General features: G+C 42.0%; 50 protein-coding genes (1 of these 50 cut by a window edge). 33 read left to right on the top strand and 17 right to left on the bottom strand.

Annotated elements, in window-relative coordinates; genetic code table 11:
* Positions 1-23: 23 nt before the first annotated feature.
* Positions 24-1,079 (bottom strand): hypothetical protein, encoded by a 1,056-nt coding sequence (locus J8L84_RS09390; protein WP_211070472.1) that lies wholly within the window; start codon positions 1,077-1,079, stop codon positions 24-26.
* 337 nt (positions 1,080-1,416) lie between these two features.
* Between J8L84_RS09390 and J8L84_RS09395 the strand changes: the two genes are divergently transcribed.
* Positions 1,417-1,932, top strand: a complete 516-nt coding sequence (locus J8L84_RS09395) for an Mpo1-like protein (RefSeq protein WP_211070473.1) — start codon at positions 1,417-1,419, stop codon at positions 1,930-1,932.
* A 109-nt stretch (positions 1,933-2,041) separates the two neighbouring features.
* Here the strand turns inward: J8L84_RS09395 and J8L84_RS09400 are convergent, their stop codons facing one another.
* Entirely contained in the window at positions 2,042-2,698 is a 657-nt protein-coding gene (locus tag J8L84_RS09400) for a crotonase/enoyl-CoA hydratase family protein (RefSeq protein WP_211070474.1), read from the bottom strand.
* Positions 2,699-3,082: 384 nt separating this feature from the next.
* On the opposite strand from J8L84_RS09400, the gene J8L84_RS09405 reads away from it, so the two are divergent.
* Together J8L84_RS09405 and J8L84_RS09410 are read left to right on the top strand one after the other, a co-directional pair.
* On the top strand, positions 3,083-3,679 hold the full coding sequence (locus J8L84_RS09405) for an ECF-type sigma factor (protein WP_211070475.1): 597 nt from the start codon (positions 3,083-3,085) through the stop codon (positions 3,677-3,679).
* Positions 3,680-3,724: 45 nt separating this feature from the next.
* On the top strand, positions 3,725-7,054 hold the full coding sequence (locus J8L84_RS09410) for a protein kinase (RefSeq protein ID WP_211070476.1): 3,330 nt from the start codon (positions 3,725-3,727) through the stop codon (positions 7,052-7,054).
* 80 nt (positions 7,055-7,134) lie between these two features.
* Here J8L84_RS09410 and J8L84_RS09415 read toward each other — a convergent pair whose 3' ends face one another.
* Positions 7,135-7,524 carry a helix-turn-helix transcriptional regulator gene (locus J8L84_RS09415; protein WP_211070477.1) on the bottom strand — a complete coding sequence of 130 codons (390 nt, stop codon included), beginning with the start codon at positions 7,522-7,524 and terminating at the stop codon, positions 7,135-7,137.
* A gap of 284 nt (positions 7,525-7,808) precedes the next feature.
* On the opposite strand from J8L84_RS09415, the gene J8L84_RS09420 reads away from it, so the two are divergent.
* From J8L84_RS09420 to J8L84_RS09430, 3 genes are all read left to right on the top strand, one after another.
* The gene (locus J8L84_RS09420) at positions 7,809-11,111 is read left to right on the top strand and encodes a hypothetical protein (RefSeq protein WP_211070478.1); all 3,303 of its coding nucleotides are present in this window, start codon (positions 7,809-7,811) and stop codon (positions 11,109-11,111) included.
* Between the two features lie 186 nt (positions 11,112-11,297).
* Positions 11,298-11,600, top strand: a complete 303-nt coding sequence (locus J8L84_RS09425; protein WP_211070479.1) for a hypothetical protein — start codon at positions 11,298-11,300, stop codon at positions 11,598-11,600.
* An 8-nt stretch (positions 11,601-11,608) separates the two neighbouring features.
* Positions 11,609-11,908, top strand: a complete 300-nt coding sequence (locus J8L84_RS09430) for a hypothetical protein (RefSeq protein WP_211070480.1) — start codon at positions 11,609-11,611, stop codon at positions 11,906-11,908.
* Between the two features lie 60 nt (positions 11,909-11,968).
* Here J8L84_RS09430 and J8L84_RS09435 read toward each other — a convergent pair whose 3' ends face one another.
* Entirely contained in the window at positions 11,969-13,633 is a 1,665-nt protein-coding gene (locus tag J8L84_RS09435; RefSeq protein WP_211070481.1) for an NAD(P)/FAD-dependent oxidoreductase, read from the bottom strand.
* 215 nt (positions 13,634-13,848) lie between these two features.
* On the opposite strand from J8L84_RS09435, the gene fdxA reads away from it, so the two are divergent.
* The 7 genes from fdxA (at position 13,849) to J8L84_RS09470 (ending at position 19,801) form a co-directional block, all read left to right on the top strand.
* The gene (gene fdxA / locus J8L84_RS09440; RefSeq protein WP_211070482.1) at positions 13,849-14,175 is read left to right on the top strand and encodes a ferredoxin FdxA; all 327 of its coding nucleotides are present in this window, start codon (positions 13,849-13,851) and stop codon (positions 14,173-14,175) included.
* Between the two features lie 66 nt (positions 14,176-14,241).
* Entirely contained in the window at positions 14,242-15,042 is an 801-nt protein-coding gene (locus J8L84_RS09445) for an RNA methyltransferase (RefSeq protein ID WP_211070654.1), read from the top strand.
* A 178-nt stretch (positions 15,043-15,220) separates the two neighbouring features.
* Positions 15,221-16,228 carry a ribosome biogenesis GTPase YlqF gene (ylqF, locus tag J8L84_RS09450; protein ID WP_211070483.1) on the top strand — a complete coding sequence of 336 codons (1,008 nt, stop codon included), beginning with the start codon at positions 15,221-15,223 and terminating at the stop codon, positions 16,226-16,228.
* 107 nt (positions 16,229-16,335) lie between these two features.
* Positions 16,336-17,568, top strand: a complete 1,233-nt coding sequence (locus J8L84_RS09455; protein WP_211070484.1) for a hypothetical protein — start codon at positions 16,336-16,338, stop codon at positions 17,566-17,568.
* Positions 17,568-18,371: a transglutaminase-like domain-containing protein gene (locus tag J8L84_RS09460; RefSeq protein WP_211070485.1), complete on the top strand. Its 804-nt coding sequence runs from the start codon at positions 17,568-17,570 to the stop codon at positions 18,369-18,371. The genes J8L84_RS09455 and J8L84_RS09460 overlap by 1 nt, the downstream gene beginning before the upstream one ends.
* Before the next feature lie 180 nt (positions 18,372-18,551).
* A complete protein-coding gene (locus J8L84_RS09465) occupies positions 18,552-19,085 on the top strand; it encodes a DUF2780 domain-containing protein (RefSeq protein ID WP_211070486.1) in 534 nt (177 codons plus the stop codon).
* 227 nt (positions 19,086-19,312) lie between these two features.
* Positions 19,313-19,801, top strand: a complete 489-nt coding sequence (locus tag J8L84_RS09470; protein WP_211070487.1) for a WbuC family cupin fold metalloprotein — start codon at positions 19,313-19,315, stop codon at positions 19,799-19,801.
* A 161-nt stretch (positions 19,802-19,962) separates the two neighbouring features.
* Here J8L84_RS09470 and J8L84_RS09475 read toward each other — a convergent pair whose 3' ends face one another.
* The gene (locus J8L84_RS09475; protein WP_247670680.1) at positions 19,963-20,418 is read right to left on the bottom strand and encodes a hypothetical protein; all 456 of its coding nucleotides are present in this window, start codon (positions 20,416-20,418) and stop codon (positions 19,963-19,965) included.
* 390 nt (positions 20,419-20,808) lie between these two features.
* Between J8L84_RS09475 and J8L84_RS09480 the strand changes: the two genes are divergently transcribed.
* The 3 genes from J8L84_RS09480 to J8L84_RS09490 all read left to right on the top strand — a co-directional run bounded on the left by J8L84_RS09480 (position 20,809) and on the right by J8L84_RS09490 (position 23,011).
* On the top strand, positions 20,809-21,045 hold the full coding sequence (locus tag J8L84_RS09480) for an XRE family transcriptional regulator (RefSeq protein ID WP_211070488.1): 237 nt from the start codon (positions 20,809-20,811) through the stop codon (positions 21,043-21,045).
* A 58-nt stretch (positions 21,046-21,103) separates the two neighbouring features.
* The gene (upp, locus tag J8L84_RS09485) at positions 21,104-21,733 is read left to right on the top strand and encodes a uracil phosphoribosyltransferase (protein ID WP_057790428.1); all 630 of its coding nucleotides are present in this window, start codon (positions 21,104-21,106) and stop codon (positions 21,731-21,733) included.
* Between the two features lie 246 nt (positions 21,734-21,979).
* Positions 21,980-23,011 carry a LacI family DNA-binding transcriptional regulator gene (locus J8L84_RS09490; protein WP_211070489.1) on the top strand — a complete coding sequence of 344 codons (1,032 nt, stop codon included), beginning with the start codon at positions 21,980-21,982 and terminating at the stop codon, positions 23,009-23,011.
* Positions 23,012-23,025: 14 nt separating this feature from the next.
* Here the strand turns inward: J8L84_RS09490 and J8L84_RS09495 are convergent, their stop codons facing one another.
* The 5 genes from J8L84_RS09495 to J8L84_RS09515 all read right to left on the bottom strand — a co-directional run bounded on the left by J8L84_RS09495 (position 23,026) and on the right by J8L84_RS09515 (position 29,599).
* Entirely contained in the window at positions 23,026-23,529 is a 504-nt protein-coding gene (locus tag J8L84_RS09495) for a hypothetical protein (protein ID WP_211070490.1), read from the bottom strand.
* A gap of 77 nt (positions 23,530-23,606) precedes the next feature.
* Entirely contained in the window at positions 23,607-24,197 is a 591-nt protein-coding gene (locus tag J8L84_RS09500) for a thymidine kinase (RefSeq protein ID WP_126871640.1), read from the bottom strand.
* Between the two features lie 5 nt (positions 24,198-24,202).
* Complete coding sequence (locus J8L84_RS09505; RefSeq protein ID WP_348771829.1) at positions 24,203-26,242, bottom strand: bifunctional diguanylate cyclase/phosphodiesterase; 2,040 nt, start codon at positions 26,240-26,242, stop codon at positions 24,203-24,205.
* Between the two features lie 206 nt (positions 26,243-26,448).
* On the bottom strand, positions 26,449-27,147 hold the full coding sequence (locus J8L84_RS09510; RefSeq protein WP_211070491.1) for a hypothetical protein: 699 nt from the start codon (positions 27,145-27,147) through the stop codon (positions 26,449-26,451).
* 202 nt (positions 27,148-27,349) lie between these two features.
* A complete protein-coding gene (locus J8L84_RS09515) occupies positions 27,350-29,599 on the bottom strand; it encodes an acyl-CoA dehydrogenase (protein WP_211070492.1) in 2,250 nt (749 codons plus the stop codon).
* A 263-nt stretch (positions 29,600-29,862) separates the two neighbouring features.
* On the opposite strand from J8L84_RS09515, the gene J8L84_RS09520 reads away from it, so the two are divergent.
* From J8L84_RS09520 to J8L84_RS09550, 7 genes are all read left to right on the top strand, one after another.
* The gene (locus tag J8L84_RS09520) at positions 29,863-32,172 is read left to right on the top strand and encodes an MMPL family transporter (protein ID WP_211070493.1); all 2,310 of its coding nucleotides are present in this window, start codon (positions 29,863-29,865) and stop codon (positions 32,170-32,172) included.
* Entirely contained in the window at positions 32,159-32,953 is a 795-nt protein-coding gene (locus J8L84_RS09525) for an outer membrane lipoprotein-sorting protein (RefSeq protein ID WP_211070494.1), read from the top strand. The genes J8L84_RS09520 and J8L84_RS09525 overlap by 14 nt, the downstream gene beginning before the upstream one ends.
* A 3-nt stretch (positions 32,954-32,956) precedes the next feature.
* Entirely contained in the window at positions 32,957-34,144 is a 1,188-nt protein-coding gene (locus J8L84_RS09530) for a hypothetical protein (protein WP_211070495.1), read from the top strand.
* A 98-nt stretch (positions 34,145-34,242) separates the two neighbouring features.
* On the top strand, positions 34,243-34,770 hold the full coding sequence (locus J8L84_RS09535; RefSeq protein WP_211070496.1) for an outer membrane beta-barrel protein: 528 nt from the start codon (positions 34,243-34,245) through the stop codon (positions 34,768-34,770).
* Positions 34,771-34,876: 106 nt separating this feature from the next.
* Complete coding sequence (locus tag J8L84_RS09540; protein ID WP_057790447.1) at positions 34,877-35,143, top strand: DUF3081 family protein; 267 nt, start codon at positions 34,877-34,879, stop codon at positions 35,141-35,143.
* A 187-nt stretch (positions 35,144-35,330) separates the two neighbouring features.
* The gene (gene lpxL, locus J8L84_RS09545; RefSeq protein WP_211070497.1) at positions 35,331-36,257 is read left to right on the top strand and encodes an LpxL/LpxP family Kdo(2)-lipid IV(A) lauroyl/palmitoleoyl acyltransferase; all 927 of its coding nucleotides are present in this window, start codon (positions 35,331-35,333) and stop codon (positions 36,255-36,257) included.
* A gap of 123 nt (positions 36,258-36,380) precedes the next feature.
* Positions 36,381-36,995: a TcpQ domain-containing protein gene (locus J8L84_RS09550; protein ID WP_211070498.1), complete on the top strand. Its 615-nt coding sequence runs from the start codon at positions 36,381-36,383 to the stop codon at positions 36,993-36,995.
* A 23-nt stretch (positions 36,996-37,018) separates the two neighbouring features.
* On the opposite strand, the gene glnE is transcribed toward J8L84_RS09550, so the two are convergent.
* Complete coding sequence (gene glnE / locus J8L84_RS09555) at positions 37,019-39,946, bottom strand: bifunctional [glutamate--ammonia ligase]-adenylyl-L-tyrosine phosphorylase/[glutamate--ammonia-ligase] adenylyltransferase (RefSeq protein ID WP_211070657.1); 2,928 nt, start codon at positions 39,944-39,946, stop codon at positions 37,019-37,021.
* 116 nt (positions 39,947-40,062) lie between these two features.
* Between glnE and J8L84_RS09560 the strand changes: the two genes are divergently transcribed.
* Positions 40,063-40,968: a DUF350 domain-containing protein gene (locus J8L84_RS09560; RefSeq protein ID WP_063456886.1), complete on the top strand. Its 906-nt coding sequence runs from the start codon at positions 40,063-40,065 to the stop codon at positions 40,966-40,968.
* Between the two features lie 84 nt (positions 40,969-41,052).
* On the opposite strand, the gene J8L84_RS09565 is transcribed toward J8L84_RS09560, so the two are convergent.
* Entirely contained in the window at positions 41,053-41,454 is a 402-nt protein-coding gene (locus J8L84_RS09565; protein WP_211070499.1) for a hypothetical protein, read from the bottom strand.
* 271 nt (positions 41,455-41,725) lie between these two features.
* A complete protein-coding gene (locus tag J8L84_RS09570; RefSeq protein WP_211070500.1) occupies positions 41,726-42,118 on the bottom strand; it encodes a GIY-YIG nuclease family protein in 393 nt (130 codons plus the stop codon).
* 19 nt (positions 42,119-42,137) lie between these two features.
* Between J8L84_RS09570 and hldE the strand changes: the two genes are divergently transcribed.
* Both hldE and J8L84_RS09580 read left to right on the top strand, forming a co-directional pair.
* On the top strand, positions 42,138-43,568 hold the full coding sequence (gene hldE / locus J8L84_RS09575) for a bifunctional D-glycero-beta-D-manno-heptose-7-phosphate kinase/D-glycero-beta-D-manno-heptose 1-phosphate adenylyltransferase HldE (RefSeq protein WP_211070501.1): 1,431 nt from the start codon (positions 42,138-42,140) through the stop codon (positions 43,566-43,568).
* A 111-nt stretch (positions 43,569-43,679) separates the two neighbouring features.
* Positions 43,680-44,747, top strand: coding sequence for an XrtA/PEP-CTERM system-associated ATPase (locus J8L84_RS09580; RefSeq protein ID WP_211070502.1), 1,068 nt, complete (start codon positions 43,680-43,682; stop codon positions 44,745-44,747).
* A gap of 41 nt (positions 44,748-44,788) precedes the next feature.
* Here the strand turns inward: J8L84_RS09580 and J8L84_RS09585 are convergent, their stop codons facing one another.
* Genes J8L84_RS09585 through J8L84_RS09600 form a run of 4 tightly spaced genes read right to left on the bottom strand, consistent with a single transcriptional unit; the run spans position 44,789 to position 49,589 of the window.
* Positions 44,789-46,474 (bottom strand): TIGR03016 family PEP-CTERM system-associated outer membrane protein, encoded by a 1,686-nt coding sequence (locus J8L84_RS09585; RefSeq protein ID WP_211070503.1) that lies wholly within the window; start codon positions 46,472-46,474, stop codon positions 44,789-44,791.
* Complete coding sequence (locus tag J8L84_RS09590) at positions 46,443-47,357, bottom strand: XrtA-associated tyrosine autokinase (protein WP_211070504.1); 915 nt, start codon at positions 47,355-47,357, stop codon at positions 46,443-46,445. The genes J8L84_RS09585 and J8L84_RS09590 overlap by 32 nt, the downstream gene beginning before the upstream one ends.
* Complete coding sequence (locus tag J8L84_RS09595) at positions 47,357-48,925, bottom strand: XrtA system polysaccharide chain length determinant (protein WP_211070505.1); 1,569 nt, start codon at positions 48,923-48,925, stop codon at positions 47,357-47,359. The genes J8L84_RS09590 and J8L84_RS09595 overlap by 1 nt, the downstream gene beginning before the upstream one ends.
* 28 nt (positions 48,926-48,953) lie before the next feature.
* Positions 48,954-49,589, bottom strand: a complete 636-nt coding sequence (locus tag J8L84_RS09600) for an XrtA/PEP-CTERM system exopolysaccharide export protein (RefSeq protein ID WP_211070506.1) — start codon at positions 49,587-49,589, stop codon at positions 48,954-48,956.
* A 147-nt stretch (positions 49,590-49,736) separates the two neighbouring features.
* On the opposite strand from J8L84_RS09600, the gene J8L84_RS09605 reads away from it, so the two are divergent.
* The 7 genes from J8L84_RS09605 to J8L84_RS09635 form a co-directional block, all read left to right on the top strand.
* Entirely contained in the window at positions 49,737-51,149 is a 1,413-nt protein-coding gene (locus J8L84_RS09605; RefSeq protein ID WP_211070507.1) for a TIGR03013 family XrtA/PEP-CTERM system glycosyltransferase, read from the top strand.
* 43 nt (positions 51,150-51,192) lie between these two features.
* Complete coding sequence (gene xrt / locus J8L84_RS09610) at positions 51,193-52,578, top strand: exosortase (RefSeq protein ID WP_211070508.1); 1,386 nt, start codon at positions 51,193-51,195, stop codon at positions 52,576-52,578.
* Positions 52,575-53,669 (top strand): GNAT family N-acetyltransferase, encoded by a 1,095-nt coding sequence (locus tag J8L84_RS20665; RefSeq protein ID WP_211070509.1) that lies wholly within the window; start codon positions 52,575-52,577, stop codon positions 53,667-53,669. The genes xrt and J8L84_RS20665 overlap by 4 nt, the downstream gene beginning before the upstream one ends.
* Positions 53,662-54,999 (top strand): O-antigen ligase family protein, encoded by a 1,338-nt coding sequence (locus J8L84_RS09620; protein WP_211070510.1) that lies wholly within the window; start codon positions 53,662-53,664, stop codon positions 54,997-54,999. The genes J8L84_RS20665 and J8L84_RS09620 overlap by 8 nt, the downstream gene beginning before the upstream one ends.
* 18 nt (positions 55,000-55,017) lie before the next feature.
* Complete coding sequence (locus J8L84_RS09625; RefSeq protein WP_211070511.1) at positions 55,018-55,935, top strand: glycosyltransferase family 2 protein; 918 nt, start codon at positions 55,018-55,020, stop codon at positions 55,933-55,935.
* 4 nt (positions 55,936-55,939) lie between these two features.
* Positions 55,940-56,881, top strand: a complete 942-nt coding sequence (locus J8L84_RS09630; protein ID WP_211070512.1) for a hypothetical protein — start codon at positions 55,940-55,942, stop codon at positions 56,879-56,881.
* 133 nt (positions 56,882-57,014) lie between these two features.
* Positions 57,015-57,671: the 5' end (the start) of a lipopolysaccharide biosynthesis protein gene (locus J8L84_RS09635; RefSeq protein WP_211070513.1), read on the top strand. Its footprint extends 777 nt past the window's final position; 657 of the gene's 1,434 nt are visible here — the first part of the coding sequence; it begins with the start codon at positions 57,015-57,017; the stop codon falls past the right edge of the window.

The following is a 57,671-nucleotide window of genomic DNA, read 5'->3' on the forward strand; positions in this document are numbered from 1 at the left end:
CTGACTACATTGTATTGTGTTCGTTAAGCACACGCTGATTTATCAATATTGTCATTAGTTGTTCCAGCGCTTAACCCCCCAGTTGTTAAGTAACCAGTATTTAGAGAATTCACGAGTTCATGTGGTGCATCTACACATAAATAGACTTCGGTAGGGCGTTCACAAAAGGTACCCATCAGCGTGAACCAATAAACGGGGGTTGAAAACGTAAGCTTAATATTCGCCATACCGCGACCTATTTTTAATTGCTCTTTGTCGCACTCCCACTCGCCTGCTTCACAGGTTTGAAGGTGAGATAAAGGAATAAAAAGTAGATTGAAAAAAGTGGCATTTACAATAAGGTGCTTGTTGTGACAATAAACAGAAAAGCGCCTGCTAATTCGATGACTCGCCGTCACACTGATAATGCCGTAGAAAATGACCGACGCGACAATAATGGCAGCAATTTCACTCCATAAAATTAACAAAGAATAAGACACCCACGTCACAGCAACTAAACCTAACAGTACTAATGCGAAGTGCCATCGTTTGGCGCTAATTAAAGATAAGTTAGCCAAAGTTGCAGTATGATTTTTTGTAAACTTAGGAATGGCGTAATACCAACTTGCCGGTTCACTAGCCATAATTAGGGTTATTTCTCTTTTCTTATCGTCCGCATCAATATTGTCAATTAAGGCGTTAATTCGAGGGTCACCTTTTAGCTTTCTTGATTTCCAAAGCATAGAAACCACGTGATAAATAACCACAAACTCAATAATAAGCAGTATGGCGATAATGGGGTAGCGTACCAGGCTTAAAAATTCAAAGTAATTAGCAAGAGAGGCGGGCATAGAATAACGGGCCACCACGCTGGCAATACTGAACGGAATAATAATCTTCCATTTTTTCTGCTCACCGACTTTAATTACACAAAACCAAAAAACAGCGGGGAGTATTACAAAGTAGGCAATCAGGAAGCCAGCAGAAAGTATCTGGTCGAATGAAGAGCTAATGGTTTCTGGTAATAAGGTGAAGCCTAAAACGTAAGTAGCAACGGCTAATAATAAGTAAAGTACCCTAAAGCGAACGGCCTTGCGCATGAAACATCCTTGTAGAATTGATAACTCAATGATTTTTAGTTTTATCTTTGTCTTCGAAAAGGTAAGTTATATTGCGCGATAAGGCAATTTTTAGTGGCTTTTGCGATTAAACCTTTTTTAGGAGCTTCGCCCTACTTTTGTCGACTTTACCATTCACTATTTCTTAACTTCTCAACAAGACACGCAAGACCCAGTAAGTGTCATTACTTTCACGCGCCTACCCACGTTCTCTTCTAGTTTGCTATCCATTTGACCTAACTGTCGGCTTTACGACAGTGTGAAGTGCTATTTCTCGATAATCTCTCCTCAGTATAAGAAAAAGTTTATAGGTAGCTAAATGAAAACGCTTGAGCAGCATCTAAGTGAGTACGCTAAATACCATAGAGATCAGCGTAATATCTTTACCCATTACATTGGTATTCCCCTTATCGTTTTTGCATTTTTAAGCTTGTTAAGCCGCCCGGCTTTTGAAGTTACCGCGCCAATTGTAGGGCCATTATTGCTAAGCCCCGCGTTGTTCGTGTGGGTAATAGGTAATGTATTTTACCTAAAGTTAGATGTGAAACTTGGCTTAACTATGGTGGTGTTAACTGGGGCTTTGCTTTACATCGCACAGCCTTTAGCACAAAGCGCAACGTGGTTATGGCTATCTGCTTCAATCGGTATTTTTGTTGGCGGTTGGATTTTACAATTTGTTGGGCATCATTTTGAAGGTAAAAAGCCTGCCTTCGTAGACGATATTATGGGCTTGGCTATTGGTCCGTTGTTTGTGGTTGCAGAACTTGGCTTCGAGTTGGGTTTGCGAGGAGAACTTCAAGCGAAAATTGAAGAAACCTCAGGTGCAGTGCATTAGTTAAATTGCCCAACGGCTACGCAATGAAGCGCGCTTCGTTAAGTGGTGAAAATAGTGGAACTGCGCGAGCAGCAAATGGCACCTTTTCGGTGCCATTTTAATTTATTGTTTAGCCACGCATTTTAGATAGCGTTTCTTTGCGAAGTTGTAGCTTCGATTCAGCAAACGCTTTCGCAGGCAACATTTTAAGTTTTTCAGCATAGCCCATTGCGGTAGCAAGTACTTGCTCTTGAGGTACTGCTGCATCCAAATAGCCCACTTTTACGGCTTCCTTCCCTTGATATACACGCGAAAAGAGCAAGGCTTCGGTTAAAGAAGTAGGGGCTAAACGTGACTTCGCCAGTTCCATACCAAACGCAGGTAAAACCATGCCGATAGCGGTTTCTGTTAAACCATATTTAGTGTCACCATCTTTACCTATACGCAAGTCAGCGGCCATCAAGAATATTGCCCCTAATGCGATACTATGGCCTTCAGCGGCAACAATAAGGGGTTTAGGATAGCTGTAAAGCCTTACAATCAAGTCGGCCCCTGCTTGCACTAATTTTACTTGTTCGGTTTTATCTTCAGCTTTCATCACGGAAAGGTCGAAGCCACCGCAAAACTTATCGGCACCTCCATACATCACCACGGCATCTGCTTTTTGTTCAGCCTCATCTAATGCGTTATTCAACGCATCAATAAGGGTAAAGCCTACTGCGTTTACTTTCCCGTCATCAAAGGTAATAAGTGCTACCTTGTTTTCAATTTTTAATTCGAAAGCCATCACTGCCTCTTTATTGTTAATGCTATTCTGGGGAGTTTGTTTTTAGTGACGCTAAGAAGCAAGTTTTTTTAAATAATGAAGGGTATTGGCGTTCGCTTATACACGCAAAAGTCGAAATGCTTAAAGGCCTCCATACCGCCGATTTTCTTAGTCGAATTATTTTTAAAAGTTCGCTATCACAAGCCTTTACGAGGGGGGAATCTATATTAAGTATCCTAATTGATGAGTGTAAGTGATTGTTAGTAATAATAAATGATTATACTTCAGTTGAGTTTAGGTTTTTTGAATTATTACTTAAGATAAAGTGCATTTAAGCGTTGACTAATCGCCATATTATTTCTATGTTGGTAATTAAAGTGATTAGCCAATGCGCTAGGCAGCAGTATGGAAGATGTTCATTTGAGGGATACAAGCGGCGAATTTACCGAAGTGTTAAACGCTTGGGTAATTAATAACGATTTAAAAAGTGCCAATCAGCTTCGTAGTATTGTTTACTATCATTTAAAAGGCATGGTGAAAAAGCAGATCAGCAAAAAAGCGGAGTCTGACAATACGCTAAGCCTGCTCGACAAGCTTCCTAATACCACCTCACTCCTTCACGATGTCATTATTAAACTGACTGCGCCGGATGAAATTTTTGAAAACAGGCAGCAGTTTTATGCTTCGCTCGCGGTGTTTGTGCGCTGGATGTTGCAAGATGAAATTAAAAAGCGCTCTGCGAAAAAACGCACTAACGATTTTGATGACGTGGTACAGATAACCGACGCTTCTATTGACTCAGGTTTATATCTTAGTTTCGACAATGCGTTATCTTCACTCGAAAATGTATCTAAGCGTTGTTACCAAATAGCGCTTCTTCACTATTATCTAGGGCAAAATGTAGGCGAAATAACCTCGCAGCTCAGTTTAAGCGAATCTACGGTTTACAACGAATTGTCGGCGGCAAAAGCCTACCTTCGGGTTCAGTGCGAAGCCGCTTAGTTCACCCCGCCATAATGTTGTTCAGTTAAATCAAAAGAGCTATTCATGAAGTTTGAAAATGCTTTACTCTTTTTTCAGCACCTTATTGGGTTGGATGAAGCTAAAATGCGCGAAAATTTATCGCAGTTATGTCCAAAAGAAGCCCCAATATTCGCTGAAACCTTGGCATTGATCGATGCCCATTATGCGAATCAACAACGAAGTGGCTTCACACAGTTAGTGGGCGCTCAAGCCGATTTACTGTGTGATGATAATCACGCGAAATCCCTAGAAGGTAAACAAGTTGGCCCTTATCTGCTGAAGCACAAGCTTGGCCAGGGCGGAATGGGAGCGGTGTATTTAGGTCAGCGAAATGATGGGTTAATTGAGCAAAAAGTGGCGATTAAATTCGTTTACTCATCGATTGCCGATTTAGCGGGCGATAACTTTATACAAAGAGAAGCACAGCATCTAGCCAATTTAAATCACCCTAACATCGCTAAAATTTATACCATTGATGTTACCGAAGAGAACATTCCTTATTTGGTAATGGAATACATTGATGGCGCGCTTTTGTCTGAAGCGCCAATTTTAAATAAACAGAACCTGTCGCACGCCACGAGTGCCTACCTTTCAATTTTAATTAAGCTGTGTAGTGCCCTATTTGAAGCGCATCAAAGCGGTATTATTCACGCTGATATTAAACCGTCGAATATTATTGTGGATGAACACAACCAACCAAAGTTACTCGACTTTGGTATTTCTCACTCGTTAAGCCATCCAGATAACCAACGGCTAACTGCAGTTAGTAACGATTTCGCCAGCCCGCAACAACAAAGCGGCAATCAAGCTAAGGTGACCGATGACATCTATGCGCTAGGTAAAGTGATGGCGTTTATGTTTCAGCACCATACAACCAATGCTGAATTTGAGGCGGTCATTCAAAAAGCGACATCCAGTGAACCAAAGGATCGTTTTCAAAGTGCCGAGCAATTTAGCGATGCGCTGGAATGCTTATTCGCCAATCGGCCACTTAAGTGGTTTAAAAGCAGCAAGCCATATTACTACAAAAAATGGTTTCAACGTTCGCCCGCAACTGCGTTATCAGCCGTAATCATCCCCTGTGTACTAGCGTTAGGGGCTGCTGCACTATTTATGCAAAATAAGTCGTTACTACAAGAATCAAAGAAAACACAGCAGACACTTTCTTTTTACGACGAGTTATTTTTGGCGCACTCACCACAATCAGAAGGCGGCGGGGCATTAAGTGCCGCTGATTTTATTAACCATGGTGTTGATATCGCGTTTTCGACATCGCTGAGCGATAGCGAAACCCGTGCATCGATTGTGGCCACCTTATCTCAAACGTTATTGAACTTAGGGTATGTAGAAAAGGCAAAGTACGTTATTGAGCGACTGGATGCGCAAGACACGAGTGGTGCATTGATGCAGGCAAAAATAGCCTATTACCGCGGTGATTTGAACAGTGCAACCCACTGGCTTGCAAAACATAATAACGACTTCCCAAATACCTTTGAAAGCGAATTCCTTAACGCTCAGCTTCATTATGCCGTTACGCAAAGCGCACAAGTATTAGATACTTTAGCGAGTCTTCTAAACCGATTCGACAAGCAAATGTTGCCGGAAGATAAGTTTAGGCTGCAAAAATTCCAATGGGAAATTTTGCTTAAACACGAGCCTGCTACGTTACTTACTAGGGTTGAGGAGCCCTTGCCGTCAGATACGCCTACCCACCAAAAAGCATGGTTTGAAGGTATGAAATCATTAGCGTTAGCTAAAGACGGCGATATGGATAGCGCAGCAGCACGAATGAAATCATCACTGGCATTAGGTGAGCAAGCCTACAATGAAACCAATCCAGAGCTCGCACAATTATATGGGTATTTACTGGAAACCGCGGCGCTAATAGACGACCCACTTGTGGTAGAGTTTTTACTTAGTAAGCAGCAAAGTATTTACCTTGCACTAACGCCTTTGTTTGAAAATCAACTGATAAAAGTTTATGAGCAGCAACACAACTATTATGCCTACGGCAAAATGTATGCTCAGAGTGTGTCTTTTATAGAATCTGCGGTAGCCTTGTGTGAACAACAAAGCCATTGTGCTCGGTTAAAGTTAAAACAAGCAATAGCCTTATACCTTGTTAATGATTTCACACGTGCGCTATCGGTTATTAAGGCAGCGGTAATAAAAGCGCCGAAAAATAGTGACGGCGCGTCCAGCGAAAATTTAACGGCGTCTTTCTTTTTTTTCTCCTCGCTGGTGGCATTGAATAGTGAAATAGGTTTGGGATCTGCGGTGAAGCAAACTGATATTCAAGCATTGGCCGCGAAAGATACCTTGGGTGAGCATACCGCCTATATTATCCATACTGCTTTACGTGCAGGATTTACTGATTTAGCGATTGAGTATGGGCTCACACATACTCAAAACGATGACATCGAAAGACACTTAGCTCTGGCTTCGGCGTATGCGGTTAAAGGGGAGAAGCAAAAAGCAGAGGAAGTGTTAGCAACATCGAGTTCGCTTCCCATCAGCAAAGAGTATGGCGATACGCTTGCCAGTATTTTGCCCCCTGAGGTATTAATCGCACCTGATTTTAAGACCCTTCATATGATGGTGTTAGAGGGGCAAAATCGCTTAGTAAGTAATCGAAGAGTTGCAGGGGTAACCGCGCCAACCCACGGGGACAGCCTTAAAATGGGCACGCCTTTTACTTTTAAGTGGAATAAAGATGCCCTTAAAGGCGAAAGCATTTCTTTGTATATCAATCATAAGCTAAATTTTGAAGCCAAAGCGTTTGATTCATTTGAAAACATACAAGGCTTGCGCTGGCAGATGTTTGCTAAGCAAGTACCTAACACGGGCGAAGTAGAGATAGATCCTTTCTTTCTTATGGCAAATGGCGGGCAGGGTTTTAAGGTAATGATGGTATCCGATCAAGGCTATTGGTCACTGAGCGATGGCTCGTTTGGTGTACTAAATGGCACTGCGATAGATAACGGCATTACCCATACTATCAATCCCCGTTTACTCGTTGATGCTGTCAGTAAACCTGAAGCGTCTGAGGTTTATAATGTGGGCGAGCGTAATACTATTGAATGGGACAATGCCGCGTTAAAAGGCGATGCCGTAGGGATATATGTACTTCACGACAACCCTATTAATATTGGCAACGGACGCAATGCGCAGATCACTACTGTGTTGAAACGACGTTGGTACTTAGTGACAAGTAGGACACCCAACTCGGGAGAGTATGGGCTAGATCCAGCGCAATTTAATGGTCAAGGAAATGCCTATAAAATACTTATTATAAGTGACTCAGGTTATTGGGCTGTGTCCGATGAGCGATTTACGGTAGTTAATCCGCATTAACAGCTTCTAAAAATACCTAAGAATAATCACGTGTTATTAGCCTGTGATATTAGGCGATGCGAAGGCGTAGCGACAACCTATTAACGGCTTGCCGCGAAGGCCTTCGTATTATCGGTTTGGGTAAAAATTGCGGGGCTCACACCTTCGTATTTTTTGAATAAGGTAGAGAAGGTTTTGTGTTCATAGAAGCCTAGCTTATCGGCAATAGTGGAAGGTCTTTCACCCACTAAGAGTAATTTCCTCGCCTCTGCAATACGCATTGTATCTATACAAGCTTTAGGCGATTTCCCGTAGTGCTTCTGGCATAAGCGCCTAAGGGTCGACACATCCATATTTAGGGCGTTGGCCATATTACTTACCCGTATATCACACATGTCGTGACTCAGCGCTCTTCTATCTATTTCACAGCTAAGCTGTTGTTCAAATTTCACCATGAACCGTATTTTTCGTTCTGCCTCACTTACCTTCATTGCCTTTAACCTACTTGAAATTGGCTATGACGGTATTGTGTTTTTATTCCACTTATCGCGGTAGAAAGAAAATGCGCAGGTATTTTCCAAAATAAAATTTAATTTTTTCGTTTTTACTATTCTTTTTTGTGTTTTGTGTTTTTGGTTTTGCAGCGCTTTGCGATAGCAATTTTCACCTGTGTGATGAACAAGTTGCGCGATTTAAGGAAGGAAAGGGGCGGGCGATTAGGTTTATGCTTTTTTAGTTTAATGTTTAACCAATAAAAAGTATAAGGAAGTGTTTCATGTTCATCAGAGCAAATTATAAGAAAAGCATTATTGCTGCATCACTGGTACTAGCCTTGTCAGGTTGTAACGACGATGATAAAGAAAATGTTATTGTAAATGAAGAAGAGGCGGTTAATGAAGAGGTCGTTAATGTTGTCCCCGTCGCTCAAGCCGGTGAGGATGCAACCGTTGAAGAGAATACGCAGGTTACACTATCCGGTAGTGGTATTGATGATGACGGTACAATTGCATCCTATAGTTGGGTGCAAACCGAAGGCGTAGCGGTGACGTTAACCAATGCCGACCAAGCTTCTGCTGAATTTACCGCCCCAGATGTGAAACCTTCCGAAACACTTACGTTCGAACTGACTGTTACTGATGATGCTGGGGCGACTGCCACCGATAGCGTATCTGTTACAGTGACTCACATCAACGCATCGCCGACAATTTCAATATCAGCACAAGAAGTAGAAGAGAAAGAGGCTCACTCTATTGATGCGGTAGCTGAAGATGACGGTGAAATTGCCAGTTATTTGTGGGTTCAAACGAGCGGTACAGAAGTTGAGCTAAGCGGTGCGACTACTGCAACGCTTTCCTTTATTGCACCTTCAGTAGAGGGCGATGAAACTTTATCCTTTGCCCTTACCGTAGAAGATGATGAAGGTGAGACGACGACTGAAACGGTGAACGTTAATGTACTTCAGAAAAACGTAGAATTAACGTTAGTAGGGCTAGTGACTGATTCCCCTATTATTGATGCAAACGTTGTTATTAACGTGGGTGATGAGCAACAGGAAGTGACAGCCGGTAGTGATGGAAGTTATACCGCCACACTGAGTGTGGATGACGATGCGACTGATAAAATGGTGTCTATTGTAGCCAGTGGTGTAGGATCGCAAACGCAAGCTAAACTTATGTCAGTGCTGGGGTCGGTTGAGGCTCTCAATGAAGCCTCTACCGGTGACGGAGAGGTAACAAAAGATGATTTTTTCGGCGTGAATGTGACCAACGTTACCACTGCAAACGCCGGTTTAATGCAGCGAGAAAATCTGGGCGCCCCCATCGTTGATGACGAAACACTTGCGGCACTGAATCTTCGAGTTTCACAACAAGAGAAATTTGCGCTAGCCACCGCGATTAAGGTGGCAATAGATAAAGCGGGCGATGATGCCAGCTTAGCCCTTCCTGACGGTATAGTTGATACGCTAGCACTAGCCCAAAATCCTGAAGCTTCCACAGCTTATATTGAAACCATTGAAGATACCGAGGCTTATGCGTCAGCTTACGAAGAAATTATTGCAGACCCAGAGCTAGTAGATAGTGATTTAGATTCATCGGTTACCACCTACTTTTTGCTTGATTACTACAATCCTTTAATTAGTTATCCTGGCAAAAAGCTTACGTTAACCAGTAATACGACGGCGACTTATAGCAACTATTTAGGCACGTTTGAAGCTGAACGATTTAGCGATAACAGTGAGATAACGTTGGAATTTGATGAGGGCGTTTATCGGTTCTCGCAAAGTGAATTTGTCGACGTTAACGGGGTTATTCAGGAAGTTGAAGTAGGATATGATTACCATGAAATCACTTTTTTACCGCTAAGTGAGCAAGATGGCGTAGTCACGTTTGAAGTGACGTCGCTTTACTCAAAGTATTACCCCAATGGTGAATTGGAAGACATTCACAATATTATCGATGATCCTTCGCAAGTTACGGCAATTACCTTAAATAACGCCACAGAAATTACCATTGATAGTGCCGACAATAAGGCGTTGTCACTACCCGTGACTTCTTCTTTTTTTGAACCTGATAACAATAACTTATTTACCTTCAATTGGTCTTCAGACACGTTTGAATTTAACGAAGACGGGACGGGCAATACCCGAGTTGTCGATAATGATTTTACATGGGTGAAGCAACCTTACGGGTTAAAACCTGATATCAACGAACTTGTCATTACATTTGATGACGGAACAACACTGTCTTATGTGCAGCTAACCGACTCAAGCGACAATAATCTTTATGCGGTTAGCGGAATCTCGTCAGACGGACAACGCGATTCATATAAAGTAGATGCTGGGGGCGCGGTAACCGATGAAGATAAGTTCGACGTGGCATCTGTACCCGGTATCTATACTTACGCCTTTGATGGAGACAGCCTTAATGAATTTTGGTGGGAGCTTTGGCCGAATGGAAAGGCCTATACCATTGAAGTCGGTGATTACAACGGTGACGGCAAAATTACAACAGAAGAAATTTTGGTGATGTATGGTAATTGGTCAGTGGAAGCGAATGGGGAACTACAAATAAATCGCTACCGCTTTACTGACTATAGTTGGCCAGGTTGTTTCAACGAATCTGCAGATTGTTACTTATACAACAGTCGAACATGGTCGGTATTTGCTCAGGTTGGCGATGCCTATCATATTACAAATCTGCACAAATTTGATTTTAATCAACAAGATGGCAGCAGCGGATTCGATGGCATCGTTGATTACTTTACTCAAGATAACCGCCGCGTGTCGAAACAGGCGAACCGTCCTGTAACCGTAACACTGCCTGAACACCCGCATTTACCAGCGCTACCGCCTCAAGCGTTTGTAAATTTAGTGGCACCTTCAGGTTACATAGGTACAACAATATATGGTGTTGAGCAAAACGGGTTGTACACAGTAGATGATGCGTCGATTACATTAAGCCTAGAAGCGGACGAAACTTATACTCGAACTTTCGAAGCGTTGTCGCAAGGCAGTGAAAGTGGAAGTTACGTAGTTGCCCCAGATAACAGCGTACTTTTACAAGCTAGTGGTATTGCGGCACCAAACGCGCTTCAAGCATTTCTACTGTCTTCTGATGACGTATTGATAGGTGCTCATTTAGGTGCGCCAGTTCCGTTTTTTGAAACTCAGCAAGAGGCTGATGATTATGAAACGGTGTTAAGAGAAGGAACTTCAGTTGCTTCGTTTGATTCGTTAAAAGATAAGAGTCTAGTGTTGGTAGACGCATCACAAAACGGTGAATGGTCTGCCACTTATTTACAGTTTGATGGCACCAATGTGGTCACCTATACCGACAGCACTTACTCAGAAGTAGACAATAGTTTCGGCTATGCGTTGAACGATGATGGGAGCATAGATATTGACGGTAGATTGTATCTCTCTTTGAGTACTACTGGATTCTCGGTATTCGTTTCTGATGAAGGAGAGGGTGATTATATTGACTTCAACTATCTTTTTGAAGATACGACACTAGCGGCTCAGTTCGTTGAAAATGCGAATAATGTGCGTGCGACGGCAGAGCAGTTGGGTGACAACTGACTGCCTAATTCCTAAATTAACTTTGAATAATTAAAAGGGCCTGACGGCCCTTTTTTATTATTAATGGTTAAATCTGCTCGATAACTAAGCCGAAGATCAGTATTTTACTTTATTAACTGTTAGTAAGCTTTCCTTGCTAGACAACACTAGCGAATTAATTGAATACTTAAAAAGGAAAGCAAGCATATGAAACAACTCACTGAATTAGAATTAAATGAAGTGGCTGGTGGCTACGAATGGGAGCAAATCGGCGTGGGTATTGCTATGGTAGGGCTAGGTATTGCTATTGTATCTACCGCTGGATTGGCAACCGTTCCTATTGCCTTGGCGGGCGCAGCAACGATAGGTGAAATTGGGTTAGGTGCAGCAGGCATAGGTCTAGCTGGTATGGGAGGCCTAGCCATTGGTGGCGGTGCGAGTGGCAGCTCAAGCAGCTCTAGCAGCTCAAGCAGCATGAAAATGCAAGAATCTGAAACTGAAGACGAATAGAGCCAACTATGTATAAAGTCATTGTGAGTGGAAATAATATTGATACCGTATCTGCACTAAAAGTGCTACGTACGCTGGTTGATTTACCGCTGTCGAAGGTGATTCAAATGGCGAAAGCCATTAGCTCACTTGAGCGCTTTACTTTGGTAAGTGGTGTTGATGAAGCGTATGCTCAGCAATTAGCGCTTGAATTCGCAAACGTTCAAGTGGATGCCAAAGTCGAGCCTTGTGATACTGAGGAGCGGGTAGTAAGGGTTCCGCTGGCGCAGCATCGAAAGAAATGGCGTTTATTTGGCTTGCTTAAATGACTCTCTAACGGTCAGCAATAACACTGACCGTATTCTGCCTACTTGTAGAATTACTCCGCGCTAGGAATGAGTGCTAGAGGGCACTAAAGCCAGTGCTACCGCTTCTGCTACGCGAATGCCATCAATACCTGCAGACCAGATGCCTCCTGCATAGCCTGCCCCTTCGCCTGCCGGGTACAAACCCTCAATATTCACGCTCTCGTAGTGTTTATCACGTTTGATACATACTGGTGATGAAGTACGGGTTTCAACGCCGGTTAGCATACCATCAGCCTTAGCAAAGCCTTTGATTTGACGATTAAATGCGGGAATGGCTTCGCGGATAGATTCGATAACAAAATCAGGAACGACTTTACTTAAATCTGTCAGGGTAATACCTGGTGTATAAGAAGGCTTTACGTCACCCACTTCTTCGCTTGGTTTGCCAGCTAAAAAGTCGCCAATAAGCTGCGCGGGTGCGTGGTAGTTTTCGCCGCCAACCTTATAAGCCAATTCCTCTAGTTTACGCTGAAGATCTATGCCCGCCAACGGGTGTTCTGGGTAATCTATTTCAGGGGTAATACCTACCACAATAGCGCTGTTGGCATTTCGTTCGTGACGAGAATATTGGCTCATGCCATTGGTGACTACGCGGCCTGGTTCAGATGCTGCAGCCACAACAGTTCCACCTGGACACATACAAAAGCTGTATACAGTACGGCCATTTCTACAGTGGTGCACAAGTTTGTAATCGGCTGCGCCCAAAATAGGGTTTCCAGCGTTATCGCCAAATCGACAGCTGTCGATCATGCTTTGTTCGTGTTCAATTCTAAAACCAATTGAGAAGGGCTTAGCTTCTATGTACACACCTTGGTCATAAAGTGATTGAAAGGTATCGCGCGCGCTATGGCCTATTGCCATAATCACTTTGGTGCAGGGGAGGTAGCTACCGTCAGATAAGAAAAGCCCTTTAATTTTATGGCTTTTTGACTGTTCATCTACACCAGAGCTGTTTGTATCAGCACCAGGGCTGTCTAAATCCAAACGTTCTACCCGAGTACTGAAGCGAATTTCACCGCCAAGAGAAATGATCTGCTCGCGCATTTTCTCTACCATGCTCACCAGTTTAAACGTACCAATATGCGGCTTACTCACATACATGATTTCTTCAGGGGCGCCAGCAGCAACAAATTCATTCAATACCTTACGGCCATAATGCTTGCGATCTTTTACCTGACTATATAGCTTGCCGTCAGAAAAAGTGCCCGCGCCGCCTTCGCCAAATTGTACATTCGACTCTGGGTTTAAGGGTTGTTTACGCCAAAAACCAAAGGTGTCTTTGGTGCGTTCACGAACAGCTTTACCTCGCTCAAGTACAATGGGTTTGAAACCCATTTGTGCCAAAATCAGCGCAGCGAATAGACCGCAAGGCCCAAGACCAACCACCACTGGACGGTCTGTAATATCACTTGGTGCAGTGGCAACAAACTTATAACGCATGTCAGGGGTTAATCGCACGCTGGTATCTTTGGCGAATTTTTCGAGCAGTGCAGCTTCGTTTTCTACCGCTACATCAAGGGTGTAAATAAGCTGGATGTCTCTATTGTTACGCGCATCGTAACCTCGTTTAAATACCGTGGTTTCAAGAAGCATCGACTTTGTGATTTGAAGCTTGTGCAAAATTGCGTTTTCTATCGCAACTTCATCGTGATCTAGCGGTAATTTAATATCGGTTAAACGCAACATAATAATAGGTACTCTTAGCTTTGCCGGACGGCCTTTCCGTCAGGGCGCGCGTATGGTAAATCAGCAACAAGACTAATACTAGCTGCAATCACGGGTAAGCAGTGGGTTAATTAGCTTATTTACCTTAGAATAATAGAGTAAAAAGAAATTTGAGTTTTACACAGGCTAATTTAAACTTGGCACCCTGAAATAATAACCCAAGCATGTAGGTGCAAATGACCTTTGTAGTGACAGACAATTGCATAAACTGTAAGTACACAGACTGTGTTGCAGTATGCCCAGTAGATGCATTCTTTGAAGGACCTAATTTTTTAGCCATAGATCCTGCTATATGTATCGATTGTGCGCTATGTGTGCCTGAATGTCCTGCCGACGCCATTGTTCAAGACACGCACCTCACTGATGCGCAAAAACCGTATTTGGCCATCAACGAAGCGCTTGCCGCGAAATGGCCTAACATCATCGAGCTTAAAGCGCCGCCTGAAGACGCCGATGTATGGAATGGTGTGCCAGATAAACTCGCCTTGCTTGAACACGAATAGCGTGCCCGATTAATAAACAACAATGCACCTGTACGCTTCGTCTCCTAAAACGGAAAAAATAGAATGTTGAAACTGGATGATGTTAAAAAGCTGCATCAGAAAAAATACCGTAGCCAATTCGGCTTTTATTTAGTGGAAGGCGAGCATTTGGTATTGGAGCTTGCTAAGACGATAAATGCTCATACTAGTGAAAAGCTAAGTGCAGAATCTATCACGCTTTACATCACCGATGACTTTGAACAAAAGGCGAGGGCACTTGATTCGGGTTTTACGGTTGTAAACGTCACCCAAAAGCAAATGTCACAGTTAAGTGATACTAAAACGCCACAAGGTATTATTGCCTGTGTGCCACTGCCTAGCCCTACAGCTAGCGCAGCCAATACTCTAGAGAATGCGTCGAATAAAGGTTCGAAACAAGAGCTTAAACATACAGGTAAGCAGCGCTATGTGTATCTGCACGAAGTTCAAGACCCAGGAAATTTAGGCACCATAATAAGAACATTAGCCTGGTTCGATAATTTCACCTTATTACTAAGCCCCAACAGCGTAGACCCTTTTAATTCTAAAGTGGTGCGTTCAAGTATGGGGGCAATCTTTCACGTGCCTATTGAATTAGACGTGAGCCTAAACGCATTACAATCCCGCTTTAGCCGGTTTGCCTATTTAGATATGGCAGGTGAAGCCGTTACCGCATCGTCGTTTTCAGATTTCGACTGCTACTTATTTGGTAATGAGGCCCGCGGCGTTCCTAAATCGGCGCTTTCTCAGTTTAATGCCGAGGCGTACACCATAGCCGGCAGTGGTAAGATAGATTCGCTTAACTTGGCCAGTGCCGTGAATATGTGTGTTTATGAGTTGTCCCGTTAGCCTTTTGCTAAGGTTAATCAAACATATATTCACCCCACTGCGACAATACGCAGTAAACTCATTATTGAAAGATTAATGCGGCTTAGCGTTATTCGCTGGTTCCTCATTAGCTTGATAACAACCTAGACATTAGCAAAGTACTAATAGCTTGGTATCACACCCGAAAAGGATAATAACAGTGGCCTTACAATGGTTTCCTGGGCACATGCACAAAGCCCTTAAAGAGATTAAGGAATCGCTTAGTCAGGTAGATGTACTGATTGAGGTGCTTGATGCACGCATCCCGTTTTCAAGCGAAAACCCAGAGATTGCAAAATTACGAGGCGATAAGCCGTGCATAAAAATTCTCAATAAGTACGACTTGGCCGACCCGGAAATAACGGCGCAGTGGCAAGCATACTTGGAATCTGAACGTGGGGTTAAAACCCTTACTACTTCTAGCGATAACCCTGCTAGTAGTAAACAAGTGATGGGGCTGATTAAAACCATTTGTGCGCACAAAGACGTGCAGCATAAAGCGATTAAAGCCATGATCACGGGAATTCCAAACGTAGGGAAGTCTACCCTTATAAATATTTTGGCCGACCGTATTATAGCTAAAACCGGTAACGAGCCAGCGGTGACGAAAAGCCAGCAACGTATTAATTTAGGTGATGGCATTGTGCTTTTCGATACCCCAGGGGTGTTATGGCCAAAGCTAGAAAACCCTAATTCTATTTATCGTTTAGCGTCTTCAGGGGCGGTTAAGAACACCGCCATGGAATATGATGATGTAGGGTTTTACGCTGCCGATTACCTAATTAAAGCGTATCCTGAAGTGCTAAAAACGAATTACAAATTAGAAGACATTCCTGACACTGAAATAGAGTTTTTAGAAGCCGCGGCAAAAAAGCGGGGCGCGATAATGACTGGTGGGCGCGTAAATCTTCACAAAATATGTGAAGTATTATTGAACGAACTGCAATCAGGTAAATTAGGCCGAATAACCCTAGAAACGCCAGAGATGATTGAAGTCGAAAAACGTGAAATAGCAGAAGCGGCAGCAAAGAAAGCCGCTGATAACGCCAAGCGCAAGCAACGGTTCAAAGATGGCTCGCTTACGCCAGATAAAAAAGCTAGAAAAGAAAAACGAAATGAAAAGCGTGAAGCACAAAGTATAAGAATGAAGAAAAACGCGAAGAAGTAGCGCGCGCAAAAGAATATAGAAATATTCGCATAAAAGACGTATTGTAAATTAATTGAACCAGCAGAACGCTTGTTAACCAATGACATATAATCAAGGAACGACTATTTATGAAGTTAGGCAGTGTTTTTACCATTGTATCATTCTCAAGCTTGTTAGCGTTTAACGCCAGTGCAGTTGACTTAGTCAATATCAATGATTTTCCAGACTGGTTCAAAGATGCAATGGGAAGAGATACGAAAGTCACAAACACTTCACCCATAGAAATAGCTGATTTCCAAGTAAATAGTCCGGTATTGGGGCAAGCTACGTTGCAAGATGCTGCTGACGGTACGTGGTACTACACCATCGATATTGGTACCGGTGCACCAGTAGAGTGTTACGCATTTAGCGAATTTGATGGCCCTGCCAATTCACTGTATTCAGTTGCAGAATACAGCTTGTCGGGAGTGGAAGCGCTCAATGAAAAAAAGCTTTCCGGTCAATTTAACTATGCTATGGATGTGGGTGTAGTAGATGCTACGCCTTACCTTTCACTCGACACTTTGTATACGGTGGGAGAGGATGATGAAAAGGTATCAGGCCTTTTAAAAGGTCTGTCTGCAGAAACTGATAATAGCTTGCAAGTCTGCATACATAACGAAATGGGTTATCAAAACGCGTTTGTTGCTGTGTTCAAATCATTTGTACGGGCGTTTACTGCCGGCCAACCGTCTTCAGAATTCTATAAATCTACCTATCAAGTATTAATAAATGACATCCCCATGGGGTTCACCCGTGAAAAATACATTGAAGATAACGAAGGCGATATTGAAATTGAAGTAGGGACAGCATTTATCATCCCTGTAGATGAAACATCAATTGCGCGTTCAGATTCCGTCGCTTTTTCTTGGAGCAGTCCCGATGGCGCTTTGATTAACGCCAGCGAATATACTATTGAAAATAGCACTATGGCATCAAGCTTTAATATTGATTATGTTGAAGACGCTTGGCAGATTAAAGGTGAGCTGCAAGGCAAACCGGTAGAAATGGAGCTAGCCCACAAAGACTGGTTACTATCAAGCTACGGCAGCTATTTGGAATCAGTTAAAATGCTTAATTCAGACACTAACTCCGGCAGTTTCTACATGTGGACGGCTGATGCTGATCCTACCGCTGCAATTGAGGTTGTCATTACCGAAATGGCTAATAATCCAAATGGCAACATCAAGATTGACATGGGTCCAATGGTCATGACTATGTTGTCTGACAAAAAAGGCATCATTAGTAAGGGTATTATGCAACAAGGTGGGCTTAAAATGGACATGGTGCTAATGCATTTTGAAGGGAACCCAATATTATAATGCGGTTTTTAAGCCGTTTACCTATTGGGTTGAGCCTACTAGTTGGTTTTGCGTTTACTTATACAGCAAGTGCGCAATCTGTGCCCTCAATGGCTGAAATAGGTATCGAGCTTGCTGAAGGTCAGGCTTTGCCACTTTCAAGGCGCATTAATTTTGAGCTGGTATCGTCAAACTCAAATAAGCTGGCTACCCACCTAGCAAGTTGGGAAGGGGTTTCTGCCGAACAGCTGAGCGATAATCGCTTATCAATTACTTTATCTTTAATGCCTCGTTATAGTAAACCAGTTAATGAAAAGCATAGCGCAGATAGTTTTGTTGTGGATTTAAGCGAGCCCAGTACGAAAGCGTTCGTTGCTAGCTATCAACAAGCTTATGCCGATGTGCCTTTTAAGTTAGAGCATCTTGCAGCCTTTGTTGATGGCTATATTGTTGACCCAAACTATATTCACGGTTTTAACATTGCTTCGGTGGTTGCCAGCCAACGCAGCGGTGATTGCACAGAATATGCGGTACTGACAGCGGCATTGGCTCGCTCTTTAGGTCTATCTGCAAGAGTCATTATTGGTACTGTCATTGTTGAGCAAACTGATCATGTCAATGCGTTTGGGCACGCTTGGACTGAAGTGTGGCATAATGGACAATGGCACATTGTAGATTCAGCCTTATATCGCTCAGATGCAACACAGCAATTTTATTTGCCAGCCTCTGAATTAGACAACGAAGGGCCGGGTTATGGGATGGGGCTTGCTAGGGCCTTTGTACTTATGCCCGAGAAACTTGATTCACTTCGTAGTAGGCTCTGAAGGTATTCACACAACTATGATATAACAGCTCAGCCCTGTACGAATAAGTGCTAGGGCGTAGTTTTATCCTTTTGCCTAATTGCGATAATTTCAAATACGCATAGAATTGTGGCTCTTAAAATCACTAAGGATGGATTGTCGGCAGCGCCCTTTGCACCCTGCTCACAATAAAAAATAAATATGAAAAAAATTTACGCTCTAGTTTTAGTATCAGGACTTACCGTTGCTCCTCAAAGCCATGCCGAAGGATGGTTGGATTCCCTTAAAGGCTTGTTTGGTATGACCGAAGAAGTTGAAGCCGTACCCAATATTTCTGACATGACACGCTCAGTCAGTGACGCGGTAGGCATTACTGAATCTCAAGCGACAGGTGGCTTAGCATCTATCTTCAACTACGCAAAAGATAATATTTCAGCTAGCCAGTTCAGTGAGCTTAGTAACGCGTTGCCAGGGCTTGATTCTCTATTGGGCTCAGTGCCTGATATTAGCAACGTAACTTCTGAAGGCGGTTTAAGCAGTATTCTTGATAAAGCCGCAAGTTATAGCGATAGCTTTAAATCAGTTAATGAATTGAACAAGCAATTTGAAGCGCTAGGCCTAGAACCAGAGCAGATTATGCAAATTGTGAATAGTGCAAAAGCTTACCTTGATACCGAGCAAGGGCAAGAGATTAAAGCACTATTGGTTGAAGGTTTAGGCAAGTTCAGCGGCTAACATAAAACGCTAAGCCTAAGGCTCAGACTGTGACCGAATGACAAAGGCGAGCAATATGCTCGTCTTTTTGCTTTTTCAACACTGTCGATGCTAACGTAAAGGGTACTACAAAATACGAGAAGCCCTCGTTGACCGGGCTACGCGTTAATCTAAATGTGCAGGCCTTTAGCCCTTTTGGGCGTCGAAGACAGGCAACCCTGTTAAAAAAGCAATACAAGGAAGGTGTCATGCTTAACCATATCCAGCTTTTTAATCACGAACAGCGCGACGCACTTAAAGAAAGTGCGAAAAATAGCCCAAGACGAAGAGCGAATCACAACGTTCATAAAAGTTATGAAGATTTAGTCCAGCGCCTATTCATTGCAATGGAGCCAGACTCTTATGTTCGTCCGCATCGCCATACCCAAGAGCACAAATGGGAGTTTTTTATGGCTGTGGAAGGGAGTATCGATTTACTCTTTTTTGACAACAATGCTGTATTGACTAGGCGCATAACCTTAAGCGCCGGAGGTGATTGTGTAGGGGTAGAGATCCCGCCTAACGTATGGCATGCCACGGTTTGTTTTGAGCCAGTGGTATTTATGGAAGTGAAACAAGGGCCCTACGAAGTCATGGACGACAAGGGCTTTGCAAGTTGGGCGCCTGAAGAAGGCGATGTAGCGGTTGCGGCTTTTTTAGAGAAACTAAAAGGGGCTGAAATAGGTACGCAGTTTTAACGTTTATTGTGCTTGAAACAGAAGCTCGCAACAGTCGCTTGTAATAAAAGTTTGTGATTAACGTTTCATCCAACATGCGTTAGCACTTTTGATATTTATCAAAGCATGAAAAGTGATCGCCCATACCGCGATTAATAAGTGTATGAGCGATGACTTATCAATTAATAAGGATTGGCAAATTTGAGTTTATCTTCCTCTGACGCTGATTCTTGGCACTCGCCGAGAAGGTGATAACGGCCTTCAGTTTCATGAGTATCAATTTCGATATAGCCATTACGGCAATATTGCGTTTCAAATAACTTTTCACTCAAAGTATCGTAAAAAGCTTCCATACGTTCGGCATTACGATCGTTACCGCCCCTAGCTTCTCCGCCACCATTTTGGCCGCCACTTCTGCCGCCGCGACCACCACCTTCACCACCTCGAGAAGGGCGCTGACCGCTGCCATTTTCTCGATTACCTCGGCTCGGCATACCAATGCTAAAGGCAAATAATTTGGTGCCATCAGGGTTAATCTTGGTTTCGAAAAACACTTCACCTTGATCTCGGTGGTCTGGTTTACCGGCGCAGCCTGCTAAAACGCTAGTAGCAACTAAAAAGGGAACAAGTAATTTCATAATTATAATTTTTGAGGTAGCTAAAGATAATCTTATGAGAGAGTTTAAAGGTGAAAGTTGCCAAGTAAAGTGTAAGTTTCTGGTAAAGGTGAATAGGGTAGTCGACAAATTCCAAAATGGAAAGTCGTTGTTATTGCCAATAATAATGGTATGGTTAAGGATAAGTGAACAGCGCACGTGCGCCTTTCAACTATTAAAGAGAACTCATTATGCAAAACGTTACTTTTAATTACTTTTACAATTATACCCAATAATAGCGCCTGACGCTGAGTGTTCAGGGGCAAGTATTCGCTTCTGGGCATAGCATAAAAGTAAGAACGTTTTGCAAAAGCCCAGAAAGGTTAAACTATCTGGGTTTTTTTATGCCCAAAATATATCGGCGGCAAAACAATGAGAGAATTAACGTTAGGTGAAATTAGAAAGCAACACAGAGTAAAACAAGAAGTGGTGGCGATGGCGCTTTGCGTGACTGCTTCTGGCGTAAGTAAACTTGAGTCGAAGCGCATTCAAGATGTGCCTCTTCATAGAGCGTCGGCTTACCTAGCGGCGGTAGGGGGAAGCATTAGAATAGAGATGACATTACCTGACGGTAGCACCGTGAATGTAGGAGAAAATACGTTAGGTTAATTTTGCCTAAATGGAATGAGCGGTTAAACTGTGTAAAACAGATACTTAAGGAAGTAAAATGGCCGTTCATGAAATAACTCACCCATTGATTGCACACAAATTAGGGTTAATGCGTTATGCCAAAATTAGCAGCAAAGACTTTCGAGAGTTAGCATCAGAAGTAGGTAACTTACTGACATACGAGGCAACTCGAACACTACCCACAGAGCGTGCGGTGATAAAAAGTTGGTCTGGTGATGATGTTGAAGTTAAGCAAATTAAAGGTAAGAAGATTACCGTGGTCCCTATCCTTCGTGCTGGGTTGGGCATGCTAGAGGGCGTATTAGAACTAATCCCTAATGCAAAAATTAGTGTGGTTGGTTTGTATCGCGACGAAGACACACTGCAGCCTGTTGCCTACTTTGACAAAGTAGTAAAAAATATTGACGAACGCACCGCGTTAATCGTTGACCCAATGCTTGCGACTGGCGGTACGTTAATTGCCACCATCGACCTACTGAAGCAAAAGGGTTGTAAGAAAATCATGGGGCTCTTTTTAGTAGCCGCGCCAGAAGGTATTAAAGCTGTGGTCGATGCCCATCCTGATGTAGAGATTTTCACTGCAGCTATTGACCACCGACTGGACGAAAAGGGCTACATATTGCCTGGATTAGGTGATGCAGGCGATAAAATATTTGGAACACGGTAATCACAACAGTGATAGTTATCAAGGTAACTGAGCACAATAGTCTTCATGCCTCATTCGCTTAAAACCTTTCAGTCATAGGTATTCGATAAGAGGTGTGAATTAATCGTTTAAGTGGTGATATAGTTAAGGTTATCTTTACTGTAAATAGCGGGTAGCAAACAACTAGGTAAGCTTAAAGTTTGTTTTATGCGCAAATAGTTACTGTTAGTGTTGTTGCTAAAAACGCAGGGAATAGTACAAATAAAAATGACCAAAACAAAATTGACACTTAAAGATGTAGCGCTGCAGTTAGATGTGTCTACCGCCACTATTTCAAATGCATTTAATAGGCCCGATCAACTTTCTAAAGCACGTCGAGAGCATATCCTTGCCGAGTGCGATCGCATTGGTTACACCGGGCCTAACAAAGCGGCACAAATATTAAGAAAAGGGCGTTCTAATATTGTTGCCCTAGTACTGGCTGATAGTATTCCTTATACCGTCAGTGACCCTGTGGCCAGCACCTTCATTAAAGGGGTTTCAAGTATATTGCAGCAGCAAGGTAAGCACCTGCTTCTTTATGCGGGCGACTCAGAAAGTATCCTCGATGTGGTGGATTTCGTTGATGGGTTCATTTGTTACGGTGCACCACGAAATTATAAGTTAGCGGAAGAGCTGGCCAAACAAAGTAAACCTGCTATTACAGTAGATTTCGATATTGAAGGGCTTCCTTCCGTTAATATCGATAATTATAACGCCGCGTATCAAATCGCTAAAAATGCCATCTCCCCAGGTGATCATGTCGCCATTTTAGGGCTGCGATTAATTGAGTCTCCAAGTACCTGTCGCATTTATGACAGTCCGCTTATCGAAGTTCAAACTTCTATTTCTCATCGCCGATTAGACGGTTATATGAAAGCAATTGATGAAAGCGAAGCAACAATTTCAAATGATTGGGTTTGGCACATTCCAGAAAGTGAACGGAGCTTCGCAAAGCAAGCGGCTAAAGAGGTGTTAAATAGTAACCCTAGGCCTAATACCGTCTTATGTATGAGTGACATTATTGCCCTAGAACTACTGCAATCAGCGCTTTCGATGGGGATCAAAGTACCTGAAGAGCTAAAAATTACAGGCTTTGACGGTATTGAAGAAGCAGACAGAACGCGTCCTAATTTAACTACTGTTTGCCAATCAAGTGCGCTTAAGGGAGAGATGGCCGCACAAGCCTTGCTCAGCGAATCATTGAAAAGCACAATACTACCCTTTGAATTGAAGGTGGGTGAAACCGTAAGTGCTTAATGGCTAATCTTGTTTTAGGGTGTCTCACTGTCGTAAAACATAGATGTTATTTGCGCCACACGCTTTAAGTTATCGATATCATTTTGAGACCATTGGATTGCACTGTGTGTCTTTTCGCAGCATATAACACCAATAGGGTTGAACTGGTGGTGGAAAGTGAAATCCAGTAGTGAGTAAATGTCGTTTGGCTTAAAGTAATTTTCGTTGAAACACTTGGTGGAAGGGTGGTTGCGGGCATCTGAAGCGACTAACACACTTTGTTTTAATATGTCGTCAAAATAATTGGGAATATCTTCTTCAGACAGCGATAAACCATGGGTTGGCAAATTTTGGCCATCCTGATTTAACGTAAGGCACCGGATTCGGGTTTTGTTTTCTTCAAATCGCCATAAGCTTATTCGGTTCGCAGCTGGAATACTTAGTCGAAGGCACGACACTATCGCAGATAGTTTATCCTGCTCATCCAATCCGCGTTTTGATAATGAAATGACGAGTGTTGTATAGCGGTCTAGATCCAAAGCGACACTCTTTGAGGTAATTCAAACGTAATAGTTGAAGTATATACTTACTTTCAAAGAGTGAAGTTCAAGAAACATTAAATTTTGTTTTTATCCCAGACCAACTCTTTAAAATGCTTTCTGCACATTGACTCGTAGCGATCGTTGCCACCAATTTGTACTTGATCTCCATCGGTAACCGCATTGCCGTCTTCATCTAGCCTTACCACGAAGTTCGCTTTGCGCCCACAGTGGCAAACCGTTTTAAGTTCGAACAACTTATCAGCCCAAGCCAGAAGGTAGTGGCTTCCTTCGAAAGTGCCACCCAAAAAGTCAGTACGTAATCCGTAAGCCAGAACGGGGATATCTAATTCGTCTACCACTTCTATTAACTGACGAACTTGAACTTGTGTTAGAAACTGTGCTTCATCAATGAAAATACAATCTAAGCGCTTTTCTTCATTATCTTGTTTAATGGCTTCATATAGATCGTCATCATTGCCATAAAGTTTTGCGTCGGCTTGTAACCCAATTCTAGAGGTTACTTTTCCTACGCCATAGCGGTCATCAAAGGCAGCGGTATAAATCAGAGAGTGCATGCCTCTCTCGCGATAGTTATAAGCTGATTGTAAAAGAGAGGTCGATTTTCCTGCGTTCATTGCAGAGTAATAAAAATAAAGTTGAGCCATGAATATTATTTGTTTTCGTTATACCAGGTTTTAAGGTCGCTCAATGGCATTGGTTTAGCGTAAAGAAAGCCTTGGATATAATCCACACCTAGGGTCTTGATGTGGTTCATTTGGTCTAAGGTTTCAATGCCCTCAGCAATAGTCTTACAACCAAACTCGTTTGCGATGAGCATGGTTGCGCGCATAATAGTATCACTACCTTCATTGGTATTCTGTACAAATGAGCGATCAATTTTTATAAAATCACACGGCATTGACTGCAATCTGCTTAAGGAAGAGTACCCTGTACCAAAGTCATCGATTGATATCTTAACGCCCCGCGCCTTAACGTTATGTATTTGGTTTGCAACCGCATTAACATTGTTGGCGAACACGCTTTCTGTTATTTCCAAGTAAAGGCGGGAAGGGACAATATTGGTAGACGCTAGCACCTTATCCAGCGTATTAATGAAGGTTTCATCAAGCAACTGACTAATAGATACATTCACAGATAACGCGATGTCATCTTCGAATGGCCATTCGGTTGCATCTATACAGGCATGGTTTAACACCCATGCGCCTATTTCAGGCATTAACCCTGTGCGCTCAGCTAGGGGAATAAAGCGCGCTGGTGAGATTACTTTGCCATCACAATTCCAACGCAGTAGCGCTTCAACCGATGTTAGCTTTTGTGTATCGGCGCAAATAATAGGTTGGTAGTGCACAGTAAAAGCGTTTTTATCTATGGCATGTCTTAATTGCTCACAAAGTCGCTGTTCGCTCTTTATTTTTTCATGTAAGTCTTCACTAAAAACGCCGATAGTGCCCCGTTGTTTGCGTTTTTGATCGTACATGGTCAAGTCAGCTTGTTGAATAAGCGTCATGGTGTCATTGCCATGCTCAGGGTATATCGCAATGCCGATAGTGGCATCTAGTGTGATTTGGTTTTCTAAAGCTATGATAGGTTCTGTGACTCCGCTACGCATAGCATGGGCAACGGCCACTGCGGTATGAACGGTTGCGTAGGGAGTTACCGCAACAAATTCATCACCTCCCCATCTGGCAAGATGATCTTTTTCGCAGTATTCGGCAAGTCGGTTAGCAATTTCTGCAAGTACAATATCGCCGACCTTATGCCCTAAACTATCGTTTACCTGCTTAAAACCATCTAAATCGATAAACAAAACCGCAAGGTTATTATCAAGCGCTTTGGTGCTTTCAATGAGAGTATTTAACTGTTTGAACAGACCGTTTCTGTTCAGTAAATTAGTTAGCGGATCTCTATTAGATAATCGAAAAATATCGGCGGTACGTTTCTCAACTTCATCTTCTAAATTGGCATTAGCATCATCTAACTGCTCGTTAGATTTACGCAGCATGGCGTTAATTTTAGCTGTCTCTTTTCTATCGGCTTGCATCTGCTCGACAAGACGGTTGTTCTTATACCTCAGCGATACGGTGTCAAAAAAGAATCGGTGGTAACGCAGGGAGCTAACGAGTATACCGATACAAAAAATAAAGCCCAATATACCCAAAACAACAAAATTTCTATCATCGTCAAACAAGGCTCTAATTGATATGGGCACAAGCAATGACGTGGTGTAGACAAAAACGAAAACTTTACTTGGCGCTAATACTGAAGCTGCACCACCGGCCATCGCGCCTAAGACAACCATGGTTGTCGCTAACTCTACAGGGGACATAGAGGAGTAAAGAAGTATTGAATAAAGTGCCCATACCGCAGAGGCTAAATACACGCCAATCGCGAACCTAAATTTTACAGGTCGCACATTATATTCGGTGCCTTTTAATCTCGTTAACCAGAAAAGGCCATCCGCAAACCGAAGAAGAATAACCGTGCTCATTGCGATAAAAAGCAATACTTTTGAGTTTTGGGCTTTTTCGGTATCGAATCCGAAACCGAACGTTAAGCCTAAAAAGGCAACGAAGGTCATGACTAAACCAGTAAACATATTACTGTTTAGCATATCTACCATGTCGCGCTGCATTTGCGGCGTTATGGGAATAGGGGAGGTTGAACCTCTTTGTTTATCAAAACTTTTCACTATAAATCTACGTTCCAACTCAATAAGCTTTTAAGCTAAATTTGGTGTGAAGTTTTATTGGTTTAGTAAACAATAGCAGTGATATAGCTTTTACTGCTTTAAATCTACACACTTACCTTGGTTAAATTACACGCAAACCATCAAAATTGCTATGCAACGTAAGAAGTAACGGTTTTTATAGCAACGGCCATTTAGCGCCAATCGCGTTAATTACTAGCCTTAATTGCATTAACTTCCTTTAAAACGGCACTCAGAGCTTTTGATAAGTCTTCCTGCAGGTGAAGATATTTGTTGTTAACCACATGAACGATATTGTGCTCTACAATAACAAGATGTTGAGCACCTAAATTTTTAAACGTAGCTTCATCGGAAAAGTCGGTCGGCAATAACGCATAGTCGTATCGGCCTGAAACGAGTAGATTCACAACTTGGTCGAAGCGGTCGTATTCACGGATATCTGCGGTAATGGCGGGGCCATTCTGATCTACATTGACGTTAAACCGTGTGGTGGCGGCAATGGCGATATTAGGGTTTGAAAGCACACTGCTTTCACATAGACTATTACGCATGCACAATAAAATTGTCGCGCCTTTTGCTATAACAGGGTGCAAGATATAAAAATTGCTAAACTCGTCTGCAACTAGTTCGTAGCGAACGGTATCGGCATCAGTAATGCCTTCATCGAGTAATCGAAGACCTCGCTCACCACCCACTTCAATAAACTCCACACTGATGCCAAGTTTGCTATAAGTTCTGGCAACAATATCGTTGTAATGACTCACCACTCTAGGGTGCCCCACATAACCAATGAGCATAGGCGAATCGTCAGCACCATTAGCTAAACAATCAGCTGAGCAAATAAAAGAAAAAAATAAAGCAGTACTAAGAAGCTTTAGTATTTGCATAAATCTTTATAGATAAGAATGGATATATAAAGCGTAGATGTTAAAGGGGGAATTTTCACCCTTTAGTGCAAGCCACGACGGTTTGCATATACAAGGAGGGTAGGCTGCGCTTTTTTGCGCTAAAGCAAAGTCATTTTCACATACAAAAAAGCTCCGGCCATAGGCCAGAGCTTTCTATAAATAGCGAGCTAAATAAGTAGTACTAAGCCGCGTTTTTTCCGCCATCGATTGCGCGCAACGTCTCAGTTGCTGGCAATAGTTCCATGTCGAAAGTGTACTCATCAACACGAACCGCCAATTGGCGTTTTTCGTTGTAATCATGCAACTGTGCAGCTTCTTCGGCATTAATAACAGCTTTTTCTTGAAGCTTGTTTAGTGCGTGTTCAAACGAGATAAACGGCACTACTGGCTCTTTGCGAAGTGCTTTTTGCACTTTACCTAACAGGTGTGCAACCGCATGTTTCGCTTTAAACGCTTGTTCGTTAATGTCGTTACCATCACCTGGGCTAACGCGAACTAAGTGAGTAAGCTGCGCTTTCACACTGTTGTCTTGCATAGATGCCATAGACAATTCACGTACTAGGTCATCGCTGATACCTGCAACACTGTTTGAGTAAGTGTTGGTCAGTAAGCGCATTAGGCCACGCGTCGGTGTGTTCGGGAAATTGTTGATGAAGTTAACAATTGCCTGATCAGCTTGTTGTAATGACCACTGCATAGCATATTCGAAATACGGTAGTGCAAGTTTACGGTCTTCAATGCGCTGCTCGTAAAAACGAATGGCTGCCATTGCACCGTAAAGGTAGCTCATCACATCACCCAAACGGGCTGAAAGTAACTCAGCCTTCTTAAGGTCTCCGCCAAGTACTGCTAGTGACAAGTCAGCAAGAGGCGCTAGTTTAGCTGAAATGCTGTTTACACGCTTTTCATACTTACGCACTTCAGGCAATGCAGACTCTGAACCGCGTAGGAAAGGTAGGTAACCTTTACCAAAACTGCGGAATGCATTCTTAACACTAAAACCAACAGTTTTACGTAACACTTTGTTGAATTCTTTATCCGCAGAACTATCGTTGCTGTGAATAAGGTCAACCATGTCTTTCAAGTATGGGTGGCAACGCATTGCGCCTTGACCGAAAATCATTAGGTTACGAGTAAGAATGTTTGCACCTTCAACCGTAATGGCAATAGGAAGTGCTGCATATCCACCGGCAAGGGTATTTTGCGGGCCGCGCTGAATCGCTTTACCTGCTTGAATATCCATAGCCGAATTCATCACATCACGACCAAGTTCGGTCATGTGATATTTAGCAATAGCGGTAACAACCGATGGTTTAACACCTAAGCCTAAGCCTTCAGTGGTAAGTACACGCATGGCTTCCAATAAGAAAGTCTTACCCGCGATGTCTGCCATCTTCTCTTGAATACCTTCGAAGCGACCAATAGGCACACCGAACTGCTCACGTACAAATGAATACTCAACCGTACCTTTGAATGCAGATTGTGCTGTTGCAACGCCCATCGCTGGAAGTGAAATACCACGACCTGCACCAAGACACGCTACTAGCATCTGCCAACCGCGACCGATATTTTTCTGACCACCGATAATAAATTCCATAGGAATAAATACATCTTGGCCACGAGTTGTACCGTTATAAAAGCGCACGCCCATAGGGTCGTGACGGTTACCAAGCTCTACACCAGGGTGAGACTTAGGCAGTAGGGCACAGGTAATACCTAGCTCTAGTTTGTCACCAAGTAATTGCTCTGGATCGAATACTTTAAATGCCAAGCCAAGTACGGTAGCAATTGGCGCTAGCGTAATATAACGCTTGTCCCAGCTGATACGAAGACCAAGTACTTCTTCGCCGTTGTACTCGCCTTTAGTGACGATAGCGGCATCAGGAATAGCACCGGCATCTGAACCTGCTTCTGGGCTAGTTAGGGCAAAACACGGGATATCACGACCATCAGAAAGGCGTGGTAACCAGTAATCTTGTTGGGCAGTCGTACCATAATGCATAAGCAACTCACCCGGACCTAATGAGTTAGGTACCATAACGGTTACTGCGATTGCACCAGATTTTGCCGCTATAGTGGCAACAATCGTTGAGTTAGCGTACGGGCTAAACTCAAGACCACCAAATTTCTTAGGAATGATCATTGAGAAGAAACGGTTCTTACCTAAGAAGTCTAAAACGTCTTGAGGAATGTGATCGCCGTTGTTTAACTCGAAATCATCAATCATACCCAGTAATTCTGATACTGGGCCGTCCATAAATGCTTGCTCTTCAGCGCTCAATTTTGCTTGAGGAATATCACGAAGTGCCTGCATATCAGGTTTACCCTGATAAATAGAAGATTCAATCCAAACGTCACCCGCGTCTAACGCCTCCTGCTCGGTTACAGAAATTGGTGGTAACACTTTTTTTAAGCTAGTTCTAATACTCATATTTGACTCATCCGCTCATCTGACCAGTTGTATGGTGTTAATACTACATCAGTTTCAGAAAAGATCAAAAAAATTGCTCATAAATAGTGTTGTATATGTAAAATTTAATAAAAAGAAGCGATTACGATAGTGCTTTAAATGGAAGATATGAGCTTATGTAACAAATGTGAGGCAGCATCTAAAAATATTCTGGTAACTGAGTTATGTTTATTAACCATTTACGGGTAAACTTTCGATAACAGAGCGAGTTACAGGAAGTTGTAATGCAAGAAACATCATCGAACACATCAAGGTGGTTTGCGTCACCAAAGTTAACTATCTGTGTGGTTATTGTTGCGATGTTAGTAGCGATAGTCGGTGCCAAAAATTTATACTTTAGGGGCGACTACAAAGTATTTTTTGAGCCTGACAATCCGCAACGACTTGCCTTTGAAGAAATGCAGAACATATTTAATAAAAGCGAAAATGTCGCTTTTATGGTGGTGCCCGACGACGATAATGTGTTTAAACCGTCTACCTTATCTTTAGTTGTTGAGCTTACAGAAGCTGCATGGCAACTCCCTCTTTCTACCCGCGTGGAGTCCATATCTAACTTCCAATACACCTACGCCGAAGATGACGATCTTATTGTAGAAGACTTAATTACCACGGGTTCGCTCTCGAATTCAGAAATAACGGATATTAAAAATGTACTTGATAGTACCCCTGAACTAACCGGAAGGTTAGTATCGTACCCAGGAGATGTTTTGGTAGTGAATACGACCATTCAACTACCTGACGGCGACCAAACGAAAGAAGTAATCGAAATCGCCACGGCTGCCACTGCATTAAAGCAGCAGTTAGAGGAAAAATACTCCGGCCACACTATCTACCTTACCGGTATGGTTGTAATGAACGATGCCTTTGCGGTGGCTGCACAGCAAGACGCAAGTACGCTTATTCCCCTCATGTTTTTCCTTATCATTGTCATGATAGGCGTGATTGTTCGTTCCGTGTTTGCAGCCCTTGCCACATTATTAGTGGTCATTGTATCTATTGCCACATCCATTGGTGTATCTGGCTGGCTTGGTATGTTCCTAAGTACCGCTACGGTAAATGCCCCCACCATGATAACCACGCTGGCAGTGGCTGACTGTATCCACATCATTGTGGGTGTGCAGTACTTTCTTGGGCGCGGCCTCACTAACGCTAATGCGATCAATGAAAGCTTAAGAATTAATACTAAGCCTATTATTATCACCAGTGTTACCACGGCGATTGGCTTTTTAATGCTGAACTTTTCTGCCGTTCCTGTCTTGTCCGATTTAGGTAACATGACTGCATTTGGTGTAATGCTCGCTTGTGTATTATCGCTTTGGTTCCTGCCTGCTTTATTGCTATTGAAGCCGCTAAAAGTGAAGACAACAAAAAATAATAAGATCTTCGAGCGATTGGGAAATAGAGTCACATCGAATTACCGAGCTCTGTTACCCATTTGTGCGGTAGTGATTGTGGGCATCAGTTTTTTTGCTACCAATAACGAGTTAAATGATGTTGCAGTGAAGTACTTCGACGATAGAAGTACGTTTGGGCAAGCTGTGGAAATAAATGAAGAGAAGCTTGGTGGTATGTCTAACATCGACTTCGTCATTTATTCTGATACCCCTTATGGTGCTACAGAACCTGACTTTTTAGCGCGAGTAGAATTACTCACTAAATGGCTGCGCGATAAAGAAGAAGTTCATCATGTGCTGTCATTTGCCGATACATTAAAACGGTTAAATAAAAATATGCATGGCGATGACGATACTTATTATCGATTACCAGAAGATGGGGAGCTGGCCTCGCAGTATGTTTTGCTGTACGAAATGTCGCTGCCATTTGGTCTAGACTTAAGCAATCAGTTAGATATTGATAAATCGGCAATGAGAATTATCGCCGTTATTGATAACTTAGGCAGTAAAGATTTAACCGCATTAGAGTCTGATGCCAAAGCGTATTTTAAAAGCCTTGGCAGCGACAACCGTCTGGAAGCCGCAAGTCCGCCTTTAATGTTTGCGCATATTGGCGATCGAAATATGGAAAGTATGGTAAAGGGCTCTATTTATGCCTTAGTCCTTATTTCTGTTTTGATATTGTTCGCGTTACGTTCGTGGCGACTGGGGTTGGTAAGCTTGTTTACTAATTTGCTACCCGCCGCTATCGGGTTTGGCGTTTGGGGGTTAATCTCTGGCCAAATTAATATGGCACTGTCGGTGGTTATCAGTATGACCATGGGCATTATTGTTGACGATACAGTGCATTTCTTGTCGAAGTATCAGTCGGCGAGGCTGACCCGTAAGTCGGTTAAAGAAAGTGTGCTTTATGCATTTAATACGGTTGGAATGGCACTGACCACAACCACAATCGTGCTGACAGTCGGCTTTGGTGTGCTAGCGTCTTCAAGCTTTATGCTGAATGCGCATATGGGCATTTTAACCATTATAATTATCGTCGCGGCTTTGGCCGTCGACCTTATTTTCCTACCCGCGTTGTTAATGTGGTTGGATAAAGATGAAACCCCGTTACCGGAGAAGAATAGTGAGATACATTAGCCTTGTTTTACTGGCGTCGTTCATATCTATCACCACATTTAATGGCGTTGCCGCCGAGAGTGAGCCTAGCGCAAAGGGACTGGAAATAGCCCAAGAGCGAAAAGCGAGAGATCGTGGGTGGAATAATTCAGAGGCCAAAATCTTAATGGTACTGCGCAATGCGCAAGGCCAAGAAGCAACCCGTAAACTCAACGTGAAATCGATGGAGTTAACCGATGATGGTGATAAAGCACTAACGGTTTTTCAATCGCCTCGGGATGTAAAAGGGACTGCATTTTTGAGCTTCTCCCATGTTTTCGATGCTGATGAACAGTGGATATTTCTTCCTGCTTTAAAACGGGTAAAGCGTATCGCGTCTAGAAACAAGAGTGGGCCATTTGTCGGCAGTGAGTTTGCTTTTGAAGACATGACATCATTCGAAGTAGAGAAATTTTCTTATTCCTATGTGGGTGACGAGACGATTAATGGTGAAGCCTGCTTTGTATTAGAGCAAGTTCCTCAATATGACTATTCAGGTTATACGCTGCAAAAAGTATGGATTGATAAGTCTCACTACCGTGTACATAAAGTTGAGTTTTACGATAAGAAAGGGGCGCTACTAAAGGTGCTTGAGCTAAAAGATTACGAGCTTTATAAAGAGAAATACTGGCGTCCTATTCGCAGCGAGATGACGAACGTACAAACGCGTAAGTCTACGTCGCTAATTACAGAAAGCTTAATTTTTGATACCGACTTGTCAGAATCAGATTTTGACAAAAACAGTTTAAAAAGAGCGCGGTAATTCGTGATTAAATCCATCGCTTTATTTGTATCGAGTATTACGGCTTCATTCTCTTTACTGGCCAACACGGAAATAACAGGCTCTGCCGGTGGAGAGCTGCGCTATTTCATGCAAGACGCCCTCTACGAAGTACAAGAAAGAACTTACGGCTCAGTCTTTTTTAGCCCCGAAACTTATACTGAGTGGAATGATGGTGAAGACAGCTTGCTGTTTAAACCCTTTTTCAGGGCCGACCAACACGATGAGCAGAGAACACATTTCGATGTTCGAGAACTGCAGTGGATGCATGTGGCAGACACATGGGAAACCAAAATAGGGATTGGAAGAGTATTCTGGGGGCAAACCGAGTCCATCCACCTCGTCGACATCGTTAATCAAACCGATGCCATTGAAGCGGTAGATGGCGAAGATAAACTTGGTCAGCCTATGGTTAATGTTTCTTACTTTAGTGACTTCGGCACGTTTTCAGCCTTTGTGTTGCCCTATTTTAGAGAGCGTACCTTTGAAAGTGCTGATGGACGTTTGCGACCGCCTATTGCGGTAGGAGATGCCTTGTACGAGTCGGATGGTGAGCAAAGCCATGTTGATTATGCGCTGAGGTGGCAATCAAGTATCAGTGATTGGGAAGTGGGGCTATCTTATTTTTCAGGTACAAGCCGAGAGCCAGAACTTGTTACGACGGTAAATGACGAAGGTCAGCCAGAGATTCTTCCCTATTACGCGCAAATCAGTCAGGTAGGCGTTGATTTACTCACCGTTTATGGTGCGTGGTTACTTAAATTTGAGTCGATATATCGTGAAGGGCAATCGGAAGATTTTACTGCGGTAGTGACAGGTTTCGAATACACCACACAAGGCATATTCGACACTCAATATGGCCTAGGTGTATTGAGTGAGTACCAGTTCGACGAGCGTGAAGATAACTTTTTTGCTGTGGGTCAAAACGACCTTATGGTGGGCTTACGGTTTATCTTTAACGATATTGATGGAACCGAAGTGCTAATGGGGTACGTGCAAGATTTAGATGAATCGAGTACATCTAGTGCATTTATTGAAGCGTCCAGTCGTATATCACCTCATTGGCGCTGGAAATTGGATGGCTATTTCTTTTCAAGTGATGATACTGACGATACCTTTTATTTCCTAAGAAGAGATGATCATCTCCAATTTACCCTTGAGTACTTTTTTTAGTACGAGGCGTTATTTCTGATTTAAATTAAACATTTACACTCGTAACCCTAGTTATTTACTATTAGGGTTATTTTTTGTGGTTCTAACTTGAGGTTTTAATGAAGCAGTTTGTCGTTGGTTTTATTGCGCTTTTTTCAATGTTTAACGCACATAGTGCTTCTACTCATTATGGTATCGCGTCAGTTGGGTTTAGTGATTTTGAGTTCACAAATGTCGAAAATAGCGGGCTAGCTTACAGTGTTGCTTTTGGACGCCAAATCCACAGGCAGTGGTATGCAGAAGTGGGTTACCTTAATTTAACTAATGATAGCGAAGGTGATACCGAGCTTTCGGGTGACGCGCTTTACCTTGCTGTACTTGGAAAAGCAAATAGTCAGTATGGGGAGCTGTATTACAAATTAGGGATTGCTAACGCTGATATCGCAAGTACGCGCTACTGTGGAAACTCAGCTTTGTTAGGTGATGCATGCTCATTTGATGAGGGTGTGGTTGCAGGTATTGCTGGCCTTGGGTTTGATTATCATGTTGGTCTAAAATCTATGGTGAGACTGGAATATATTTACTTAGGCGGGGAGGACGACCTCTCAACGCATTTAGTGTCTTTGGGCTTTCGCTACAATTTTTAATGCTCAATAGGGTTGGGTGACCAAACACATACAAGTACAGCGGTGTAATCCAAACACTATCATTCAGCGTAAAAAGAGTTGCTAGTCAAAAACTAAGGAGCCATTTATGAAAAATGAATTAGACAGTAAATTTCTGTTACAGGTGTTTGAAAAAATCCGAACTAACGGTGATAAGAAAGAAGACCAGTATCATCTGAATGGTATTGTTGCGTACACCGACCTCGATGGTTACACGCTATTTATTGAAGATAAAAATTGTAAACTGCAATTTGGTTTCCATAATCAATATCACTTTGATTATGAAAAAGACGATCACTTTCAAACTTTTGAGAAAAAGTTGAAGCAGATAGACAAAGAGTACGGCGCTCACTAAATCGCTTGATTGGGAGGGGAAACCTTTTTTCAAAACTTGACGTTTATCGAGATTGTTAAACCAAAGCTTGGCGCATTGAAAACAAAATGCCACGGCAGTAGTGTCGAATTATTCCACCAACGCACTTTCGACTTTAATTTGGTCTGCTACAATAGCGCTCCTCTTAATTTGTTAGGAATAGAGTGCGTTGGCTGCGGCAATTAAGGCTCCTAAATTCAAACTGTCTTTTCTTACTCCAAAATTTTGGCCAGTATGGCTAGGAGTATTCCTTCTTTACATCATCACTTGGCTCCCTCTACCAGTCATACGATTTATTGGTGGTGGTGCAGGTAAACTGATTGCGAAAATCGTTCCCAAGCGCGTGCGCGTAGCAAAGCGAAACCTTGAACTTTGGAACCCTTCATTATCAGAGTCAGAAGTGCAGGCACTATTAAAGGAAAACGTGCGTAGAACCGGTATGGCGTTATTTGAAACGGCTATGGGGTGGTGGTGGCCTGATTGGCGAGTGAAAAAGGCCATAGAAATTGAGGGTGCAGAGCATGTTGAAGCGGCCATAGCCAGCGGCCATGGAGTTTTTGGTATGGCACTGCACAATATGAATCTTGAATTTGCATGCAGGGGGATTGGTTATTTCCACCCAAGCATCGCCTTCTATAGAAAGCATAATAATCCGCTAGTCGACTATTTACAGTACCATGGTCGTAACCGCTCAAATAAGTACATGATTGATAAGCGAAATGCCAAGGCCTTATTAATGGCCTTGGAAGACAAAGAGCTTTGCTTGTACCTTCCAGATCAAGATTACGGACCAAAACAAAGCGTGTTCGTCCCCTTTGGTGGGGTCGCTGAAACCGCGACCACTACTGCTACGCTGATGTTTATTCGTCGCTCTACCAGTATACCCATGATAATTACGTCTCAGTACACTGCGAAAGGTTACAAGATCAAAATATACCCACCATTGACGCATTTAGGGGATATGGACGATGTTGCTGCATTAACGGAATTGAACACCCATATCGACAAGGCCATTAAAGAACAGCCTGAAAGTTACTTGTGGATGCACAAACGGTTTAAAACCAGACCCAGTAAAGACACCCCGTCATTGTACTAACGGAGCAGTTACCTATTACATCGTTAGGTGTACAATTACTGATGTAGCGCGCTTTTTGTGCGAAAAGTAAAAGCGAGGTAAGCTGTACCTTGGGTTTAAGTTATTGGAAGCATTAATAAAGTCATGGCTAAAAAAGGTTATTCAAATACATTATTTTGGGCGCGTCACGTAGCGCTGGCATTCGTATTGATAGTGATTGCGGGTGTGATGATTTATTTGCAACAAAATAACAGTGATGACGTTCCTTCTGGTAAACCTGTTGAAGAAAAGTCGGTGGCAAAGGGATTGAGCGAGTTTTACCGCGAATTTAGAATGTCTTCCACCGATCCAGTAAAAGAAGAACAGGGGAGTTTTGTCATCGAAACTGGTGGCGTTGATCCCCAGCTTGATAGCAGACTAGAGAGCATGTCCAGCTTAAATACGACAGTAGATACTAGCTGGACTGGCGAGCAAAAATACCGCACCTTTAAAGAAGGGAGTACGCTGCGAGAAGCTATCTCTACTTTTGCGCAAGCGGAAGGAATGCAGCTGATATGGAATTTAGAGCAAGACTTCATAATCAAACATCAGTTTCAGTTAGATAATACGGTAGCCGGTTCGTTGGCAAAAATTGCTAGCGCTATCGACAGTAGCTTCGAAGGGCAAGTGAATGCCTATCTATGCCCCGAGCAACGTTCCTTAGTAGTGACCGCTGAAGAAACCGACTTTTTAGCTGCCCGATGTACTCTAGTTCGTTGATGATTAGCTAAATCAGAGGTGAGCTACTGCTCACCTTTGTTATTATTACCATTACTGCTATCAGTGTCGGCACCACTGCCAAACAATGCCCGCCAATATTCACTTACCGTCTCTCTCATTTGACTTAAATGCTCGGTTTGCTCTGCATACTTTGTGTCGGCAAGAGTGAGGTGATGATATTGTTCTCTTAGCGCAAGGTAAGCTTGTTGCAGAGCTTGAGATTGTTTTTCATCAATAATGCCTGCGTTATGGGTAGCGTCTAGTAAACGCAAATTGTCTGAAAATTCCGTTAAGCTTTCAATCTTGTTCGCATGGGCTAACACCCAATACTGAGTCATAAATTCAATGTCCGCAATACCTCCCACACATTGCTTTAAATCGACTTTTTGATTACTTGTAGAAAGTAAGTGCTTGCGCATTTTCGCTCGCATTTCGCTTACTTCAGTAGATAGCGAAGCCTGATCTCTATGAATAGATAGAATGTTATGACGCACAGTATTAAACGCACTAAGCAGTGATATATCACCACAAATACCGCGGGCTCTCACCAGCGCTTGATGTTCCCATGTCCACGCTTCTTCTTGTTGGTAGCGCTCAAATCCATCTACATGACAACAAAGCAGCCCGGCATTTCCGGAGGGGCGCAAGCGTAAATCTGTTTCATACAACTGACCAAATAAGGTTTTGGTATTCAGCAAGTGCATAATACGCTGAGCAAGTTTGATGTAAAACTGCTGGGCTTCGATAGACTTAGTCCCATCGGTGGTGGACTGACGGGGGGCATTGTGCAAAAACACAAGGTCGAGATCAGAGCCATATCCAAGCTCATAGCCACCAAGCTTGCCATAACCAACAACCGCAAAGCCCAGATCGCCATCATTCAAGTGACTCGGCGCACCAAAGCGCGCTGAAACTTGGTGCCACGCTGCTTCAACAACCTGCTCAAGAAGCACCTCCGCTAATACAGTAAGTTTATCGCTTACGTTCGCGATAGGTAACGAGCCGCTAATATCACTGGCGGCAATGCGCAATTGCTGACAAAGCTTAAACTGTCGCCAAGTGTCCATAGCAAGCTCAACATCGTCGTGTTCAACTCGCAGCATAGTTTGGCGCAACTCTTGGGCGTATTCGTATTTGCTAGTGGTGATATCTGAATTTTGCTGTTGTAAATAGAGTGGGGTGAGCAGTTCATCTAACAGTAACGGGAAGCGTTTGATTTCATTTGCTATCCATTCGCTCCTGTCGCAAAGTTTGACCAATTGTTGCAGAACATTGGGATTTTCCAGTAATAAATCTAAATAGGTTGTTCTGCCCGTAATTGCATCTATTACGCCGAAGATTCGCTTTAATACACCGTTGGCTTTGTTAGGGTCGAACTTAATCAAAACATACAGTATTTCGGGGATGAGTTTATTAAGCGTGTCTTCGCCTTTTTGACCCATTCGATATCCGCGCTGATTGGTTTTAAACGCTTGTAGCTGGGTACAAATACCCTGCGCTTCCTCTGCGTTAATAAAAGGGGTTAGCGTATTGCTAAACTCTTCTTTATCGAGGGAGAGTTGCCAGGCGTCGCGGCATGCGTCATACAACGTATCTTCGCTAGTGTGAGTATCTTTAGCTTCTTCAACTAATTCATTGAAATGCCCATGTATTCTAGACATGGTATTTTGCAGCTTCGCCATAAACTCGTCATAAGAACTGAAACCAAGCACGGCAATTAATGCGTTTTTCTCCCACTCACTGTCGGGCAAGGTTTGAGTTTGACGGTCTTGGCATTGCTGAAGCGTGTGCTCAACTTTACGAAGAAACAAATAATCTGTCCGAAGTTGTTCAGTCACATCAGGTTCAACAATTTCAAACTCAGCAAGCTTATCAAGGGTAGTAAGTAGCGACTTACTTTGTAACTCAGGCTCTCTACCACCATGAATAAGCTGAAAGCTTTGCGCAAAAAATTCAACCTCGCGAATACCGCCCGCACCAAGCTTAATGTTATTGCTCAAGCGCCTACGTCTAATTTCGGTGGCAATAAGGTGCTTCATATTTCTTAGTGCATCGATGGTAGTAAAATCTAAGTACCGCCTGAAGGTAAAAGGCGTAAGTATGGCGTTTAATAAGGCTACGTCCTCTGAATTATCGTCGTTGATCACCCGCGCTTTCACCATTGCAAAACGTTCCCAATGACGGCCTTGCTCTTGATAATAATCTTCCATGGCGTCAAAGTGCATCACCAAAGGCCCTGATTCACCGAATGGCCGTAATCGCATGTCTACTCGGTACACTTGCCCGTCGGTGGTGACCTTGTTAAGTGCTTGAATCAACTTTTGCGCTAGGCGGGTAAAAAATTGCTGATTTTCAATGGGTTTCTTTTCACCATTTGTCATGCCTTTCTCGGGATAGGCAAAAATCAAATCGATATCTGACGAAAAGTTAAGTTCACGGCCACCTAATTTCCCCATGCCCAAAATGTACATATGAATAGGACCATTTTCACCATAGGGCACACCATGTTTTGCACTTAGCATGGTGTAAAGCCATTGATAAGCTGATGTAATTAATACATCGGCTAATGCCGAAACCTGCGCTAACGATTGCGTAATAGTCTGTTTGTTAAGTCCATCTCGTAGGGTAATCGCAGCCATATGGAAGTGGCGACAGTGGCGAAGTGCGCGAAGCAGTTCATCTTCGGATTTAACATTCTCAAGTTTTTGCGTAACAGCATGATTGTAGAAGGTGTGCGGCTCGTCAGGAATCGATTCAACCAGCATAGCACCAACCCACTCAGGGTGCTGAAGGCAAGCCTCTGCAAAAAATAGCGAGCGCCCAAATAAGGTGGTGAGATCGCTTCGATGATGCGCTAAGTCACTATTAAAGCGTTCATTATCTGAAAGCTTTTCCCAGGTTTCGTTAGCTAGTTGTGCATTGCTCATGGTAATTGTGTTGTCTGTTGGCATAATACTGGCTTCGACAATAATAAATATTTCAAAACGTTGAGATAAAAAAGAGTCTGTCACAGTTTTTGGGGCGTAACCACCCTAAGGTTGTGTTTAGGTAAAAGGAGTAACAATACGTGGATGCTTTAATTAAACTCGTGCCGCTAGGTTCTGACTTATGGATTTACCTTGCCATCGATGTAAGTATCGCCCTAGCACTGTTGGTGGTTATGAAGTGGGTAACTGGGCTCATGCGAAAGAACTCAGTGACCGAAGAACTTGGTATTAAAGACAATTTTGCTTTTGGTATTAGTATAGCGGGTGGCATGTTGTCGCTGTGTATCGTACTTAGTTCTGTGGTAGGTCGACATATCGGGCAGGGCTACAGTGAAGCAGCAACTGGTATGGTAACGTTTGGTATTGTCGGTATTCTGCTGGTGAAGTTTGGTCGTTTTGCCCATGACAAGCTGGTACTCAATCGTGTTGATACTCACGCCATGATTTCAGAGCGCAGTGTAAGTGTTGCACTGGTAGATGCTGCAAGCTTAGTAGCAAGTGCCATTGTATTAAGAAATATTATGGTATGGGTGGATGGTAGTGACATGAATGCCATCATTGCTATTGTGACAGGATTCTCTGTTGTACTTACCATGTTGTTGGTGATGACACGTATCTTAGAAGTGCGCTATGCAAAAGATAATCAAAACGATTCATTTCAAGGTGCCCTTCGAAAAGGTCAGTTAGCGTTAGCCATAGAGCACTCGGGCAATTTACTAGGCACAGCTATGATAGTTTCAGCAGCGAAAAACTTACTGATTTATAACCCTTCAGGTTATGTAAGTAATGTAACAGGCTGGCTAGTGGTAAGTGTAGCGTTAGCTATCGCATTGCATATACTGGTGCTAATCAACAAAAAAGTGATTATGTTTGGTATGAACTTTAGGCAAGAAGTCGACCAACAACACAACGTTGGCGTAGCTTCACTGGGCTTTACGTTAAGCATAGGTACTGCCATGGTGATAAATGGTGTACTTGGCGGTTAAGCTAGTTTGTCATCTAGCTCTTGGAGTAATTCAATTTATATTCAATAAATTTATAATGTTAAAGCATAAAGTAATACATTTTATTTATGCTTTAACATTGAGCTTAGGAGACAATTGATACCCATCATATTCATGAAGTACATCAAGGAAGTCTGACCATTGTTTTTCTGATTTTGCATCTCCTATACTTTTTGCAAAATCTCGACTGTTTTTTATTTGAGCAATAAAGTCTTTACTCTCCACGCCAACGAATGAGCCGTTTTCAAATTTAAAGCTATCATATGGGAGAACAAGTAATCGACCATCACCAGTTTCTTTGATAAGTGCATTTAATTCATCCATGCCAATGTTGTGCATGTCTACAGTTCTTGATTCTGTATTTTTTCCTGTGACATCAGGCAATTCATTGCCGCTTTTTTTTGGGTCTTTAGGTTGTTGAGCTGGCTGGTATTGACTGTAGATAGGTGTTTGATTACCGATAATCATGAGGAACATCCTTATTGCTGGTTTTAAGTATATAAAAATAGCAATAAGGGTGCCGTTTTTAAGAGGTGATGGCTCTAAAGTAGAGCTTTTATAATTACCCGAAGTTAAAACAAAGCTTTTAATTAAATAATGTTAAATTGAAATATTTGGATCGATATTGATACAAATATGAGGAATATAGAAATCAATACGGAGCAGGGGAAGTGGTTGCCTGAAATATGCTTGGTAAACATTTGTAGCGCAAACTTGAGGGCTTTAATTACAAACGATATTACTGATACTCAGAAGGAGAAATATACTGGCTGTTTCGATATAGATCTTCACATAGGTTTTCAAATAGATTTTTAGGCAAAAGCTTCTGTTTGACGATAGCCCGTTTTTTCTCTTTAGAAAGCCGTTTTACTTTGTATTCAATTTGCGAAGCTGTTGACCTATCTCCGATTAAAAAAATGGCCCTAAAGTGAAGAGGGCCTTTTCCCTTTAATGCCCGAGCGCCCCCAACGATTTCACCCCTATGCTGAGATATTCTTCGTCCCGGCGAAGTCGTGATGCCCGTATACAATTGACCCAGTTTATTTTCGATAAGATAAAGGTACCAAGTTGACGGCTGCTGGTGGGTATTCACGTTGTTGGCTGTTATACTCATTGGCAATTTGAAATACATCGATAAAGTTGTCTCATCAATGATTTTACCAGATTTTAGTAAAGCGAAAGTGCTTATTGTAGGTGACCTAATGTTAGACCGCTATTGGAGCGGTGGCACAGGTCGTATTTCCCCTGAAGCCCCTGTACCTGTAGTGAATGTTCAGTCATCTGAAGATCGTCCTGGCGGCGCGGCCAATGTGGCTGTGAACGTGGCCACTCTTGGGGCTAAAGTCACCTTGCTCGGTATGTGTGGTAACGATGAAAATGCCAAACTATTACGTGAGCGCTTAGAGTCTTTTGATATCGATTGCCAGTTTTTTGCCGTTGAAGGCCAAGACACAATAACTAAACTTCGTGTGATGAGTAGAAATCAGCAATTGCTTCGACTTGATTTCGAAAAGAGCTTTGCTGATTCAGATAAATCTGAACTAGAAAACGCGTTTGATGGCGCCCTTGATGATGTTGATATTGTTATATTATCTGACTACGCCAAGGGCTGTTTAAGCAATCCTCAGGCACTTATTCAAGCAGCGAAAGCAAAAGGCAAGCGAGTGATTGTCGACCCCAAAGGGAGCGATTTCACTAAATATGCTAATGCCACGCTAATCACACCGAATATGGAAGAGTTAAACCATGTGGTGGGCGAGTCTACAACAGAAAAGTCACTGGTTGAAAATGCGCAAAGCGTTAAATCTGATTTGCAGTTAGATGCTTTACTACTCACCCGTTCTGAACAAGGGATGACCTTGTTTGAGGGTAATAATGCAGAGTTTCATTTACCTGCAAAAGCCAAAGAAGTTTACGATGTTACCGGTGCGGGAGATACAGTTGTGTCTACGTTAGCAGTAGCTTTAGCGAGTAAATTACCCCTGCAAGCCGCTTGCGTGTTAGCTAATTTAGCCGCCAGTGTAGTGGTAGGGAAATTAGGTACGTCTACGGTAACCAATACCGAATTAGCGCTAGCCTTAGGTGAGCAATCTGTGCATTTAGATGGCGGTGTGATGACCGAAGGGCAGCTTGAGATGGCGATGGCTGCGGCGAAAGCGCGAGGCGAACGTATTGTTATGACCAATGGTTGCTTTGATATATTGCACTCTGGCCACGTAGCCTATTTAGAAGAAGCCGCGCTGCTAGGTGACAGACTTATTGTAGCAGTAAACACTGATGACTCGGTGACTAAGCTTAAAGGTCCTGGGCGGCCAGTGAACAACACTAATCGCCGCATGGCTGTGTTAGCAGGCTTAAGTGCAGTTGATTGGGTTGTGCCCTTCACTGAAGATACGCCACAGCGGTTAATTGCCTCACTTTTACCAGATATACTGGTGAAAGGTGGTGATTATCAAATTGAAGAAATCGCTGGTGGAAAAGAAGTGATTGCCAACGGCGGCGAGGTGCAAGTGTTAACTTTTGAGGATGGCGTTTCTACCACCGGAATCATCGAGCGTATAACACGAAACAGGCTAACCTAGCTTTTTCACCGTTACCTCAACTTTTTATCTCAGTAAATGTAGTCGTTTGCTAGCCATACCCATTGCTCGGTAAGCTAGCAAAGTGAGCAGTTTTTTCAAACGGATATCAGAATGTACGAAAGTTACTACGGACTTAACGCCAAACCTTTTCAGTTAACACCAGACCCAGGCTTCTTTTTTGCCAGTAAGTGGCACAAACGCGCCATATCATACCTTCAGTATGGGCTGTCGCAGGCTGAGGGGTTTATTGTTATCACGGGTGATATTGGTACAGGGAAAACTACCGTCGCGAATAGCTTGCTGGCTGAGATTCAAGACGATATTTTCGCAGCCCAAATCGTAACGCCGAAACTGTCTCCTGATGAGCTGGTTAAAATGGTGGCCTCAAAGTTCGATATCAATACGGACGGAAGAAGCAAAGCTGAAATTTTAAAGATGCTTGAGGTGTTCTTGTACGACTTGAGCACCCAAGGCCGCCGTGCATTACTGCTTGTTGATGAAGCTCAGAACTTGCCGCTAGAATCGATAGAAGAGCTACGTATGCTGTCTAACTTTCAGCTTAATGGTAAGCCGTTAATTCAAAGCTTTCTATTAGGCCAAGAAGAACTACAACCCATTTTGCGTGCACCTAATATGGAGCAGTTCAGACAGCGGATTGTGGCTTCTTGTCATCTAGCGCCCCTCACGTTAGATGAGTGCAAAGAGTATATTGAATATCGCTTACACCATGCTGGCTGGAATGGCGAAGATTTGTTTTCAGAAGGGGCGTATGAGCGCATCTATAAGTTTACCCGCGGTGTGCCTCGTAAAATAAATACGCTGATGGATCGTATCATGCTTTTTGGCTTTTTAGAGGAGCTTAAAAGCTTTGATGAAGATGCCGTTAAAGAAGTGATAGATGAGGTTAAAGCAGAAATGTTTGAGCCTGAGAGTGGGGTGGGCCATTCACCATCCCAAGCCCAAGATTTCGCAGAGCATCCTGAAAACAGAGCTATTATGACACCAGGCGGCAATATCATACGAGATAGTAAGTACTATCTTGATATGTTGGCAGAGTTGGTAGACGCGCTCGATGACGCAATATCACATAAAGTTAAAATGACGCAGTATGTAGATAAACTAATGAAGAAAAAGTTTAAAACTTATGTAAGGCTGAAGAGTACGGATAAGAGTGAGTAGAGGGGCTAGAGTGACGCGGAAATCCCGTCACTCTCAATAACCTACTGATAAGTATAAATGATGGATAGGGTAATTCTTCGGTCCGTGTAATTCTCTCCAAATTGCCCGCCCCCGATTGCGAGGTCACCATTTTTCTCAAGATAAGTAATGTCAATATTAGTTGTGAGTGAGCGTCCAATATTCCGTTCTAAGCCTAGTGAGGCATTCCAATTGTCAGTGCTTCCTGTATTTATCCCGTCACTATTTGAACGTTCATCTACATTTGCATAATCGACACTGGTGTTTAAATAAGTATAATTACCAAGTTGGTATGCTACCGTAGTCCCCAAAGCATAGGTTCTTCGCAACCTATCTTCATCTAAATAATCACTTTCATCATATCGCCAAGAAAATGCAAATGTTAGTCTAGAGAAGCTATAGCCGGCTTGAAAATTGGTACTTTTCAACAGAATTATATTATCGTCAAAAGATAAATTTTGAGTAGTAAGTTGAACGAACTGCTCGTCTGCGCTAGTGGTATAGTCTAAAGAGTTTGGTTGAAAGCAACCTGAAATTGAAGTTGAGTTAGTCGGACACACAAAAACACCCAAGTTTTCAAAGTCAGCTAATAATTGTGATGTGGTAGTTACGTCTTCAGAGTAAGATAAGGCTGTTCGGAAATATTTTGAATTGTAAGTAATATCTGCCGAAGCCGATTCACCATAAAAGCGTCTGCCGTAGCTGCCCTTAACGGAAGTACGGTTACTTAGCGCCCATTCGATGTCTAAGCCCACATAAGTATTGCTGTCATCGTTAGAAACGTCTGAATCACTTTTATTTGCAGTTACCGATATATATCGATTAGCGTTTTGTCGATAAGTTAATCCTGCACCATAAGAGTTAAACTCTCGCGTACTGCTTGTTGTATCGGTTCTGTCGGATATTTGGTTGGCTTCATGAGATCCCGTGAGACGTATTGCCCAGTTTTTTGCAAAAGATGTATCAATGAAGGCATCGACAGTTCTTGCTAAATAGTCACCCCCAACACTTTCATCTCTATCTGAGTCTTGATATGTCCCCGATACCTCCCAAATAAATTGCTTTGCTTGGTCTCCATTCTCGAAAGTGCCTTCAAATTGGAGAATATTGTTGTTTAACGCATTCCCTAAATCCAGTTCTGATCTTTCACTCTTCACATTTGAGTACGACACTCTACCGAAACCTTGGGCCCAATTACCTTGGTCCGAGAATACTGAAGTAGCAATTCGATTGGAGCGTGTTTTTGACAAGCTATCAGCATTACTTAAAAAATCTGATACAAGATAATTGCTAGAATCTGTATTTTGATAAGTTAACGCTCCAGATGCATCAAATAATACAAACCTTTCGAAAGGTGCCCACCTAGCTGAGTAGTCGTATTCACCGAATGTATCGTTCCGGCTATCGTCGCGCTTATCACGCTCCAAATGAGTTATCGTTCCAGACCAAAAACCCGAAAAAGTTCTCGTTTCTAGAGATGTATTTAGCTTAGGGCTAATAGAAAAAGTTGTTAATGATAAAGTCCCATCGTCTTCTGAATCAACTTCCTGAAATATGGATTCACCTTGTACAGTTCCAGTGATGTCAATATCAGCAAAAGCATAAGGGGACAACAATGAAGCTATTGAAAGCGCTAAGTAAATTGTTCCATGTAAACGACACTTTGTGTTGATGTTTTTAAACTTTACGCTCGGCATAGTAGTATCCATAATATCCGCTTCCGTCGGTATCATGATGGACCGATTTATTTACAACAAATCCAATCGCCATCTCAGGGTTTAATCGCTCAACCGACATTTTAATATCGCTAATTTTGGCTTTGCCTTCTTCAACCACCACCACCGCTTGCCCAGCGAAATTTGCCAAGATAGCACTTTCATTTATGCCAATTAAAGGAGGTGTATCAAAGATTACTACACGATCTGGGTATCTATTCGCGAACTCGTCCACAGTTTCATGCATTTTATGGCTGGCAAGCATTTCGGTCGATAAATGATGTGACTTCCCTGCTGGAATTATCTTTAACTTATCAATATTAGTGGGGTATAGAACTTCAGAAATATCACTCACATCTCCGGTTAAGTATTCCATTAAACCTTTTCTACGTTCTAAGCCCAGAGTATTTAAAACATTTGGTTTTAATACATCGGCATCAACCAAAAGCACTGTCTTATCTTGCTCAGATGCAATACTCAGCGCCAAGTTAGTGGCTGTGAAAGTTTTTCCCTCAGATGGCCGGCTACTTGTGACCATGATGATATTTGGATTGTTAATGGTTTTAGCAAGTGCTCCGAAAGCATTCGCAAGCAGTTTCCTTTTGATTTCACGATACTCTTCATTTATTTGTTTTCGCTCGCCGAGCAGAGCAATGTGGCCATTTTCGCTTAGTCTTTGTAAATCGATATTAAAAGGGTCAAGGTTTGAGCTACCAGCAGTTGAAACAGTATTAGGTGTTTCCTGAGTATGCTGTATTTCTTCAGAGAGTTGGTGCGAGCCAGTCTGATTTCCATCGTCACTATGAGTTTCTGAGTTGGCAATCTCCCTCTCTTTTTCCCTTTGTTTTTGTAGTGCTTTTTCAATAGTATTGCGCATTACAAAAACCTCTCAATAATATTGATATTCATAATTTCTGCAGCCATAAGTACGGCGTAAATAAAAACGATAGCGAGTGAAGACAGAACGAAAATGAGTAACCTAACCTTATCCCTCTTCTTTATATTTTCATAATCGAGGTGTGTAACCGTCCCCCAAATTGGGTATTCAGAAAGCTTAATAAGCTGATTAGGTCGAGTTAAAATAGGACTTAGTTGACTTACAAGGAATGCTAAGCCTATACCTGCGCCAAAACCTATAAGAAGGACACCTGTATATAAAATTAACCGTTTAGGGCCTGAGGCTGTGTTAGGCACCAATGGTGGCTCAATAATGCGGAATTGTAATTCCTCAGACGACACTTCAGCTCGACGTGACAAATCTGCGGCTTCTCTTCTGCCAAGCAACTCTTCGTATTTGTTTTTTGTGATACCGTAGTCTCGATTTAGAGCTGTAGACTCTGCTTCGATTTGTGGAATTAAGTCGACTTTAGATTCGAGTTCAGCAATTTTATTTTCAAGATCTGTTTCTTTAACATTTAATGAAGCAATCTCGCTTTGAAGCCTACTTATTTCTAATCTAATTTCTTGGGTTAGCTCATTTAGTGGAGCTTGGTTGTCATCACCCACGTTAGCAAGAAAAGAATCTATTTCTCTTTTCCTTGATTTTTCAAGGCTTTCCAAAAGTTGTTGAGTTTCAATGACATCGGGGTGGAGGTCAGTAAAACGTAATTTTAATCTATCTAGGTCTTCCTCTAACTTTCTTATACGTTCGTCATATCTGGTTTGAAGAGCTGGGCTATCTTTGTTTGAAACTCCAAAGCTATCTATGCTGGCGCCGTTCTTGATTTGTGCCCTAAGAGACTCAACTTGTTGCTGCGTTTGCTTTATTGCGAGCTTGGTATCTTCTAAATTTGTATTCAGGGTTTGAAGTCGAGAATAATATGTTCCAGAAAGCGGAAGTATATTATTATACTGGCGCTTAAACTGAGCTAAGCGTTGTTCGGATTCCGCTAATCTACTTTCATACTCAGCGATCTCCTCCTGCAAAAAACGACCAGCGGTATCTGTATCTCTGCGGTTATTACCTAAAGACCCTTCAACGAATAAATCAAGTGTTTCTTGAACTACTTTTTGTGCTGTAGCGGCATTAGGATGACTGAAACTTATGTTATATATGTTGTCTCTACCCGTAGAGCGTAGCTGAATTTGAAGTGCTAGATTTGTTACTAAGTCTTCAAATTCACGTTCAGTTTCAGTTGTTATATCTAAATCGCTTTCTCTCGCTATGATTTCTACGTTTGAACGGCTAAGCAGGGTTCTCGCCATCATCTTCACTTCCTGATCCGGATCAGACTGTATAGCAAGACCTTTGAGAAGTGGTTGCAGAACAGACCTTGTATCGACGTAAACCTGGGCTTTAGAAGTGTATTCATCAGGAAGTGTAGCTACCATGACGAATCCGATTGGGCATATAAGCCAAGACATGATAATGACGTGACGTTTCTTAATCCAAATTCCTTTAACAAGATCAAGGAATTGAACTAAAGTTTGTTGTAAATCCTGCATTTAAAAGTGTTCCGTGTACTACTTAGAACTAAAACCAAGCTTCTGGAATGATAATTATATCGCCTGGAAGTATATCGACATTTTTCTGTATATCGCCACTTCTGATCAAATCGTCGATACTTAAGGAATAAGTATTTTGTTTACCGTTAACAACTCGAACTAATTTGGCACTGTTTCCGTCAGCGAACTCTGTTAAGCCTCCGACGGCAATCATTAAATCCAGTAGAGTCATATGTTCAGTATAACTGACTGCACTTGGGTTAGTCGCTTCACCGATAACCCTAACTTGCTCACTAAGAGGCCCCGCGAAATTATTAACGCTCACTGTGACTCGAGGATTATTGATATAAACAGAAAGCTGCTCTTCGATTTCGCGAGCCAAAAGAGTAGGAGTTCTTCCCGCAACATCGAGATCTTCAACCAAAGAAGTTGTTACCTTACCATCGGGTCTGACAATAAACTTTCCTGAAACCTCAGGATTTCGCCACACAAAAATCGTCAAAGAATCGCCGGGACCAATAAGGTACTGGTAATCATTAACGTCAGTGGTTAACGATGCTCGGGTGGTAGCTTGGGAAAGCGTTGAAGTGTTTGAACACCCGCCTAATATAGATATTAAAAATATTACTGCATAGCTCAATGGCATGCGTTTAAAACAAAACATAAGAGATCATCCTACACTCATATGGCTAAATTATAGCATTCGGTATTTACCCTACGGGAATTCCAATTATAATGCCAACAAGAATTCTAGTCTATTAGAATAAATCCCTCTATGATGGGGTAACTTTGTAGTTTTAAGGGGCCAGGGGTGGCAGTAAACAAGCGAAATCAAAATAAACGCTCAAATATATTAGTCGTTACAGAAGCGTTACTTATAGCCTACATGGGTTATATAACTTATTTCATCCTGACACAGGTTCACTTGGTTTCAAAAGTCCAACCTGAGAAATTGATAATCAATGTAGGCCTTCTTACGCTTGCTATATTACTGTGTTCCCTATCGGTAGGGCTTTACGAAGCAAAATTAAGAGAGACTTTTAGAGGCATTATAAGAAGAATTTTCGTTAGTGTTGGTTTGAGCTATTTTCTTGTCGAAATAGTTAGCAGAGCTCTGTTCGACGAATTAGTGATGGATGCCTATTTTCTCCCTGCAGCTGTTTTTTCAATAATAATAACGTTAGTTATTTTTCGCTACTTTACTAACCGCTTGGGGCTTTTAGGTTTAGGCAAAGTTCGTATAGTGGTGTTGGGCGCGGGTGAGAGAGCATCAATTATTGAAAAGCGTATGCGTCGAGATGTCGATAGGATCGGCTTTGAAATGGTCGGGTTTGTGCCTATTCCTGGTGACAACCGAGAAGATGGTATTCGTAGGGAAAAAATCGTTCACATAAAGGTGGATGAGAACTTTCAGCAGTTTATCAATGACAATGATATTGAAGAAATTGTCATTGCGTGTGATCAGCGTCGCGGTACTTTGCCTGTTGAAGTCCTTTTTGAATGCCGCCTTCGCGGTATCGAGGTTACCGAATTACTCGACTTTATGGAAAGAGAGACTGGGCAAATTGTTGTAAACCTGATGTATCCAAGTTGGGTCATCTATTCTAACGGTTTCCAAAGCCAAAATTATCTAAGAGATGCACTGGATTACAGCCTTAACGCCATATTAGCATTATTTGTGTTTATATTTGTATGGCCAATCATGCTCACTACCGCACTCATTATCTATCTTGATGATGGTCGACGCACAGGGGTTTCTGTGTTTTACGCTCAAGAGCGAGTTGGCTTAAATGGACAGTTGTTCAAAATACTGAAGTTTCGGAGTATGCGGCCTGATGCCGAAAAAGACGGTGCAAAATGGGCAAGTAAAAATGACGATCGAGTAACGCGAATTGGGCATTTTATTAGAAAATATCGCGTCGATGAATTGCCTCAGTTACTAAACGTATTTAAAGGTGAAATGTCTTTCATTGGCCCTCGCCCAGAAAGACCTCAATTTGTTGAGCAGTTAGTGAAAGAAGTTCCCTATTACAATCAGCGACACAATGTAAAGCCCGGATTGGCTGGGTGGGCTCAGCTCAACTATCCCTATGGGGCAAGTGTAGAAGATTCCATGGAAAAGCTTAAGTTTGATCTGTATTACGTTAAGCACCAAAGTTTATTACTTGATATCTTGATTCTGATAAGAACTGTTGAGGTCGTAATCTTTGGTAAGGGCCGCTAATCATTATTGTGATTAATGCAACCAATCAACAGGGATATGTAGTATGTGGGAAAATATTGGAAAACTTAAACACTTTTGGGTGTTCTTGCTCCTGCTATGCACATGGTTGGTGTCAAACTACCCAATAATGGGGACGCTGTGGGAGTATGGCTTCGATGATGGCACCTATTCCCACTCTTTCCTTGTACCGTTTATTATTCTGTATCTAATTTATATCTTAGATGTCGAAAATAGAATCCAATTCCGCGGTTCGCTCAGCCTTACTTGGTTCACTTTTCTGCTCTTTACAGGCTTTGCTCTGTGGATAGCGACTTTATCTCAAATAAGCTTGTTATATTGGGTTACGTCTTTATTAGTTCTGATAGCATTAATTTTTCAAGTGTTTAGATTTAATATATCAACCCTTTTTCCTATCGCATATATCGTATTTGTCTACCCTTTCTGGGGCTCCCTAGCTCTGTTATTTCAAAAGATTTCTGTATTCATGGTAACGATAATGATGTCACTCACAGACATCCCTGTTTACGTTGAAAATGAATTTGTCACCATCCCTGCAGGTATTTTTGAAATTGCGGAGGGCTGCAGTGGTCTTAGGTATATTATTGTTTCTTTAGCTATTAGTAGTTTGTATATATTTTTATATTTACGAACATTTAAAGCAGGGCTGGTATTCGCTTGTTTCGCAATATTTGGTGCATTAGTAACCAATTGGATTCGAATTGTTCTTTTAATAGTCATTGGTCATGTAACAGATATGGAAAGTTCACTAATGACCGATCACAATAATTTTGGCTGGTATATCTATATCCCTGTCGCTATCTTACAGTTTTATTTAGGCAAAAAGCTTGAAGAAAAAGAAGAACGAGACTTGGGAAGAAATGAATTTATTGCCAGTCCGACAATGAGTAAGCTCTCAAAGCCGACACTGTATACTGCATTAGTGTTAAGTATTTTTCTTTCCTCTTCTTTTGCAGTAATGTCATCGAAGAATAGCCAAGAGATTACTCAATGCCCACCAATTAGTACTAAAATAGTGCCTATGATATTCAATGCATCTTCAACCTGTGAAACTCAACACCTTGTTGGAGAAATTTCTGTGACGGAGCTGAACTATTCGTTTGATGGTTCGACACTCGACGCTAAAGCATCATATTATTTAAATTCAGCAATACCTAAAGGTTATAAAGAAATTGGTACTATGCCGAATGATAACTGGAACGTAGTTATCGTAGCAGACGCTTTAGCGAACTTTAGGCTTATTGCGTATCGTTATCAGGTGGGCTCGGAGTACGAAACAGAGCTTTATAACTTAAAAAAACAACGGCTGTTAAATGCGCTAAAGCTTTCCAACTTTACCGCAATTCACTGGATATCTTCGCAATGCAAAAATGAATGTAATGCCGAGGACTTGAAACGGTTAGATCTGTGATAAAAGGTAAGCGGGTACGGATACTAACGGACTTACGAGAACTGGAGGCTATTCGAGAATCGTGGGAGAACCTGCATTCATGCGGTTTAAATGCTACCGTTTTTACTAGTTATGAATGGGTTACAACTTGGTTCAAAGTTTATAGTGACACGGTAGCAAGTTTATTTGTCATAGTAATTTGTGACTCTGAGAATATATACGGGTTATTGCCACTTTATGTTAGGAAAGACAATCTATCTGTAGGGTGGTTTATTGGCTCTGGTGAGCCTGAAATGTCTGAAACTTGCAGTGAAATGCAAGACTTATTACTCAGTCCATTAATGGCAGTATCGGACTTACCGCCTCTGAGTAGTATTATGTCGTTAGGTAAAATTGAAGCGATATATTTAAGTAATGTAGCGTTAAACGCAAGCCTCCTTACATGGTGTAAGCTTTCAAAGTCTTCTTATATAGTAAGGTATATTGGAAGGCGTTATCGTGCAATGACGAACATCGATAATAACGCATTGGTTAAGAAAACCGCTCGAATAAGAAAGGCTGCAAACAAACAAAATGCCATAGTTAAGAGAGTCCAGAACCCAAAAGAGCTAATTGAGGTGTTTGACGTACTTGCAACGTTGCACACCCAAAGGTGGAGCGAAAAAGGGCATTTCCCAATTTTTGATGATCCATTGTTCAAGCAATTTCATCAAGAGATATTGGTGAAATTACTTAAGTCGAAAAGGCTTTCATTGATATATCTGAGCGTCGGTAAGAATGTGCTAGCCGTCAATTATGGAATTATTTCTGGTAACGACTTAATTTTCTATCAAAATGGCGTGGATACCTCGTTTAAACCAAATATCTCCCCAGGAATGTTGCTGCACCATGAACAGTTGGAGCTCGCACGTGCGCTTGGGTTAGCGTCTTACGACTTCATGATGTCCAGTGGTTCCGTGAGTTATAAGAGCAACATCTCAGATGAAACAGAAGTTATCGCTTCTGTAAAAATTTTCAACAATCTACGGCAGTTGTATTTTCAAAAAATGATTGGCTATATCAGCTTAATTAAACAATTAGTAAAAAAACGTTTGGGTAGATCTCATGTCTGAACCGATGAAAAGATTCGGCAAACATTCAGAGCATGCTAATTCACCATTTGGCTTTTTTCTACTATGTGTATACGCGGCACTGGTACTAATCAGACCGCACGAGTGGCCAGCTGTAAATATTGAGTTCTCTATATTAAGAACTATTCTAATTGTTACTTTTATAGCTTATTTGATAGGTGTTAGACCTAAAACATGGAATGCTCAATGTACAATAATGGTACTGATGTTCTTTTCTATGTTGTTATCCGAAGTAAGGGCTTTTCGATATTTTTCCGATTTATCAATCGTTCTTGATTGGATTTACTCAAACATCATCCCATTTCTACTTTTCCTTGGTTTTCTAATTTCTATCCGGCGCCAACGTGTGATTTTGTTTATATCAATCGCAGCGTGTCTTGTGATGGTTCAGCATGCTTATGTGCAAATAAATAGCCCAACAGGCGAAGGATGGGCTGAAACAGTTATCTACCGCTACGATACCGGCAAAGAGATGATTCAAGTTCGTTACATTGGAATCTTCAACGATCCCAACGACATGGGGATGTTTCTGGTAATGAATGTTCCTATTGCAGCTTATTTTATGGTCACGGCTAAAGGAATGCTAATGAGGCTGGCATCTTTCGGTACACTTTGTTTGATGTTAGTTGGTGTGTATTGGACGGGGAGCCGAGGCTCTCTCGTGGGCTTAATGGCAGTATTCTTTAGTTTCTTTTATATTCGCTACGGTAAAATTAAGTCCATTATGCTTGCTGGAGTAACTTTACCCGCGGTATTAGTACTTATGGGAACATCAAGAGCTATCAGTAAAGACGATGATAGCGCCTTGCAGCGCCTTACTGCTTGGTACGAAGGCATTCAAATGCTAAAACACCGCCCGCTTTTTGGATTCGGTAAGGGGCGATTTTTAGAGTATCACCCAAAAGTTGCTCACAATTCTTACGTAACTATGATGGCCGAACTTGGCACAGTGGGATATGTGTTATGGATGATGTTTGTTATTTTAATATTTTTTATGTTAATTCGTATTATAAAAATGCCTCAAGAAAAGGAAAGCGGTGACGATCGACTAAAACAAGAGAGAACACTAAGTATATATTTGATGGTGTCTATCATTGGCTATTGCACAACAGCCTTTTTCATAAGTCGAAGTTTCATTATGTTTTTTTATATCTTTGCCGCCATGGTTGCAGCAGCATTTTTTCGCGTAAATTCGACATATCCACAGTTTGATTTGAGCTTTAAAGGCAAAGATTTATTTAAGGTCTTTTTACTTAGTGTAATGAGTCTTATAGCCCTCTACTTTTTAATAACTGTTCTGCTCTCAATTTGAACACTGGAGAAATTTAATGTGGGTAAAGTAAGTATTATAGTGGCCGTTTACAATGGTGAGAAAACGCTTAGAAAAACAATAGATAGTTTACTTTCTCAAACAGTAAAAGATTATGAAATTCTTCTTATTGATGATGGTTCAACGGATACATCAGTAGATATAATATCTGGGTATTTGGATAATGAAAAAGTTAAATATCATAAAAAGAAGAATGGTGGAGTTGCATCAGCCAGAAATTATGGCATTGAGGTTTCCACTGGAGAGTTTATCGGCTTTTGTGATCAAGACGATCAATGGCACGCTGACAAAATCGAGCAACAACTGCCTAAGTTTGACGATATTGAAGTTGGCTTAGTCTACAGTTGGGTTGATGTTTGGAAGCATGGTGTAGAATCAATAAGTACTCCAGAGCAAGAAGGCTGGTGCTTTGAAGAGCTGCTACATAGAAACTTTATATCTTGCTGTACGGCAATGGTTAGAAAGTCAATACTTGAGCGAATAGGCGGATTTGACGAAAGCCCAGAACTACATGGTGTGGATGACAGGCATGTTTGGCTAAGAGTCGCTAAAGAGTCGAAATTTGCCGTAGTCAAAAAACCTCTAGCGACCTACTTTATTCATGGTGAAAATTATTCACTTAATGAAAAAAAGATGTGGATTGCGGATTTGATATGCGTTCGAAAGATCGCTGAGTTGGATGGATCAAGTGATGCTGAGAAGGCAATGTGCCGTGATGCTGAGGTTAACATTAATAAGCATTATGGTGATAACCTGTTGTACCAAAATGAGCCCCAAGCTGCTGCTGTTTGTTACTATCATGCGTGGAAAATAAAACCTCAAAGTATTACGCTCTTAGTTTATTCTAGCCTTCTTTTTATCACCCCACCTTTAGTAATAGAACAAATGCGAGTGATAAAAAAGAAACTTAGTGGGTAGCACAATGCGACAAAAAGCAATATTAGTTATAGGCATGCATAGAAGTGGAACCTCGGCGGTTTCAGGTCTATTAGCTGAGATGGGCGTATTTATGGGGAAAACACTCTTTGCCGCACAAAAAGGGGTTAATGAAAAAGGGTTTTATGAAAATTCTGAACTTGTAGGTCTCAATGAGCAGATTCTAGATAGGCTGCTATGGTCTTGGGATGACCCTCTCGCCGCGTGTATAGACAAACATCTACCCGAATTAGACAATGCCATTGAAAATAAAGGTAGGCGTATAATCGCTAACGATTATGAAAATCAGTCTGCATGGGGGATGAAAGACCCGCGAACTACTTTATTACTTCCATTTTGGCAGAAGGTAATTGATCAATCGGACATTGAAGCAACGTATGTCTTAATGATTCGTTCACCATTTGAAGTTTATGCCTCTTTAAAAAAGCGAGATGGATTTTCTTTAGAAAAGTCACTCATGCTTTGGATTAACTACACGTTGTCTGGATATTTTAACAGTGTAGATAAAAACCTATTTGTTTTGGCTTATGAGCGCTTATTGAGTAATCCACAGGTCGTTGCTAAAGAACTTGCTATGGTTGCATCTTTAGATGTCGAATTTGACCCTGACTCGTTAAATTTTATCGATAAAAATCTGAAGAATCAGGCAAATATTAATACGCCTAAAACTCCCTTAACATCTATAGCTTTAAAACTTTTTGACGCATTTACCGAACCAACTGTTAATCACGCTAAAGTTGTGGAAACTGCAACAGAATATTCAAAATACAAAAAAAGTCTGTCGCCAGTATTAATAGAGCATTTAATTTCTCTTAAAAAAGAAGAGGTGCATTTTAGGCACCTTTTTATGAAAGCATATCAGTCGTATTGGTGGAAAATTAGTTGGCCAGTAAAAATGTTTGAGCAGTGGTTGTCTAAAGATAAATAGCCAGTAAGTAGTCAACAATATTACGTGTGCCATTCAATATTGCTTATGCAAGAAAACAAAAATGGAAAAAAATGATAATTGATAATTCGCTGAGCATGAATTCTGGTCTTACCCAAAGTCGGGAACAGGTGTTATGAGGCAGCTGGTGCTAGACTCTTTGAAGTGGGTAGCTTTAGGGAAACTTGTTGGACAATCTGTTCGATGGTTAACAACAATATTTACGCTACGATTCTTATTTCCAGAAGACTACGCAGTAATCGCATTAGCTTCATTTTTTACTTCACTTCTTTGGTCGTTTAGTAAAAGCGGTATCGCAGCTGCTTTAATAAGGGAAAAAGAAGTTGATGAGAGGCTACTTGGTGAGTTTTTTACACTAACAATCATTGCACATTTTCTACTATTTGCTCTGTTACAGATTTCTGCTCCTTACTTAGCTGGTTTCTACGACGATCAAAGGTTAGAGGCAGTTGTCAGGGTGACGTCAGTTACATTTATTATCGCGCTGGTTGGTTTTATACCAGGGACGTTGCTCAACCGTGAGATGCGCTTCAAGAAGCTTTCAGTGGTAGATGCTACAGCAGAATCTGTAAGCGCGTTATCGACCGTAACCCTAGCTTGGGCAGGTTTTGGATATTGGTCTATCATTGCTGGCATATTAATTTTAGAAACGATAAAACAATTTGGGTATTTAATTAAAAACACAGTGTGGGTTTTCCCAAAACGCTTCACTGCAAAAACAAAAAGCATTTTTGAGTTTTCGTGGAAAGCGGCCTTGCAGGCTACCATTGGC

The sequence above is a fragment of the Alteromonas sp. MMG017 genome (genome assembly GCF_018100795.1).
GTDB lineage: Bacteria > Pseudomonadota > Gammaproteobacteria > Enterobacterales > Alteromonadaceae > Alteromonas.

Bases quoted from the DNA above. Each gene is read 5' to 3' on its own strand.
- J8L84_RS09460 (WP_211070485.1), top strand. From the start codon at position 17,568: ATGCGGTTTTTAAGCCGTTTACCTATTGGGTTGAGCCTACTAGTTGGT.
- J8L84_RS09600 (WP_211070506.1), bottom strand. From the start codon at position 49,589: ATGTTTTGTTTTAAACGCATGCCATTGAGCTATGCAGTAATATTTTTA.
- J8L84_RS09550 (WP_211070498.1), top strand. From the start codon at position 36,381: ATGGCTAAAAAAGGTTATTCAAATACATTATTTTGGGCGCGTCACGTA.
- J8L84_RS09520 (WP_211070493.1), top strand. From the start codon at position 29,863: ATGCAAGAAACATCATCGAACACATCAAGGTGGTTTGCGTCACCAAAG.
- J8L84_RS09585 (WP_211070503.1), bottom strand. From the start codon at position 46,474: ATGGATACTACTATGCCGAGCGTAAAGTTTAAAAACATCAACACAAAG.
- J8L84_RS09470 (WP_211070487.1), top strand. From the start codon at position 19,313: ATGCTTAACCATATCCAGCTTTTTAATCACGAACAGCGCGACGCACTT.
- J8L84_RS09580 (WP_211070502.1), top strand. From the start codon at position 43,680: ATGTACGAAAGTTACTACGGACTTAACGCCAAACCTTTTCAGTTAACA.
- hldE (WP_211070501.1), top strand. From the start codon at position 42,138: ATGATTTTACCAGATTTTAGTAAAGCGAAAGTGCTTATTGTAGGTGAC.
- J8L84_RS09540 (WP_057790447.1), top strand. From the start codon at position 34,877: ATGAAAAATGAATTAGACAGTAAATTTCTGTTACAGGTGTTTGAAAAA.
- J8L84_RS09500 (WP_126871640.1), bottom strand. From the start codon at position 24,197: ATGGCTCAACTTTATTTTTATTACTCTGCAATGAACGCAGGAAAATCG.
- J8L84_RS09535 (WP_211070496.1), top strand. From the start codon at position 34,243: ATGAAGCAGTTTGTCGTTGGTTTTATTGCGCTTTTTTCAATGTTTAAC.
- J8L84_RS09410 (WP_211070476.1), top strand. From the start codon at position 3,725: ATGAAGTTTGAAAATGCTTTACTCTTTTTTCAGCACCTTATTGGGTTG.
- J8L84_RS09595 (WP_211070505.1), bottom strand. From the start codon at position 48,925: ATGCAGGATTTACAACAAACTTTAGTTCAATTCCTTGATCTTGTTAAA.
- J8L84_RS09510 (WP_211070491.1), bottom strand. From the start codon at position 27,147: ATGCAAATACTAAAGCTTCTTAGTACTGCTTTATTTTTTTCTTTTATT.
- J8L84_RS09490 (WP_211070489.1), top strand. From the start codon at position 21,980: ATGACCAAAACAAAATTGACACTTAAAGATGTAGCGCTGCAGTTAGAT.
- J8L84_RS09590 (WP_211070504.1), bottom strand. From the start codon at position 47,357: ATGCGCAATACTATTGAAAAAGCACTACAAAAACAAAGGGAAAAAGAG.
- J8L84_RS09480 (WP_211070488.1), top strand. From the start codon at position 20,809: ATGAGAGAATTAACGTTAGGTGAAATTAGAAAGCAACACAGAGTAAAA.
- J8L84_RS09465 (WP_211070486.1), top strand. From the start codon at position 18,552: ATGAAAAAAATTTACGCTCTAGTTTTAGTATCAGGACTTACCGTTGCT.
- fdxA (WP_211070482.1), top strand. From the start codon at position 13,849: ATGACCTTTGTAGTGACAGACAATTGCATAAACTGTAAGTACACAGAC.
- J8L84_RS09415 (WP_211070477.1), bottom strand. From the start codon at position 7,524: ATGAAGGTAAGTGAGGCAGAACGAAAAATACGGTTCATGGTGAAATTT.
- J8L84_RS09430 (WP_211070480.1), top strand. From the start codon at position 11,609: ATGTATAAAGTCATTGTGAGTGGAAATAATATTGATACCGTATCTGCA.
- J8L84_RS09570 (WP_211070500.1), bottom strand. From the start codon at position 42,118: ATGTATTTCAAATTGCCAATGAGTATAACAGCCAACAACGTGAATACC.
- J8L84_RS09400 (WP_211070474.1), bottom strand. From the start codon at position 2,698: ATGGCTTTCGAATTAAAAATTGAAAACAAGGTAGCACTTATTACCTTT.
- xrt (WP_211070508.1), top strand. From the start codon at position 51,193: ATGTGGGAAAATATTGGAAAACTTAAACACTTTTGGGTGTTCTTGCTC.
- upp (WP_057790428.1), top strand. From the start codon at position 21,104: ATGGCCGTTCATGAAATAACTCACCCATTGATTGCACACAAATTAGGG.
- J8L84_RS09420 (WP_211070478.1), top strand. From the start codon at position 7,809: ATGTTCATCAGAGCAAATTATAAGAAAAGCATTATTGCTGCATCACTG.
- J8L84_RS09455 (WP_211070484.1), top strand. From the start codon at position 16,336: ATGAAGTTAGGCAGTGTTTTTACCATTGTATCATTCTCAAGCTTGTTA.
- J8L84_RS09435 (WP_211070481.1), bottom strand. From the start codon at position 13,633: ATGTTGCGTTTAACCGATATTAAATTACCGCTAGATCACGATGAAGTT.
- J8L84_RS09620 (WP_211070510.1), top strand. From the start codon at position 53,662: ATGTCTGAACCGATGAAAAGATTCGGCAAACATTCAGAGCATGCTAAT.
- J8L84_RS09425 (WP_211070479.1), top strand. From the start codon at position 11,298: ATGAAACAACTCACTGAATTAGAATTAAATGAAGTGGCTGGTGGCTAC.
- J8L84_RS09395 (WP_211070473.1), top strand. From the start codon at position 1,417: ATGAAAACGCTTGAGCAGCATCTAAGTGAGTACGCTAAATACCATAGA.
- J8L84_RS09630 (WP_211070512.1), top strand. From the start codon at position 55,940: ATGCGACAAAAAGCAATATTAGTTATAGGCATGCATAGAAGTGGAACC.
- J8L84_RS09515 (WP_211070492.1), bottom strand. From the start codon at position 29,599: ATGAGTATTAGAACTAGCTTAAAAAAAGTGTTACCACCAATTTCTGTA.
- J8L84_RS09390 (WP_211070472.1), bottom strand. From the start codon at position 1,079: ATGCGCAAGGCCGTTCGCTTTAGGGTACTTTACTTATTATTAGCCGTT.
- J8L84_RS09405 (WP_211070475.1), top strand. From the start codon at position 3,083: ATGGAAGATGTTCATTTGAGGGATACAAGCGGCGAATTTACCGAAGTG.
- J8L84_RS09475 (WP_247670680.1), bottom strand. From the start codon at position 20,418: ATGAAATTACTTGTTCCCTTTTTAGTTGCTACTAGCGTTTTAGCAGGC.
- J8L84_RS09565 (WP_211070499.1), bottom strand. From the start codon at position 41,454: ATGATTATCGGTAATCAAACACCTATCTACAGTCAATACCAGCCAGCT.
- glnE (WP_211070657.1), bottom strand. From the start codon at position 39,946: ATGCCAACAGACAACACAATTACCATGAGCAATGCACAACTAGCTAAC.